Consider the following 54258-nt stretch of genomic DNA (forward strand, 5'->3'; position numbering starts at 1 on the left):
TCGACGACGTGCTGGCCGATCTGGCGTCGGGCCGGCCCATGGACCGGCTCGTGTGCGGCGACGTCGGCTTCGGCAAGACCGAGGTCGCGCTGCGCGCCGCCTTCGTCGCCGCCATGGCCGGCGCGCAGGTGGCGGTGATCGCGCCGACCACGCTGCTGGCGCGCCAGCATGCGCGCAGCTTCGCCGAGCGCTTCCGCGGCCTGCCGGTGAACGTGCGCCAGCTGTCGCGCTTCGTCGCCGCGCGCGAGGCGGCGCAGACGCGAAAGGGCCTCGCCGACGGCACGGTGGACATCGTGGTCGGCACCCACGCGCTGCTGGGCAAGGACATCCGCTTTCGCGACCTTGGGCTGCTCATCATCGACGAAGAGCAGCATTTCGGCGTGCGCCACAAGGAACGGCTCAAGCAGCTGCGCTCGGACGTGCATGTGCTGACCATGACGGCGACGCCCATCCCGCGCACGCTTCAGCAGGCCATGACCGGCGTGCGCGAGCTGTCGGTCATCGCCACGCCGCCGGTCGACCGGCTGGCCGTGCGCACCTATGTCGCGCCCTTCGATCCCGTCACCATCCGCGAGGCGCTGCTGCGCGAGCATTACCGCGGCGGGCAGTCCTTCGTGGTGTGCCCGCGCATCGCCGATCTGGACGAGATGGAGGCCTTCCTGCGCGAGCAGGTCCCCGAGGTCAGCTACGTCGTCGCCCATGGCCAGATGGCCGCGGGCGAGCTGGACGAGCGCATGAACGCCTTCTACGACGGGCGCTACGACGTGCTGCTGGCCACGACCATCGTCGAATCCGGGCTGGACATCCCCTCGGCCAACACGCTGGTGGTGCACAAGGCCGACATGTTCGGCCTGGCGCAGCTCTACCAGATCCGCGGGCGGGTGGGGCGCTCGAAGACGCGGGCCTACGCCTATCTGACAACCGAGCCGCGCAAGCGCCTGACCCCCGCCGCCGAGAAGCGGCTGAAGGTGCTGGCGGGGCTCGACAGCCTTGGCGCAGGCTTCAACCTGGCCAGCCATGACCTCGACATCCGCGGCGCGGGCAACCTTCTGGGCGAAGAGCAGTCGGGCCATGTGCGCGAGGTCGGCTTCGAGCTTTACCAGGACATGCTCGAAGAGGCGATCGCGCGCATGAAGGCCGGCGAGCTCGAGGGGCTGAGCGACGCCGACGACGAGGGCTGGTCGCCGCAGATCAATCTGGGCCTGCCGGTGCTGATCCCCGAAAGCTACGTGCCCGACCTGGACGTGCGGCTGGGGCTTTACCGGCGCCTGTCGGCCCTCGAGACGCGCGAAGAGCTCGAAGGCTTCGCGGCCGAGCTGCACGACCGCTTCGGCAAGCCCCCGCGCGAGGTCGAGACGCTGCTGCGCGTGGTTCGCGTCAAGGGCATGTGCAAGCGCGCCGGCATCGCGCGGCTGGACGGCGGGCCCAAGGGGGCGACCGTGCAGTTCCGCGGCGACCGCTTCGCCAACCCCGCCGGGCTGGCGGCCTGGCTGCAGGGGCAGAACGGGCTGGCCAAGATCCGCGACAACCGCATCGTCGTGCGCCGCGACTGGCGCGACGACGAGGACCGCCTGAAAGGCGCCTTCGCCATCGCCCGCGACCTGGCCGCCGCCGCCGGGGCGGGGGCCGCCAAGCCGGGCGCCGGGAAGGCGAAGGCGGAGGCCGGGAGCGCGGAGCGCAAGGGCGCAGAGCGCCAGGGCGCGGAGCGCCAGGGCGCGGGGCAGACGGGCGCGGGGCAGACGGGCGCAGGAAAAACGGGCGCGGAGAAAACGGGCGCGGTGGGGCAGGGCGCCAGGAAGCCGGCCGCCGCCCGGGCCTCGACCCTACGGGGCAAGCGCGGGGGCTGAGCGCCACGCGCCTTGGGCGCACGACCGCCGCCCGCCCGCGCCCTTGGCGCGCCTGACCGCCGAGCCCCGGCCCCCCGGCAGCCCCCTGCCGCGCGCGCCGGCCATTCGGCCAAGGGCGCCTTTCCCTTGCGGCGGAAGCCGCGGCGCAGCTCGTCAAACGCCCGGCCCGGATCGGAGCGCCTTCCCGCCCGCGGCGGGATCCGCGGGTTGAACATGTTCCCGTCAGGGCAGCGGCCCGCGCCTTTCCTTCGCGGCGCGCCGCCAAGGCCGCCGCCTTTTTCTCGGCGAGGTGGGCGACGGGAACGGCGCGCGCGGCGATCCGAGCGGGCCGCCTCGCCCGCCGCGTCGCTGGCGCAAGCCGGTTTCGGGCGCGACGACGCGGCAAGGGGGCGTGCGTCTTGGCCCGCCGACGGCATGGCGCGCCCGCCGCGCGTCGCCCCTCGCCCGCACCCTTGCCGATCTGCGAAGGCGCGCGCCGCCGCCGCGCCGCCTGCGGTCCGCGTGCGGCCTGCGCCCCGTGCGATCGGCGTGCGGTCTGCGTGTGCTCGACGTGTGGCCTGCGTGCAACCGGCGTGCGGCAGGGGCATGCCGATGCCGCCATGCGCGCGGGGCGGGCCGGGTGCGCCAGCCGCGCCCGGCTGGGCGAAGAAATGCCAAGGAGTCGCGACGATGCGGGGGCGTCAGGCCCGCCGTCCGCTCCCGCCTTCTTCCGTTCGCTTCGCCGGCGGGGGCGTCAGTGCGCGCCGCCCATCGCCAGGATCGCGACGCCCAGCAGCGCGGCGATGCCCACCTCGATGGCCACCAGCTTCACATGCGAATCGCGCAGGATCGCCGCCGCCACCTCGCGCCGTTCGGGCCCTTCGGCCGTCGCCGCCAGATAGGCGCTCTCGGCGTCCTGGATCTGGCGGCGGGCGGGTTCGGTGGTGAACAGGTAGACGCCCAGGATCAGCAGCAGCAGCGCGCCCGGCGCGTCGGCGCCGTTCTGCGCAAGGCGGAACAGCCCGCCCACCGCCAGCGCGATGCCCGTCAGCATCACCAGCAGAAAGCGCCAGGAATGGTCGAAGGCGCCCCGCCGCGCCGCGGCCGCCTCGGGCCCGAGGCGCGCCGCCTCGCCGCACAGCAGCGGGCAGCGGCGCCACATGACGACGCTCCACACCGCGCGCAGCGCAAAGGCCAGCGCGATCCAGCGCGCCAGCGGCTCGTCGCCGATCGCCTTGAGGATGTTCATCAACCCGTCCATGGCGCCCTCGTTTCGCGCGGCGCGGTCAGACCCGCGCGGCCAGAAGTTCGTCGATCACCTGCGACCAGAGCTCGGTTTCCTGCGCGCCCTGAAGCACATGGCGGCCGGCGACGATGAAGGTGGGTACGCCGCTCACGCCCATCTCGCGCGCGGCGGCGTCCTGCCTGCGGATCTCGTCCTTGTCGGCGTCGCTGGCCAGAAGCCGCGCGACGACTTCGGGCTCCATCCCCGCGGCGCGGGCGGCGTCGATCAGCACCTCGTGATCCGAGATGTCCTGCCCCAGCTGGAAATAGCGCCGGAACAGCTGCGAGACGACCGCCGACTGGTTGCCGGTGGCGCGCGACCACAGGATCAGCCGGTGCGCGTCAAGCGTGTTGGGCGTGCGTGCGATGCGCGAGAAGTCGATGTCCAGCCCCGCGTCGCGCGCCGCCTGCGCGATGGCGGCGTAGACCTGCGCGGCGCGCTCGGGGCCGCCGAACTTGGCTTCGAGATAGGCGCGCCGGTCCATGCCCTCGGGCGGCATGTCGGGGTTGAGCTGAAAGGGCCGCCAGGTGATGTCGAAGGGGTTCTCGCCTGCGGCTTCCAGCGCGCGGTCGAGCTTGACCTTCCCGATGTAGCACCACGGGCAGATGGGGTCGGAGATGATGTCGAGCGTGATCATGACGCGCACTCTAGCGCGGCTTTGCGCGCGGCGCCAATCACGACAGGGCGATGGCGCGCCGGGCCGCGCTCAGCCCGCGCCGTCGCGCCGATGCGCCGCCGCAAGGGCGGCGCGGCGCACCTTGCCGTTGGCCGTGCGCGGCAGCTCGGGCACGAAGATCACCTCGCGCGGGCGCTTGTAGGGGGCCAGGCGCTCGGCGGCGGCGGCAAGGATGGCGTCCGCGTCGGGCGCGGCGCCGGGGCGTGGCACGACGAAGGCGGCGATGATCTCGAGATCGGCGCGCACGGGCAGCGCGGCGGCGGCGCATTCGGCCACGTCGGGATGGGCGCTCAGCGCCTCTTCGACCTCGGCGGGGCTGACGCGGTAGCCGAGCGCGTTCATCACCTCGTCGGCGCGGCCCAGATGCGTGACGTAGCCGTCGGCGTCCATGCGCGCCGCATCGCCGGTCAGGAACCACTCGCCGCGCCAGGGGGGCGGCGCGTTCCAGTAGCCCAGCATCAGCCCCGGATCGCGGCGCGAGACGGCCAGCATTCCGTCGCTTCCCACGGGAACGGGGGCGCCCGCCTCGTCCAGCACCGCCACGCGCCGGCCCGGCTGCGGGCGCCCCGCCGCGCCCGGGCGCGGCGGCGTGTCGGGCGAGGAGGAGATGTAGGTCGAGATCTCGCTCATCCCCAGCGCCTCGTAAAGCTCGGTCCCCGTGGCCGCGCGCCAGGCCTCGCGCAGCGCGTCGGGCGCGCGCTCGCCCGCCGTCAGGCCGTGGCGCAGCGCCGGCATGGCGCGCAGATCGGCGCCGGACTTGAGCAGCTGGCGGTGCACGCCGGGGGCGGCGGCGAAGATGGTGGCGCGATGCGCGCGCATCAGCTCGGCCCAGACCGCGGGATTGCGGGGCGCGCCGGGCGCGGCGGCGCGCACCACCGTCGCCGCGCCCGCCGCCCAGGGGTCGGTCAGCCCGGCGCCCAGCGTGTAGGTCCAGTTGAAGGCGCCGGCATGCAGCATCACGTCGTCGGGGGTCAGGCCATACCAGCCCCGCCACATCATGCGCCGCGCCCAGGCGCTGCGATGGGCGTGCAGCACGCCCTTGGGCGCGCCCGTGGCGCCCGAGGTGAAGATCATGAAGGCGGGGTCGTCGGCGGCGGTGTCGGCGAAATCGCCGACGGGCGCGCGCAGAAGGGCGGCCATCTCGGCATCGCCAAGCGCCGGCGGCGCCGCCCCCGCCAGCCCGGCGCAGGCCGCGTCCAGCGCGCCGCGCAGCGCATCGGCGCAGAGGATCGCCGCCGGCTCGGCCGCCGCGATCAGCCGCGCCAGCTCGGCCGCGGTCAGCTGCTCGGATGTGGGCACGGGAACCAGCCCCGCGCCCGCGGCGCCGAAGAACATCAGCGCAAAGCGCGGCTCGTTGCCCAGCCGCAAGAGCACCCGCGCGCCCGGCGCAAGGCCGAGGCGGCGCAGCCCCTCGGCCGCGCGGCGCACGCTCTCGCGCAGGCGCCCGTAGCTCCAGCGCTCGGCGCCGTCGGGGCCGATGGCGGTCAGCGCGATCTTGGCGTCGGGGGCGGGGCCGGCGCCGGGCAGGCCCGGCCCCTCGAGCGTGTGGCGCGCCATGTTGAAGCGCCCGGGGCAGGGGGGCGGCGGCCCCAGATCGAACAGCGAGACGCGCAGCGGCGGGCGCCCGGCGCCGGGCGGATCGCCGGACGCGGCGCGAGGCCCGGCATCGGGGCCGCCGGCGCGGGCGGGCTCGCGCCCCGCATCTGGGGGCGGGTCGGCGTCGGCTGCGGGACCGTTTTCGGGGCCGCCATCCGGGCCGGCTTGCGGGTGGGGGGGGATGGTTCGCGCGCTCATGCCCCCTTGGTAGCGCGCCGGCGGCGCGCGCGAAAGACGGTCCGCGCAAGGGGCGCCTCATGCCCGGACTCGTCATCGCGCCCGGCATGGACTACAACGCGCGCCGAAGGAGCCGGACCATGACCGATCGTCAACCCTCGCTCATCCAGATCGCCACGCGCCGCGCCGAGGCGTCGCCCCTTGCCCCGCTGCGTCTTGGCGAGCGCGTGCGCCAGATCCGCAAGGCGCATGGCTGGACGCTGGAAGAGGCCGCGCGGCGCGCGGGGCTGGCGCGCTCGACCCTGTCCAAGATCGAGAACGAGCAGATGTCGCCCACCTTCGACGCCGTGCAGAAGCTGGCGCGCGGGCTGGGCATCGACGTGCCGCAGCTGTTCGCCCCCGCGCCCGGCGACAGGGCGCTGGCGCGCCGCGCCGTCACGCGCGCCGGCGCGGGCGAGCCGCACCCCACCCGCACCTACGAGCATTTCCTGCTGGCGCCCGAGATCAGCCGCAAGAAGATGCTGCCCTATCGCGCCGTGGTGCGCGCCCGCTCGATCGAGGAATTCGACGGCTGGGTGCGCCATTCGGGCGAGGAGTTCCTGTTCGTGCTGTCGGGCGCGGTGCGCCTGTTCACCGAGTTCTACGAGCCCGTCGATCTGGGCGAGGGCGACAGCGTCTATTACGACGCCGGGATGGGGCACAACGTGGTGTCGATCTCGGAGGAGGACGCGCAGATCCTCTGGGTCACGTCCCTGACGGGCTGACTGACGGGCCGGGCGCCGGCGCGTGCGCGCGCAGGAACATGCGCTCGAGCAGCGCCCGCAGCCAGGTCTTGAGCGCGGGGTCGTGGCGCGCGAAATCGGCGTCGAGCCGCGCCGGGTCCGAGACGCCGGGGCGGCCGAAATAGTCGGCCAGCTCGCGCTTCCACGCCTCGAGAATGGCGGGCGTCACCTCGGGGTGGAACTGCAGCGCCAGCGCCGAGCCGATCGCGTAGGCCTGGTTGGGCCAGACCTCGCCGCGCGCCAGCAGCGTCGCGCCGGGCGGAAGCGCGAAGCCCTGCGCGTTGCCCGACAGCGCCATGAAGCCCGGCGGGAACAGCCCCGCGCCCTCGGCCGTCGGGACGACCGGATGAAAGCCCAGCGCCACGCGCCCCTCGGGATGCGGCCCGACCCTGGCGCCCAGCGCGTCGGCCAGCAGCTGCGCGCCCAGGCAGATCGCCAGCAGCGGGCGCCCCAGCGCCAGCATCCCGCGCGCGAAGGCCTGCTCGTCGCGCATCCAGGGCAGCGAGTCGGCGTCGGTGACCATCTGCGGCCCGCCCATGATCATGGCGCCGTCGAAGTCGCGCGGATCGGGCGTCGGCTCTCCCCGCCAGGGCGAGACCACGCAGAGCCGCGCCCCGCGCGCGCGCAGATGGGCGCGCGCGGCGTCCTCCTCGGGATCGTCGTGATGGGCGATGACGCAGATGCGCGGCCCGCCCGACGCGGCCGCCGCGCTCATAGCGCCGTCCAGCCGCCGTCCACCGAGATGGTCGTGCCGGTGATCTGCTCGGCCGCGTCCGAGCACAGGAAGGCCGCGACGCCGCCGATCTGCTCGACCGTGGCGAAGCGCTTCGAGGGCTGACGCTCGAGCAGAACCTCGCGGATGACCGTCTCGCGGTCCATGCCGTATTTCTCCATCGTGTCGGGGATCTGCGCCTCGACCAGCGGGGTCAGCACATAGCCCGGGCAGATGGCGTTGGCGGTGATGGGCTCTTCGGCGGTCTCGAGCGCGGTCACCTTGGTCAGCCCCACCACGCCGTGCTTGGCCGCCACATAGGCCGACTTGAAGGGCGAGGCCGTCAGCCCATGCGCCGAGGCGATGTTGATCACCCGCCCCCAGCCCGCCTTGCGCATCAGCGGCAGCGCCGCGGCGGTGGTGTGGAAGGCCGAGCTCAGATTGATCGCCAGGATGGCGTTCCACTTCTCGACCGGAAATTCCTCGATGCGGGCGACGTGCTGGATGCCGGCGTTGTTGACCAGGATGTCGGCGCCGCCCAGCGCCTCGGCCGCGCGCGTCACCAGCGCGCGGCACTGCGCGGGGTCCGACATGTCGGCCTGGACGTAGATCACCCGCGCGCCCGTCTCCTCGGACAGCGCGCGCGCCAGGGCGTGGTCCTCTTCGCGGTCGGTGAACGAGTTGATCGCCACCTGCGCGCCCAGCTTCGCCAGCTCGCGCGCGACGCCAAGGCCGATGCCCGAATTCGATCCGGTCACGATCGCCGTCTTGCCCTTGAGATTCATCCTCGCCGCTCCGATCTTGCCTTCGGGGCGCCCGCCCCGTTCGCGCCCGGCGCGCGCCGGGCCCCTGCGCCCATCTGGTAGCGCGGCGCGGCGCGGTTGACGAGGGGCGGCGCATCAAAAAAACGCCCTCCGAAGAGGGCGTTGAGTATTTGAGGCAGGTTTCATACAGGCAAGAAACCTATCGAGCAGTGATGACAAGATACGTAAACAAGACCCTGCGGCGCAAGCCGAAAGTTTGCGCCCGCCCCCTGCGCGGGGTTAGGTTGCGCCCCGGCGCGGCGCGCGGCGCGGCGCAAGGAGGCAGGGCGAGGATGCAGGGAATGGGGTTCCTGGCGGCGGCGACGCTAGGTCTTGCGGCGCTGATCGGCGCGGCGGCGCAGGCGGCGCCCGCGCATGGCATCGCCATGCATGGCGCGCCGGCGCTCGAGCCGGGCTTTCGCGCCTTGCCCTACGCCAATCCCGAGGCGCCCAAGGGCGGGCGAATCGTGTTCGGCGAGGTGGGCGGATTCGATTCGCTCAACCCCTACATCGTCAAGGGCCGCGCGCCCTGGGCGGTGCGCACGCTGACGGTCGAATCGCTCATGGGCCGCAGCTGGGACGAACCCTTCTCGCTCTACGGCCTTCTGGCCGAAAGCGTCGAGACCCCGCCCGACCGCTCCTGGGTCGCCTTCACCCTGCGCCCCGAGGCGCGCTTCTCGGACGGCAGCCCGGTGACGCTCGACGACGTGATCTGGTCCATGCGCACGCTGGGCGAGAAGGGGCGGCCGGGGTTCCGGTCCTCGTGGCGCAAGGTCTCGGCGGTCGAGCGGCTGGGCCCGCGCACGGTGCGCTTCCGCTTCTCCGAGCCCGACCGCGAAATGCCCCTGATCCTGGGCCTGCGCCCGATCCTGAAGAAGGACCGCTTCGCCGGGCGCGACTTCGACGAGACCACGCTCGAGCCGCTGATCGGCTCGGGGCCCTATGTGGTCGACGCGTTCGAGCCGGGGCGCTTCATCTCGTTCCGCCGCAACCCGGACTATTGGGGCGCGCATCTGGGCCTGAACGCCGGCCGGCACAATTTCGACGAGGTGCGCTACGAGTATTTCAAGGACGACAACGCCCGCTTCGAGGCCTTCAAGGCCGGGCTGATCACCATCTTCCGCGAAAGCGACCCGGTGCGCTGGGCGCAGGGCTACGACTTTGCGGCCGTGCGCGAGGGGCTGGTGGTGAAGGAAGAGATCCCCAGCGGCCGCCCCAGCGGCATGACGGGCTTCGTCTTCAACACGCGCCGCCCGCCCTTCGACGATCGCCGGGTGCGCCAGGCGCTGGCGCTGGCCTTCGATTTCGAATGGATCAACCGCACCCTGCATGGCGGCGCCTATGAGCGCATCCACAGCTTCTTCGGCAATTCCGAGCTGGGCTTTCGCGGCCCCCTCGGCGCGGACGAGGCGCGGATACTGGGGCCGCACGCCGCCGCGCTGGCGCCCGAGGCGCGCAGCGGCGCCTTCGCCTGGCCGCGCAGCGACGGATCGGGGCGCAACCGGGCCAATCTGCGCCGCGCGCGCGACCTGCTGGCCGAAGCGGGCTGGCGCGTGCGCGATGGGGTTCTGCGCGACGCCGACGGGCGCCCGCTGCGTTTCGAGATCCTGCTCTCGGGGCCGCAATACGAGGCCGCCGCCGCCGTCTTCGCCGACGCGCTGCGGGTGCTGGGCGTCGAGGCGCGGCTGCGCATGGTCGATCCGGCGCAGTATCAGCAGCGGCTGACGCATTACGACTACGACATGATCGTGGCGGGTTGGGCCATGTCGCTCAGCCCCGGCAACGAGCAGCGCTTCTACTGGGGGCGCGAGGGCGTGCGCCAGCCGGGCACGCGCAACTACATGGGCGTGGACGATCCGGCGGTCGAGGCGGCGGTGGACGCGCTTCTGGCCGCCGAGGATCGCCCGACCTTCGTCGCGGCGGCCCGGGCGCTCGACAGGGCGCTGACCACGGGGGTGTATGTGATTCCGCTGTGGCGCTCGCCGGTCTCGCGGCTGGCGCACCGGGCCGACCTGCGCCACCCCGAGCGGCTGCCCCTCTACGGCGACTGGACCGGATTCCTGCCCGACGTCTGGTGGCAGGAGCCGCGCTGAGCGCCGGGCGCCGCTGCCGGGGGCCGTCGCCATCGCCATCGCCCTTGCCGCGCCCGAGGCGGGCGGCGCAAGATTGCAATGCGGAGATGAGGCGGTTCGGCGCCCGCCGCGCCCGCGCGGTCAGCTCGTCAGCAGCCCGAAGGCCAGCGTCCACATCAGCGCGCCCACGCCCAGATCCAGCCAGCGCCAGGCCTGCGGGCGCGCGAAAAGCGGCGCCAGCGCCCGCGCCCCGTAGCCCAGCGCGAAGAAGAAGGCGAAGGACGCCGTCACCGCCCCCGCCCCGAAGGCCAGCCGCTCGGCGCCCGCGTAGCGCGCGCCCACGGCGCCGATCAGCGCCAGCGTGTCCAGATACACATGCGGGTTGAGCCAGGTCAGCGCCAGCGTCGCCCCAAGCGCCGCGCGCAGCGGCATCGCCGCGCCCTGCGCCATCGCCAGCGCCGAGGGGTGCAGCGCCGCGCGCAGCCGCATGGCGCCGTAGGCCAGAAGGAAGGCCGCGCCGCCCAGCGTCATCGCCCGCTCGAGCCAGGGATGGGCCGCGGCCAGCGCCCCGAAGCCGCCGACCCCCGCCGCGATCAGGAGCGCGTCGGACAGCGCGCAGGTCAGGCAGATCCAGAACACATGCTCGCGCCGCAGGCCCTGGCGCAGGACGAAGGCGTTCTGCGCGCCGATCGCCAGGATCAGGCTGATGCCGACGCCAAAGCCCGTCGCCGCCGCCGCCAGGGCCGCCTCGGCCGCCGCGCCCACGCGCTCAGCCCTTGCCGCCGCGGCGCGCGGCGGTCCGCGGCGCGGCGCGGCGCGCGGCGGCCGCGCGCTCCTGCGCGGTGGGCGGGGTGACGAGCCCGGCCGAGATGACCAGCTTGGCCGCCTCTTCGACCGTCATGTCCAGGATCACCACCTGGCTGCGCGGCACGAACAGCAGAAAGCCCGAGGTGGGGTTGGGCGTGGTGGGCAGGAACACGCTCAGCATCGGCTCGCCGGCGGGGGCGGCCTCGGCGATCTCGCCGCGCGTCTCGGTCGAGATGAAGGCGATCGCCCACAGGCCCTTGCGCGGATACTCGATCAGGCAGGCCTGCTTGAACGAGGTCTGCGACTGGCTCAGCACCGTTTCCACGATCTGCTTGAGCGCGTTGTAGATCGAACGCACGATCGGCATGCGCTCGACCCAGTCCTCGGCCAGGTGCACCAGCTGGCGGCCGAACAGGTTCTTGGTCAGATAGCCGACCACGGCGGTGAACAGGATGAACACCAGCACGCCGAAGCCGGGAATGTCGACGCCGATATAGGTCGAGGGGTTGTAGGCCGCGGGCACCCACGGCACGATCTTGCCGTCGACGAAGGTGATGACCGTCCAGATCAGGTAGATGGTCAGCAGCGTGGGCGCCACCACCACCAGCCCGGTCAGGAAGTTGCCGCGCATGCGCTGCCAGAAGCCGCGCCGGGGCGCCTTGCGCCCTTTCGCGTTGCGTGCCGCCATTCGTCTCTCCGATGTCCGGCCGCGTTCGCGCACGCGGCCCATGCGCGCCCGCCCTGGGCGCGTCCGCTAACTAATAGCCCTGCGCGCGATCGACAACATGCAAGGGCGGCGCGCCGCGGGCGATGCGCCCGATCTGCGCGACCAGCGCCTCGGCGGCGGTGTCGGGCCGGGTGGCCGAGGCGATGTGCGGCGTCACCAGAACGCGCGGATGGGTCCAGTAGGGATGCTCGGGGGGCAGGGGCTCGTGGCGGAAGACGTCCAGCGTCGCATGCGCCACATGCCCCGAATCGAGCGCGGCCAGAAGCGCGTCGTCGTCGATCAGCGCCCCGCGGCCCGGATTGACGATGGCCGCGCCGCGCGGCAGCAGCGCCAGGCGCCGCGCGTCCATGATGCCGGCGGTCGCCGGGGTCGCCGGCAGCAGCAGAACCGCGATCTGCGCCGCGCGCAAGGTCTCTTCCAGCCCCTCGGAGCCGGCGCGGCAGATCACGCCCGGCACGTCGCGCAGGCGCCGCGACCAGCCATGCACCACGAAGCGCAGCCGCGCCAGCGCCTCGGCCGCCGCCGCGCCCAGCTCGCCCAGCCCCAGCACGGCCACATGGCGCTGACGCGCCAGGGGCGGCGGGGTCGGGTCCCAGCGCCCGGGCGGGGCGAACAGGTGCGCGTCCATGCCCAGGTGGATCCGCATCACGTGACCGACGACGTATTCCGTCATGCCCTCGGTCATGCCGCGCTCGACCATGCGCGCAAGCGGCGCCTTGAGCGTCGGATTGGCCAGCAGCGCCTCGACCCCGGCCCACATGCTCAGCGCCGCGCGCAGGTTGACGTAGGGGCCGAAGTCGCGCACCGGCCCCTTGGGATCGACGATCATCACGTCCACCGCCGCCGGATCGACGCGCGCGGGATCGGTCTCGAGCGCAAAGCGCTCGCCCGCGCGCTCGGCCGCCGCGCGCAGCGCCGCGCTCCAGACCTCGCGATCCTCGGGACGGCCGGCGAAAAGAACCCGAAGCGTCATCGCATTCCCCCTTGCTCAGAGCCCGCGGCGCGGGCGATGCACATGCGCCGACTGGATCAGCCCGAAGGCGATCATCAGCACAAGCATGGCCGAGCCGCCATAGCTGACCAGCGGCAAGGGCACGCCCACCACCGGCGCCAGCCCCATCACCATGGCCATGTTCACGGCGAAGAAGAAGAAGAAGGTCGCCGTCAGCCCGCCCGTCATCAGCGCCCCGAAACGGTCGCGGTTCGACAGCATCGAGGCGGTGCAGAACAGCACGATCAGCGCGTATAGCCCCAGCAGCGCCAGCGAGCCGACATGGCCGAACTCCTCGGCCAGGGTGGTGAAGATGAAGTCGGTGTGCTTCTCGGGCAGGAAGTTGAGCCGCGCCTGCGTGCCCTGCATGAAGCCGCGCCCCGTCAGCCCGCCCGAGCCGAAGGCGATCTTGGACTGGGTGATGTGATAGCCCGCCCCGAGCGGATCGGAGGAGGGGTCGAGGAAGACCTCGATGCGGCGATACTGGTAGTCCTTGAGCAGCTGCCACTCGGTCCCGCGCGAGGCCATCACCGCCGCCACCGCCCCCGCGCCCGCGGCCGCCGCGGCGATGAAATACCACCAGCTGACCCCGGCCAGGAACATCACCACCGCGCCCCCCGCGCCCAGCAGCAGCGCCGTGCCCAGATCGGGCTGCTTGAGCACCAGCGCCATGGGCAGCGCGATCATCGCCAGCGGCGGCAGCAGCCACAACGGGCGCGAGACCTTGTCGCGGTCGAGCCAGTCGTAATAGCGCGCCAGCGCCATCACCAGCGCGATCTTCATCGCCTCCGAGGGCTGAAGCTGCACGAACCCGAGGTCGATCCAGCGCTGCGCGCCCATGCCCACCGAGCCGAACAGCTCGACCGCGGCCAGCAGCGCCAGCCCCCCCAGATAGGCCAGCGGCGCCATGGCGCGCCAGAAGCGCACATGAATCATGGCGATGGCCATCATCAGCGCCACGCCCATGGCGAAACGCACCATCTGCCGCGCGCTCCAGGGCTCGAGCCGCCCGCCCGCGACCGAATACAGCATCAGAAAGCCCACGCAGGCCACCGCCGTCACCAGGAGCAGCAGCGCCCAGTTGAAGCGCAGAAGCTTGGCGCCCAGCGTGGCGGGCTCGTCGCGGTCGAGGTCGCGGAAGGTCATGCGCGGTCTCGCTGCGGCGGTTCGGGGCGGGGGGCGGGCGGGCGCAGGCGTTCTTCCTCGATGCGCCGTCGCTCGGCGGGCGGATAGGCGGTGATGGGCGGTTCGGGGCCGAACAGGGCGCGCATCATCAGGTCGCGCGCGATCGGCGCCGCCGCGGTCGAGCCGCCGCCGCCATGCTCGACCACCACCGACACCGCAAAGCGCGGCGCCCGGTAGGGTGCGAAGCAGACGAACAGCGCATGGTCGCGCCGCTCCCATGGCAGGTCGGCGTTGCGGATGACGCCGGCGGCGCGCTCGGCGGCGGTGATGCGGCGCACCTGGCTGGTGCCGGTCTTGCCCGCCATCTCCATGCCCTCCTGCGCGATGCGCGACTTGCGCGCCGTGCCGCGCGCGTCGTTGACGACGCCGAACATGCCGTCGCGCACCAGCGCCAGATGCGCGGCCGAGACGCCCAGCGGCGCGAATTCGGGCGCCGGCAGCGGCAGCCCGGCGCGCGCGCGCACAAGGCGCGGCGTCACCTGCCGGCCCGTGGCGATGCGCGCCGTCATCACCGCCAGCTGGATCGGGGTCGCCAGCACATAGCCCTGTCCGATGCCGGCGTTGAGCGTGTCGCCGATCTGCCAGGCGCGCTTGTGGGCGCGGCGCTTCCACGCCTTGTCGGGGATCAGCCCCGAGCGCACCGCCGGCAGCGGCAGGGGCGGCGCCTGCCCCAGGCCAAGGCGCCGCGCCATGTCGGCGATGGCCTCGACGCCCACGCGCCGCGCGATCTCGTAGTAGAACACGTCGCAGGACTGCGCCAGGCTCTGGTGCAGGTCCACATGCCCGTGCCCGCCGCGCCGCCAGCAATGGAACCAGGACGTGCCCAGCTTGTAGCGCCCATTGCAGAAGACGCGCTCGGCCGGGTCCAGCGCCCCGGCCTCGAGCGCCGCCAGCGCCACCACCATCTTGAAGGTCGAGCCGGGCGGATACTGCCCCGAGACGGTCTTGTTCGACAGCGGCCGGTGGGGGTCGTCGAGCAGCGCCTTCCACTCCTTCGACGAGATGCCGAAGACGAACTTGTTCGGATCGAAGCCCGGCGCCGAAGCCAGCGCCGCGACGTCGCCCGTCGTCAGGTCCAGCACGCAGGCGGCGGCGCTTTCGTCCTTCATGCGCTCCATGGCGTAGCGCTGAAGCTCGAGATCCACGGTCAGCTGCAGATCGTCGCCGGGCTTGCCCTCTTCGCGCTCGAACTCGCGGATGACGCGGCCCAGCGCGTTGACCTCGATGCGGCTGACGCCCGCCTCGCCGCGCAGGATCTCCTCGGCCTTGAGCTCGACGCCCGACTTGCCGATCTGGAAGTCGGGAATCTGGTAAAGCGGGGTGCGTCCGCCGTCTTCCTTGAGCTCGCGCTCGGAAACGCGGCCCACATAGCCCACCACATGCGCCGTCAGCTCGCCCTGCGGGTAGAAGCGCGTCAGCCCCGCCTCGACCTCGACGCCGGGCAGGGCGGGGGCGTTGGCGTTGACGCGGGCGAACTCCTCCCAGGTCAGGTGCTCGGCCACCGCCACGGGCACGAAGGCGGGCTTGGCGCGCAGCTCGCGCAGGGCCTTCTCGCGCGCGCGGGGCGGGATGTCGATCAGCCGGGCCAGGCGCGCCAGCGTCTCTTCGGGGTCGTCCGTTCCCTCGCGCACGATGGCGACGCGGTAGTTCTGCCGGTTGACCGCCAGGGGGCGGCCCTCGCGGTCGAAGATGCGCCCGCGCGCGGGCGGAATGAGGCGGATGTTGACGCGGTTCTCCTCGGCCATGAGGCGAAAGCGCTCGGCGTCGGCGATCTGGAGCTGGCGCATGCGCAGCGCCAGCACGCCCATCAGGGCGCCCTGCGCGCCCAGCAGCACCAGCCCCCGGCGCGTCAGCGCGCCCGCGTCGCGCCGGGCGCTCATGACGCGCTCCTGCGCGGGCGCAGCATCAGCCCGTAGCGCAGCGCCGCCGCCGCCAGCGGAAAGGCCGCCGTCGTCGCCGCCCAGCGCAGCGACAGATCCGACAGGGGCGGCGCGCCGGCGAACGAGACCAGCATCAGCAGCCACTGCCCCAGCAGCACCGCCGCCGAGCCGGCCGAGGCCGCCGCCCAGTCGCGCCAGGGCTCGTGCGGGCGCGCGGCGGCGTCGGCCACGGCCGCGCGCGCCGACAGCGCCTGCGCGGTCAGGAACATGCACAGCGCCCCCGCGCCCGCCGGGCCGCCCAGCGCCAGATCGGCGAACAGCGCCGCCGCCGCCAGGGCCGGCGCGGGCAGCGCGTCGCGGCGGTTGAGCGCGAACCACGCCAGCACGCACCACACCAGATCGGGCGAGGGCGCCGAGGCCGGCTGCAGCCCCAGCGGCGCCAGCTGCAGCAGCAGCGCGACGAACAACGCCGCCGCCAGGGCCGCGCCGCCATGCAGCAGCTCGAGCCCGCGCGCGTTCACCGCCCCGCCCCCGAGTCCGTCCCCGAATCCATCCCCGTCGCCGCGCCCGCGCCAGGGGCCGGGTTCGGCCCGGCGCCCCCGGCGCCGCCGTCCGGCGCATCCTCGCCCGCGGCCGGCGGCGCGCCGGACGGCGCCGGGCGCAGGATCAGCCCGCCAGGCGCGTCGATGCGCGTGTCCGGCTCGTAGCGCAGCACGCGCACGAATTCGAGCCGCTTCATGTCCGCCGACAGCAGCGCCCGCGGCTTGCCCCGCGGACCGATCACCGCCAGCCCCACCGGCAGATCGGGCGGAAACACGCCGCCCGCGCCCGAGGTCACGATGCGCTCGCCCGCCACGGGATGATCGGGGTTCTCCACATGCGCCAGCAGCGGGGCGGCGCTGGCGTCGCCGGCCATGATCGCCCGCCGCCCCGAGGGCAGCAGCGTGACCGGCACCCGGCTCGAGTGGTCCGTCACGAACAACACCCGCGCCACATGGCGGCCGACCCCGGTCACGCGACCGACCAGGCCCGAGCCGTCCATCACCGCCGCGCCGTCGCGCACGCCGTCGCGCGCGCCCACATTGACCAGCGCCGTCTGCAGGAAGGGGCCGCCGCCATCGGCGATGATCTCGCCCGTCGCGAAGCCCGCCGCCGGCGCCAGGCGCACGTTGTTGAGCGCGCGCAGACGCGCGTTCTCCTGCTCGAGCTGCCGGGCCGCCTCGCGCCAGGCGCGCAGGCGCTGGATCTCGCGCCGCAGCTCGGCGTTCTGGGCGTAGACGCGGGTGAAGCGCTGGTAGTCGGCGATCATGTCCGAGACGAAGCGCGCCGGCGTCGCCGTCCATTCGAGCGAGGGGCGCAGCCACTCGGCCGCGGCCATGCGCAGGCGCTCGAGCCGCGGATTGTCGGCGCGCCACAGCACGAACACCCCGAACAGCGCCACCGCCAGCGCGGCCGCGACCGCGCGCCGGGCGGCGCGGGCCATGTCCTCGTGTCGGATGCGGGCGTCGCTCATCGCGCGGGTCTCCGTGCGTCGTCGCCCGGCGCGGGCGCCGCCGCGCGCGGCCCGCCTGGCGCGGGCGCCGGCGCGCGGCGGGGGCCGCGGGCGGTCAGCTCTTGTAGCTCAGAATGTGCATGAGGTCCTTCTCATGCTCCAGCGCCTTGCCGGTTCCCAGCGCCACGCAGCTGAGCGGATCCTCGGCCACGGTGATGGCCAGCCCCGTCTGCTCGCGCAGCGCAAGGTCCAGATCGCCCAGCAGCGCGCCGCCGCCGGTCAGCATCACGCCGCGGTCCACGATGTCGGCCGCAAGGTCGGGCGGCGTGGCCTCGAGCGCGCTCATCACCGCCTCCTTGATCGCCTGCACCGGCTCGGCCAGCGCCTCGGCGATCTGCCCCTGCGTGACCTCGATCTCCTTCGGGATGCCGTTCATCAGGTCGCGTCCGCGGATGTCCATCGACTGCCCGCGCCCGTCGGCGGGCATGCGCGCGGTGCCGATGGCGGTCTTGATGCGTTCGGCCGTCGCCTCGCCGATCAGGATGTTCTGCGAGCGGCGCAGATACGAGATGATCGCCTCGTCCATCTTGTCGCCGCCCACGCGCACCGAGCGCGCATAGACGATGTCGCCCAGCGACAGCACCGCCACCTCGGTCGTGCCGCCGCCGATGTCCACCACCATCGAGCCGGTGGCCTCGCTGATGGGCATGCCCGCGCCGATGGCCGCGGCGATGGGCTCGGCGATCAGGGCAGCCTTGCGCGCGCCCGCGGCCATGACCGATTCGCGGATGGCGCGCTCCTCGACCGGGGTGGCGCCGTAGGGCACGCACACCACGATCTTCGGCGCCGCCCACGAGCCACGGCGGTTCACCTTGCGGATGAAGTGCTTGATCATCTCCTCGGCGACGTCGAAATCGGCGATCACGCCGTCGCGCATGGGCCGGATGGCCTGGATCGAGCCGGGCGTGCGGCCCAGCATCATCTTGGCCTCCTCGCCCACGGCCAGGACCTCTTTCTTGCCGTCCTTGACCGCGAAGGCGACCACCGAGGGTTCGTTGAGCACGATTCCCCGGCCCTTGACGTAAACAAGCGTGTTCGCCGTGCCGAGATCGATGGCCATGTCCGACGAGAACGCGCCGAGAATCCTGCTGAGCATGCGCTATGATCCGTTCCTGTTGCGCGGCGCCTTGCGCGCGCGCCCGCTCCGGGCCGTCCCCGCGGCGCCTTGGGCGACGCTCTGGCAGGGTGCGCGGCGGCCTCGCCGCCCGTATATAGAGAGCCGCGGCGGGGGTCGCAAAAGGATTCTCGGGCGCGTGGCGTCCGCGGCGAAGGAGGCGCGCATGTCGCGAACGGATCGGCCCTTGCGGCGCATCGCCGTCATCGGAGCGGGGGCGTGGGGCACGGCGCTGGCCATCGCGGCCGCGCGCGCGGGGTCCGAGGCGCTGCTCGTCCCGCGCTCGGCCGAGCATGCGCGGCGCATCGAGGCCGAGCGCCGCAACGAGGCGCGCCTGCCCGGCATCGTCCTGCCCGATGCGGTTCATGCCGAGGCCGACCCGGCCGCCGCGCTGGCCTGGGCCGACGCCGCCGCGCTGGCGACGCCCTCGCAGGCGATGCGCGCAAGCTGCGCGCGCCTTGCGCCGGTCTGCCCGCCCGACCTGCCGCTGGCGATCTGCGCCAAGGGCGTCGAGGCCGGTTCGGGCCTGCTCATGTCCGAGGTCGTCGCCGAGGCCCTGCCCGGGCGGCCGCTGGCGGCGCTGTCGGGGCCCAGCTTCGCCGACGAGGTGGCGCGCGATCTGCCCACCGCGGTCGTCGTCGCCGCGCGTTCGCGCGCCCTGGCCGAAAGCGTGGCGCGGGCCTTCGCCTCGGCCCGGTTCCGCCCCTATGTCTCGACCGATCTTCTCGGCGTCGAGATCGGCGGCGCGGCCAAGAACGTGGTCGCCATCGCCTGCGGCGCCGCCCAGGGCCTGGGCTACGGGCTGAACACCCGCGCGGCGTTGATCACCCGCGGCCTCGCCGAGATCCGCGCGCTGGGGGCGGCGATGGGCGCCGATCCCGAGACGCTGACCGGGTTGTCGGGGCTGGGCGATCTGACGCTGACCTGCTCGTCCGAACAGTCGCGCAACTTCGCCTTCGGCGTCGCGCTGGCGCGCGCGGCGGCCGAGGGGCGCGCGGCCGCGCCCGCGCCGGGCGGGCCGGTGGTCGAGGGCGTGGTCAACGCGCGTTCGGTCACCGCCCTGGCCCGCCGCCACGGCGTCGAGATGCCCATCTGCGAGGCCGTGCGCGCGGTGGTCGAGGGGCGCGAAAGCCTCGACTCGGCGATCCTTGCCCTGCTGGCGCGCCCGCTCAAGGCCGAGACGGCGCGCTGACGCGCCGGCCCCTGTCCGGCGCGTCCCGGGCGGAGCCCGTCAGATGGCGCCCTGCGGCAGGCCGGCATAGCGGTCGGCCGCCGCGTCAAGCGCCGCCGCCAGCGCATCGCGCGCCGCGCTCAGCCCGTCCGCCCCCGCGCCGCTCGCGGCAAGCGCGCGCGCGGCGGCCTCGAAATCGGGCCACAGCTCTTCGGCGCGGGCCAGCGCGGCGCGCGCGCCCTCGGGCGGGGGGGCGATGCCCAGCATGGGCGCGCCCTTGCGCAGCGCCGCATGGCTGGCCGCGAAAAGCTGCGCATCCTGGTCGATGCCGCGCGCCGCTTCCTGCGCCTGGCGCAGTTCAAGGGCCGCAAGGGCGGCCTCGCGGGCGATTCGCTCGACCAGCAGGGACTGGCGCGTGACGACGTCCATCCGCACCGCCGCGCCGACCGAGCGCGCCGCGGCGCCATGCGCGTCGCGGATCGCGGCGAAGGCGGCGGCGGCGTGGGCCTCGAACGATTCGGCGTTTCGAAGGACGGCGTCGAACGCTTCGCCGGTCAGCGCCCCCGTCTCGGCGGCAAGCTCGGCCGCTTCGCCGCCGACGCGCCCGACGGCTTCGGCGGTGGCCAGCGCCTGGCGCGCGCGGAAATCCTTCTCGGCGGCGAAGCCGAGCGATTCGTCTCCGTCGCGCAGGCGCCGCGCGGCGCCGAGGAAGGCGGCCCAGCAGTCGCGCATGTGCGCCAAGGCCGGCGCATCCGCGCCCGACAGCCGCGCCATGCAGGCGGCGGCGGGCAGACGCGGCGCCAGCGCGCGCAGCTTCCCGGCCAGACGGATGCGCGCCAGCGCCGGATCCGCGACGGCGGCGCCCCCCCGCGCGGGGGCGAGCAGGGCCGCGCCGGCAAGGGCCAGCAGCGCGCGGCGCGAAAGCGCCGCCGGGGCCTCGGAGGGGATGGCGCCGCGGATGATGGTGCGGGGTCGGGAAAGCTGGTTCATGGCACGCGAACTCCGGTGTTCATCACGATGCTTGGCCGCAGGAGGCGGCGGAGGCGGACCCTAGGAGGGCTTCTTGTGCGGCGCAAGATGGGCGCGAGCGCGATGCTCGGCCCGCCTCCGCGCGCGGGCGCAGCGGCCGCGTCGCGCGCCGCAGCGCCCGGGCCGCGCGCGGCGGCGCAAGGCCGAGCGGCCCGTCTGCGATCAGCATGGCCGCGTCCTTGAGCGCGCCCAGCGTCGAGCTGCGCGCCGGCGTCGCCAGATAGCGCGGCCGCCAGTCCGTCGCGAACTTCGCCTTGAAGTTGCGCAGGCCGGCGAAGTTGTAGAACGCGCCGCCATGGCGGTAGATGATCGCGCCGAGGCGGTTCCACAGATGCCCGCCGCGCCGGCCGTCGAGCCCGGCGAGCGGCGCCATGCCGAGGCTGAGCTCGCGCATGCCGCGGGCCTTGCAGGCCTCGATGAGCTCGACGAACAGCAGATCCATCACCCGCCGTCCGCAGGCGCGGTGGCGCATCAGGTCGATCGCCGCGCGCGCGCCGCCCGCCGGCGCGAGAAGGCTGGCGAAGGCGACGAGGCGGCCGTTCTCGCTCAGGGTCAGAACGGGTTGGCGCGACAGGCGACGGCGGTCGAAGGCGCCGACCGAGAAGCGTTTCTCGCGCCCGCCCTTGCTCGCCAGCCATTCGCGCGAAACGTCCTCGAGCGCGTCGAGAAGCGCGGGCGCATGGGGCGGCAGGTGCAGCTCGGCCGCAAGGCCCTCGCGCCGCAGCTTGCTGCAGGCGTTGCGCAGGGTTCTGTGGCGGCGGCCCGACAGGCTCCAGTCGGGGAGGCTGACCAGCGCCTCTTCTCCGATCTTGCGAACGCGCATGCCCCGGTCGATCCAGTGCGCCAGAAGCCGGTCGGAGGTTTCGTAGAAGACGGGCCGGGCGCCGGCGGCGCGCGCCGCGTCGCAGAAGGCGTCGATGAGGGCGGGCAGGGACGTCTCGGGGCCGACCGGGTCGGCATAGGCGATCCACGAACGCCCCTGCGGCGCGAACATGATGAAGGCGTCCTCGTCCGGCGAGAAGAACAACGCCTTGTCGGCGGACATCGCCATCTCGGCCTCGGGCGGGCCGTGGCGGTCGATGATGGCCGCGGCGGCGGCAGGGGCATCCGCGTCGGGCGCGCGCATCGCGGCGGGAGCGGGGCCCAGCGCGCGCCAGACCGCGGCCAGCGCCAGCGCCGCGCTGGCGGCAAGGGCGAGGCCGGGCGGGGCGTCGGCCGAGCCGCTGCGCGCGGCCAGCGCGGCGAAAAGCGCCGCCGCGCCGGCGGTGGCGGCGAGACGGGCGATTCGCCGCGGCGAGGCGGCGGCCGCGGCCAGCCTGGCCGGCCGGTCGAATGCCGGGCGCAGCGGCGCGAGGATGGCGGCCGCGGACGCCACCACCGCCGCCGTCACGCCGTCGCCCGCGGCCGCCGCCGCCGCCGCGCCGCAGATCGCGGCCCCGGCGGCCAGAGGCGGCGCGCCGGCCACGCGCCGCGACAGCCCGCCGATCAGCATGAGCAGCGCCGCGCCGCACACCGCCGAGATGCGCGCCGCCGTCGCCTTGGGCTCGTCCGCCCAGGGCAGCAGCGCCAGCGCGGCGCCGCAGATCAGGGCGGCGCCCGCGCTCAGCGGACCGGCGGCGGGCATGGCGGCGGCTCTGGCGCTGGCGATCAGCGCGGGAATGCGCCGATGCGCGTCAAGGCCGAGCGCACCGAGCCCCGCCGCGCTCAGGGAGAAGGGGATCAGGAAATAGATCAGCCGGTGGAGCGCCAGGGCGGCGGCCAGCGCCTCGATCGGGGCGTCGGCGGCGAGCGACGCGGCGATCACCGCCTCGAACACCCCAAGTCCGCCGGGTACGTTGCTGATCACCCCCGCCATGGTCGCGACGCAGAACACCGCCAGAAAGCGCCCGAAGCCGGGCGCCGCTTCGGGCGGCAGCAGGGCGTGAAGGGCCAACGCGGCAAAGGCCAGATCCGCCAGCGTCACCGCCAGCTGTCCCGCGATCATGCGGGGGCCGGGCGCGGGCGGGCGAAGCTTGCCAAGGCGCAGCGGCGCCCGCCGCCGCGCGGTCAGGAGCAGCGCCGCGGCCGCCGTCAGCGCCGCCGCGGCCGCCCCGGCGCGCACCGTTTCGGGCGGCCATGGCGCCGCGGGGCCAAGCGCGTCTGGCGCCAGCAACAGCGCGCCGAGGCCGATCGCCGCCATGCCCAGGAAGAATGACAGCGCCGCAAAGCCCGCCACCGCGGCCGCATCCGCCGCGCCAAGCCCCCATCGCCGGTAGAGCCGCCAGCGCACGGCCGCGCCCCGAAGCCCAGCGTGTTGCCGATCGCGAAGGCGGCCAGCGCGCCGGCGGCCGCGCGCCGCGCCGCAAGCGGCCGGCCCAGCCATCTGAGCGCCGCCAGATCGTAGCCGATCAGCACGGCGTATCCGGCCATGGTCGCGGCGGCCGCCAGCGCCAGGCTTTGGGGCGGGGTCGCGCGCAGCGCCGCCGAAAGCTTGTGCGGATCGACCTCGCGCAGCGCCGCGGCAAGCGCCGCCGCGGCCGCCGCCGTCAGCGCCACGCCCAGCGCCGCCGCCGCGGCCCCGCGCCGCGCGTCGCGCCCGATCCCGGCGCCGCGCCGCTCCTCGGCGGCGATCGCCCCTTGTCCGGCCATCCCTTCCCCCCTCGGCAATCATCCCCACGGCCGGGGCGCGAATCGCCGCGCCGGCGGCCCCTGCCGGGGCACACTGACGGGCCGAGGTTGCGAAACGCTTGCCGAACGCGAAAACGCCCGGCGGCCGGGGCCGTCGGGCGTGTTTTCGGCGCAAGGGAAAGGCGGCTTACTTGATCTTGCCTTCCTTGTATTCGACGTGCTTGCGCGCGACGGGGTCGTATTTGCGCACGACCATCTTCTCGGTCATGGTGCGCGAGTTCTTCTTCGTCACATAGAAGTGGCCCGTGCCCGCGCTGGAGTTCAGGCGGATCTTGACGGTGGTGGGCTTCGCCATGGCTCAGGTCTCCTTGCGGGCGGTCCCGCGTCGTGTGAGGGGCGCTTGCGCAAGACGGCCCCGTTGAATCCGGAACCCGCTTCATACACCTCGGCGCATCCAAGTCAAGGCGCGCCCCTCGCCCGCGCGCGCCACGCGGCGAAAAGGGCGTATCCGCCCGCCGCGCCGCCCAGCGTCCAGAGCAGACCGTCCGGGCCCGCGGCATCCATCGCCCGGCCCATCAGCGGCGGGGCGATCAGCGCGCCGAAGCCGTAGGCCATCATCACCGCGCCGGTGGCGCCGGCCAGCGCGTCGCCCTGATAGCGCGCTCCCAGCTCGGCCAGCGACACGGTGTAGAGCGCCACCGCCACGCCTCCCAGCAGCGCCGCCCACATCATCACCGCCCAGACCCGGCCCACGCTCAGCCCCATCAGCGCCGCCGCCGCGGCCGAGATCGCCGCCGCGCCGACCAGCAGCGCGCGCCGGTCGAAGCGGTCGGCCGCCCAGCCCAGAGGCAGCTGCAGCGCCACGTTGCCCAGCGCCAGCATCGCCGAGACGCGCAGCGCCGCGTCCTGGTCCATGCCCGACCCGAGCGCCCATACGGGCATGAGCGCAAAGCCGCCGAACTCGATCATCCCGAACAGCGCCACCGCCAGCATCAGCGACGGGTCCGTGCGCATGCGCAAGAGCACGGGCGGCGGCTTGGCCGGGCCCGCGCTGAGCGAGGCCGGCGCCGCGCGCCAGGCCCAGAGCACCGGCGCCCCCGCCGCAAGCGAGGCGCCCGCCGCCGCCAGGAAAGGCGCCCAGCCCTCGACGCCGACCAGGCTCAGCGTCAGCGGGCCGGCCAGGAATCCCAGCGACAGGCACAGCGCGTAAACGCCGATCAGCCAGCCGCGCCGCTCGGGCGGGGCGACGGCCACGATCCACAGCTCGGAGGCGAAGAAGACCGCCGTCGCCGCCAGGCCGTGCAGCCCCCGCAGCGCCGTCCACCAGCCGAAGCCCGACAGCGGCTTGAACAGCAGCAGCGTCGCCGCCAGCGTCACGCACGCGCCCAGCAGCAGCGGCGCCGCGCCGACCGCCCGCAGCGCGCGCGGCATGACCAGCCCGCCCGCGAGCATCGCCGCGGCGGGGGCGGCGGCGTTGAGCCCGATCTCGAGCCCGCTCGCCCCCGCGCGTTCGAGCAGCAACGCGATCAGCGGATGGGTCATCGACAGGCCGAAGCCCGCGATCGAAACGGTGGCGATCGCCGCGGTCAGACCCGCGCCCTGTCCGGTCATCGCGCGCCGCTCCTCGTCGCCGCCCGCGGCCCGGCGCGTCAGAGCGCGTCGAACCAGGAGCGGTCCTCGTCATGATGGAAGAACGGCGCGGGGCGGTCCTTGTCGGGATCCTCGGCAAGGATCTCCTCGACCTCGGCCAGCACCACCTCGGTGATGAGCGGCAGCTCCAGCCGCCGCGCCTCGGCCAGCGTCAGCCAGCGCAGATGGCTCAGCTCGCCGCAGCCCTCGAGCGCGTCGGGGTCCGAATGCAGCGCCGCCGCGTCGGCGAGGAAGAAGCGCGCGTCGAAACGCTTGGGCCGCGAGGGCGGCGTGACGGCGCGGAAGATGAAGCGCAGCGAATCGACCGCCGGAACCAGGCCCAGCTCGTAGAACGCCCGCCAGCTTGCCGGCGCGCCCCGGGCAAGCTGCGCCGCGCGCGGGTCGGGCCGCCCCAGCGCCAGGCCGGTTTCCTCGAAGGTCTCGCGAATCGCGGCCATGGCCAGAGGCAGCGCCAGCCCCTCGGGCGCGGCCTTGGACAGGCGCGCGGCGCAGGCCGGACGCAGCGCGGGCAGCAGCTCGGCGGCGGCGTGCGCGTCCTCGGGGTCGAGCGCGCCGCCGGGAAAGACGAATTTCGACGGCATGAAGCTGGCGCCGGCGCCGCGCTGACCCATCAGCACGCGCGGCGCATCCGCGTCGCGGCGCGCCAGGATCAGCGTCGCCGCGTCGCGCGGAACCGGCGCGGGTTTGCGGGGACGATCCTCGCGGCCGCGGCCGGGGGTGTCGTTGCTCGTGCTTGCGCGCGCCTCGTCGGGGCGGGGGGCCTGGTCGGACATGATTGCTCTCCTGCCCGGCGACTATGGCGTCGGCGCGCGGGGCTGTCCAGCGGCCGCGGCCTCAGCGCGCGGCGGTCTCGAACCCGCCCATGCGGTGCGCCCACTGATAGGCGACCACCATGCCCTTCACCCGCGGCAGCAGCGCCAGCGTCAGCGCCAGCGCCAGCAGCGGCCACAGCGTCCAGTGCACCCACAGCGGCGGGTCCCACAGGTCGTAGACGGTCAGCATGGCCGGGGCGATGACGTGGCCCACGATCAGGATCGTGCCCCAGGCGGGCATGTCGTCGGCGCGATGGTGGAACAGCTCGGCCCCGCAGACGACGCAGCGGTCGCGCACGGTCAGGTAGCCGTCCATCATCCCGCCGCCCCCGCAGTTGGGGCATTGGCGCCGCCAGCCGCGCTTGAGGGCGAGGCCGAGCGGGCGCGGCGCGGGGGGCGCGGGATCGTCGGATGTGCGTTCGGTGCTCATGCGCGCCAATGTGGACCTTTCCGCGCGGCGGCGCCAAGCGGCCCGACGCCTCGCGGCGCCGTGTCGCAGCCGCGCCGCGGGCGCGCGGGCGATCGGACCGCGCCGCCGCTTGCGCGCGCCGCGCCGGACTCGCGGCCGCCGGATCGCCGCCCGATCGCCGCCGCCTCGGCCGCCGCCGCGCTTGCGTGGCCGCGCCCGCCCGGTTCGGCCCCGTTCGGCCCGGTTCGGCCCGATTCGGCCTGCGGCTTCCCGGCGCTCGCGCGGTGGGCGCCGCGGAGCGGGGCGCGAAAAAAATCGACGCCGCGCGACGGAACCCGCCCTGGCGGCCGTTGAAGCTGCGTCCCCTGGTCGGCAAGGCGCGCCGCGCGCCGCCCCTGGGACGGCAACGACATGACAAGGAGACGCGCGTGATGAACGCATCGAAACTCTCGGGACTGAGAACCGCCGCCTTCGCCGCCGCCGCCCTGGCCGCGCTGGGCGCCGCCGGCATGGCGGCCGCGCAGGCCATGGGGCCGGGCGACGGGCCCCGCCATGGCCCCGAGCGCATCTTCGAGCGCCACGACGCCAACGGCGACGGCAAGATCGACCGCGCCGAGATGGCCGCCGGCCCCCTCGGCGCCTTCGCCGCCATCGACGCCGACGGCGACGGCAAGGTCACGGCCAAGGAGCTTGTCGCGCGCATGGAGGCGATGCGCGCCGAGCGCATGGCGCGCAAGGCCGCGGGCATGGTCTCGCGCATGGACAAGGACGGCGACGGCGCCCTTTCCGAGCAGGAGCTGGCCGCCGTCGACGCCGACAAGGCCGCGCGCCGGGCGATGATGTTCGACATGCTCGACGCGAATGACGACGGCGTCGTCACCAGGGAAGAGGCCGCCGAGCGCATGAAGCTGATGCGCGAGCACCACGCGCGCATGCATGGCGGCGAGGGTCCGCGCCACGGCCACGGTCCGCGCGGCGGCGAAGGTCCGCGCGACGGTCATGGACCCGAGCATGGTCCCAGGCGCATGATGGAATGCGAGTGATCTGACCGGGCCTCGCCCGCGGCCGTTGCGGCGGCCGCGGGCTCGAACGGAAAGGACGGCGCGGGACGCATGGCCATGCCGCTTGACGCCCAAAGCGCGCGCGAAGCCCCGGCCGAGGCGGGCGCGCCCGAAGAGGACGACGCGCTGATGGCGCGCTTCGCCGCCGGCGACCGGCGCGCCGCGCAGCTGCTGACCGAGCGGCTCGCCCCGCGCGCGCTGGCGGTGGCCATGCGCATGCTCGCCGACCGGCACGAGGCCGAGGACGTGACGCAGGAGGCCTTCCTGCGGCTCTGGCGTCAGGCGCCGAGCTGGCGCGCGGGGCAGGCGGCGCCGGGCACATGGCTGCACCGGGTGGTCGCCAATCTGTGCATCGACCGCCTGCGCCGCCGCGCGCGCATGAGCGACGCGCCCCCGCCCGATCGCGAGGATGAGGGGCCTTCGGCGCTCGAGCGCATCTCGGCCCGGCAAGAGGCCGCGCGCCTGCGCGCCGAGATCGACGCCTTGCCCGACCGCCAGCGCGCCGCCTTGACCATGCGCCATTTCGCCGAGATGTCGAACCCCGAGATCGCCGAGCGCCTTGGCGTCAGCGTCGAGGCGGTCGAAAGCCTTCTGGCCCGCGCCCGGCGCCGCCTTGCGCAGCGCCTGGCAGCGCCCGCCGGCGGCGCGCGTGCGCCGGCAGATGAAAGGAGACGGCCATGAGCCCCAACGATCCGGTCCGCGCGCCCATGACCCTTGCGCAGTTCGAGGATCTGGCGCTGCGCCACGGCCCCGACCTCGACGACTGGCCCGCCGCGGCGCGGCCGGGCGCGCTGGCGCTGCTCGAGGCATCGGCCGAGGCGCGGGCGGTGCAGGCCGGAGCGGCCGCGCTGTGGCGTGCGCTCGACGCTCTGGCCGCCGAAGCCGAGGCGCCATCGCCCGGGCTGAGCGCGCGCATCCTGGCCGCGGCCGAGGCGCAGGCCGGCGCCGCGCCGCCCGAGGCCGCGCGCCCTCCGCGCCCCCCGGCGGCCGAGGCGCGGCGGGGCAGGGCGGGGGCGCGCCGCCTCCTCGGGGCGGCGCGCCGGGCGCTGACGGGCGCCGCCGGCGCGGGCGCGGCGATGGCCGCCAGCCTGATGCTGGGCGCATGGCTGGGCTATGCGGCGCTGCCCGCGGGCGCGAACATGGCCGCGCTTTCGACCGCGTTCCCGGCCGCGGCGGGCCTCGAGACCGACGCCGGCGCCGACCTTCTGTCCCAGCCGCTTTTCGCCGAGATCGACGCCGAACTTGAACAGGACGCACGCTGACATGGCCCAAGACAAGCACGACCTCGACCCGACCGAAGCGCCGCGCGGCGAGGCGCCCGCGCCCTCCGCGCGCCGCTGGGGGCCGGCGCGCTGGGCGCTGGCGGCGTCGCTGTGCCTGAACCTTCTGTTCATCGGCGCGGCGGCGGGGCTGGCGCTGCGCCTGCATGGCCATCCCCATGACCAGGCCGCGCCCGCCGGCTTCGACCGCTTCACCCTGCGCCGGGTGATGCGCATGATGCCCGAGGACGAGCGCGCGCGCGCCCATGAGCTGATGCGCGCCCATCGCGACGAGCTGCGCGCGGCGCGCGATCGGCGCGACGCGGCGCGCGCGCAGCTGGCGCGGGCCCTGGCGGCCGAGCCCTTCTCGGCCGACGCGCTGCGCGCGGCCCTGCGTGCGGCGCGCGAGGCCGAGCGCAGCATGCGCGACGTCGCCGACGACGCCTTCGTCGCCTTCGCCGCCACCCTTTCGCCCGAGGCCCGCCGGCGCATCGCCGAAGAGCTGCGCCGCCCGCCGCCCCATTCGGGGCCGCGCCCCCGCGCCGACCGTGAATGATGTCTTGAACATCAATAAATGGGCTTTAAACATCCATTCGGATGTTCAGGATATGCATCGCCTCTGCAAGAGCGAGTCGCCATGATCACCGCCGCACAGATGCGCGCCGCCCGGGCGCTGCTTGGAATGGACCAGAAGACTCTGGCCGAGCTGTCGGGCCTGTCGGTTCCGACCATCCAGCGCATGGAGGCCAGCGAGGGCGTCGTGCGCGGTTCGGCCAACAGTCTGACGCGGGTGATCGAGGCGTTCGAGCTTGCGGGGGTCGAGCTGATCGGCGAGGGGGCGGCAAGCCCTGCGGGCGGGCGCGGCGTGCGCCTCAGATCCTCTTGCGCCCAGGCTCGGAACGAAACCGACGCGACGGCGACCGCCCAGCGCTGACGGACGATCCTGCCGCGACCTCACCCAAGGCGCCGCCGGACATGAACCGCATTCCAGCTTCTGCGCCCGAAACGCCAGGCTTCGCCGATCTTTACACGCCCAAGCTCGTGACCGTCCTGCGCGAAGGCTATGGCCTTGGCCATCTGCGCGCCGACGCCGTGGCGGGCCTGACCGTGGCCATCGTGGCGCTGCCGCTGTCCATGGCCATCGCCATCGCCTCGGGCGCGACTCCGGCGCAGGGGCTGTGGACGGCCATCGTCGGCGGGTTCCTGGCGTCGCTGCTGGGCGGCTCGCGCTTTCAGATCGGCGGGCCGGCGGGCGCCTTCATCGTGCTGGTCTCGGCGACGGCGGTCCGGCACGGGATGGACGGCCTGATCCTGGCGACCTTCCTTTCGGGGATCATCCTGGCCGCGGTGGGGCTTCTGCGGCTGGGCGCGTTCGTCAAGTTCATTCCCTTCCCGGTGACGGTGGGCTTCACCTCGGGCATCGCGGTCATCATCTTCGCCAGCCAGCTGCGCGAGCTTCTGGGGATGAACCTGACGCACGAGCCGGGGCCGCTGCTCGAGAAGATCCCCGCGCTGTGGGCCGCGCGCGACACGGTCACGCCGCAGGCCGCGGCGCTGTCGGCGGCGACGGCGGGCGCGATCCTTGCGCTGCGGCGCTGACGGCCCCATTGGCCGGGCATGCTGATCGCGACGGCGGCCGCGGCGGCGGCGGTCGCGGCGCTGGATCTGCCGGTGCAGACCATCGGATCGCGCTTCGGCGGCATTCCCTCGACCCTGCCGGCGCCGCGGCTGCCGGATCTTTCGCCGGCCAGGGTGCTCGAGGTGCTGCCCGCCGCGGCCTCCTTCGCCATGCTCGGCGCCATCGAATCGCTGCTCTCGGCGGTGGTGGCCGACGGCATGACCGGGCGGCGGCGCCGGTCGAACTGCGAACTGGTCGCGCAGGGCGTGGCGAACATGGGCCGGTGTCGGGCATGCTGCACGCGCTGTTCCTGCTGCTGTTCGTGCTGGTCGCTGCGCCGCTGGCCTCTTACGTGCCGCTGGCGGCGCTGGCGGGCATCCTGGCGGTCGTGGCCTGGAACATGATCGAGCGCCCGGCCATCGCCGCGCTGGCGCGCTCGGGCGCGGGCGAGACGATGGTGCTGGCGCTGACCTTCCTGCTGACCGTCTTCCGCGACCTGACCGAGGCGATCGTGGCGGGGGTGGCGCTGGGCTCGGTGCTGTTCATCCACCGCATGAGCCGCATGACCGCCATCGCCGCCGAAACCCCGCTGGTTCCGCAGGACATGCCCGACGACGCCGAGCCCCGCCGCCCCTATGACGAGGCCGCCGCCGCGGACCCCGACGTGGTGGTCTACCGCATCCGCGGCGTACTGTTCTTCGGCGCGGCGGCCTCGATCGCCTCGGTGCTGGACCGCATCCAGGACACGCACCGCGCGCTCATCATCGATTTCTCCGAGGCGCCGATGCTCGATTCCACCGGCGCCAGCATGATCGAGGAGCTGGCGCGCAAGATGCGCCGGCGCGGCGTGACGCTCTGGCTGACCGGCGCGCGGCGCGACATCCGCCGGGTGCTGCTGGCCCATGGCCTGCGGCGGCCCGCGGCGCGCTACGCCCCCGCGGTCGAGGACGCGCTGCGCGCCATCCGCGCCGAACGCGCGCGCGAGCGCGCCGGCGCGCCCGAAGCGGCGCAGGCCTGAGCGCGCGGGCGGCGCGGCGGGATTTGTGCGAAAAATTCGTGTGGTTTCTTCCCTGATCGCTTGCCTTGCGCTAGGTTGTCGCGTGCAACGAGCAGGAGAGCCGAAGTGAAGGAAACCGTCGCTCCCGCCGCGCCGCGCCCCGGCGCCCTGGGCGCCCATGCGGGCTGGACGGGGCGCTTCGCCGGACTGGCGCGGCTGAGCCCGGCGCTGCGCCGCAAGCTCGAGGACGCCGCGCGCCTGCGCCGCTTCGCCGCCGGCGAGCGCGTCTTCGGCCCCGGCGAGAAGGCGCGCGGCATGCTGTTCCTGCTGTCGGGCGCGGTGCGCGTGCACCAGACCTCGCGCGGCGGGCGCGAGATCGTGCTCTACCGCGTCGCGGCGGGGGAAAGCTGCGTGATGACCGCCGCCTGCCTGTTCGCCGAGCAAAGCTATCATGCCGAGGGCGTGGCCGAGACCGACGTGGTCGCCGCCGAGGCGCCGCGCGCCACCTTCGAGGCGCTTCTGGCCGATTCGCCCGAGTTCCGCGACTTCGTCTTCGCCGCCTACTCGCACCGCATGATCGAGCTGTTCCGCGTGGTCGAGGACGTGGTCTTCGGGCGCATGGACCTGCGCATCGCCGAGCGCCTGTGCCAGCTGGCCGACGAGGAGGGCGTCGCGCGCGTCACCCATCAGGACCTTGCGGCCGAGCTGGGCACCGCGCGCGAGGTGGTCTCGCGCCAGCTGGCCGAGTTCCAGCGCCGCGGCTGGATCGAGCAGGGGCGCGGGCGCGTGCGCCTTTCCGACCGCGAGGCGCTGGCGCGCTTCGCCGCCTCGGCCTGAGGGCGGGGGCGAGAAAATCGCGCGTTGTGTGACCTAGTCACTGAAGGCGGCGCGCGGCGTCTCCATATGTTTCTCACGCAAACCGTCCAGGAGGATGAAGACATGACCAGGAACGTTGGAACCATCGACCGCGCGATCCGCGCCCTGATCGGGCTGGCGGCGCTCTGGCTCGCCTTCGCCTCGGACTGGGCGCCGGCGCGCGAGGGCGCGGGCTTCTGGCTGGCGGCGATCGTCGGCGTGGTGATGCTGGCCACCGCCGCCGTCAGCATGTGCCCCCTCTACCGCATTCTCGGCATCCGCACCTGCAAGGAGTGCTGACGCCGCCCCGCGACGGATCAGGAGACAGGCCATGAACGAGATGAACCAGCAGCAGCGCATGGACGCGCACAACGCCCGCATGAGCGAAGAGATCGCCCGCCCGATCGCGGGCTATCCGGTGAACATGCAGGTCCGCCCCGAGGTCGAGGGCTTCTATGACGAGGCCACGGCCACCATCAGCTACATCGTCAAGGACCCGACCTCGAACGCCTGCGCGGTCATCGACAGCGTGATGGACATCGACTACGCCGCCGGGCGCATCACCTTCGATCACGCCGACATGCTCATCGCCCGCATCCGCGAGCGCGGGCTGGAGCTGCAGTGGATCATCGAGACCCACGCCCATGCCGACCACCTGTCGGCCGCGCCCTACATCCAGCAGAAGCTGGGCGGCAAGATCGGCATCGGCGAGAACATCAGGATCGTGCAGGAGGTCTTCGGCAAGATCTTCAACGAGGGCACCGAGTTCCAGCGCGACGGCAGCCAGTTCGACGCCCTGTTCAAGGACGGCGACACCTACATGATCGGCAACATGCAGGCCTTCGCCATGCACACGCCGGGCCACACGCCCGCCTGCATGACGCATGTGATCGGCGACGCGGCCTTCGTGGGCGACACGCTGTTCATGCCCGACGGCGGCTCGGCGCGCGCCGACTTCCCCGGCGGCGACGCGGGCATGCTCTACGACTCGATCATGAAGGTGCTCAGCCTGCCCGACGAGATGCGCCTGTTCATGTGCCACGACTACAAGCCCGGCGGCCGCGAGGTGAAGTGGGAGACCACCGTCGCCGAGGAAAAGGCCCACAACATCCATGTCGGCGGCGGGCGCACGCGCGAAGAGTTCATCAAGCTGCGGACCGAGCGCGACAAGACGCTGTCCATGCCGACGCTGATCATCCCCTCGATCCAGGTGAACATCCGCGCCGGCCGCATCCCGCGCGACAAGGACGGCAACGAGATGCTCAAGGTGCCGATCAACAAGCTCTGAGCGCGGCTTGCCGAACGCGTTGCGCGGCAGCTTTGGCGCGCCCCCGAACGGGGCGCGCCGCGTGGGAGGAAGGGATTTCGTCATGGACGCCAGGAAACTTGACGCGCGCCTGTCGGTCGCGCCGCAGATCGCGCCCGAGGAGGTCGCGGATCTGGCCGCGCGGGGCTATCGCGCCATCATCTGCAACCGCCCCGACGGCGAGGGGCCCGACCAGCCCGCCTTCGCCGAGATCGAAGCCGCCGCGCGCGCGGCCGGCGTCGAGGCGCGCCATCTGCCCGTGGTCTCGGGCGCGGTGCGCGACGAGGACGCCGAGGCCTTCGCCCAGGCGCTGAACGAGCTGCCCGGGCCGATCCTGGCCTATTGCCGCACGGGCACGCGCTCGGCCACGCTCTGGGCGCTGGCCCAGGCCCGCGAGGGCGCGCGCCCGCTGCCCGACATCCTCGCCGCCGCCAAGGCCGCCGGCTACGACCTGTCCGGCGTCGCCCGGCGCCTGGCCAATGGCGGGCGCCTGCCGCGCCCCGAAGCCGGCGACGAGCGCCACGACGTGCTCATCGTCGGCGCGGGGGCGGGCGGCGTCGCGGTCGCGGCCAGCCTCAAGCGCCGCCGGCCCGATCTGGACGTGGCGATCATCGACCCGGCCGACGTGCACTACTACCAGCCGGGCTGGACGCTGGTGGGCGGCGGCGTGTTCGCGCCGCGCCAGACGGTCATGCCCATGGCGCAGGTCATTCCCGACGGGGTGCGCTGGATCAAGGCCGCCGTCGCCGCCTTCGAGCCCGAGAACGACGCCGTGGTTCTGGACGGGTGCAAGGTGGTGCGCTACGGGCGGCTGATCGTGGCGCCGGGGCTGCGTCTGGCGTGGGAGAAGATCGCCGGCCTGCCCGAGACGCTGGGCCGCAACGGCGTGACCTCGAACTACCGCTTCGACCTTGCGCCCTACACCTGGGAGCTGGTGCGCGGCCTGCGCTCGGGGCGCGCGATCTTCACCCAGCCGCCCATGCCCATCAAATGCGCCGGCGCGCCGCAGAAGGCGATGTATCTGTCCGCCGATCACTGGCTGCGGCAGGGCGTGCTCAAGGACATCGAGGTGCATTTCAACAATGCGGGCGGCGTGCTGTTCGGCGTCAAGGACTACGTCCCCGCGCTGATGGAGTACGTGAAGCGCTACGACGCCCGGCTGAACTTCTTCCACAACCTGATCGCCGTGGACGGCCCCGCGCGCAAGGCGGTGTTCGAGGTGCGCGAGCCCGACAAGGAGCCGCGCCAGGTCGAGATGGAGTTCGACATGATGCACGTCACGCCGCCGCAGGTCGCGCCGGATTTCGTGCGCGTCTCGCCCCTTGCGGACGAGGCGGGGTGGGTGGACGTGGACCCGGCCACGCTGCGCCACAAGCGATACGAGAACATCTGGTCGCTTGGCGACGTGATGAACGCGCCCAACGCCAAGACCGCCGCCGCCGCGCGCAAGCAGGCGCCCGTGGTGGCCGAGAACGTGATCGCCGACATCGACGGCAAGGCGCCGGTCGCCACCTATGACGGCTACGGCTCGTGCCCGCTGACGGTCGAGCGGGGCAAGATCGTGCTGGCCGAGTTCGGCTATGGCGGCGCGCTCAAGCCCAGCTTCCCGAAATTCGTCATCGACGGCACGCGCCCCTCGCGGCTGGCCTGGCTGCTGAAGGAAAAGCTCCTGCCGCCGATCTACTGGAAGGCGATGCTGCGCGGGCGCGAGTGGCTTGCCGCGCCCGAGCCGGCGCCGGCCGCGGGCGCGTGAGGGGCGGCGCCCAACCGGATGACCGCGCCGGCCGCGGCGGGCGGCCGGCGCGGCGCAACGGCCTCGCCGCTGCGGGCGCGGGCGCGACGGGACGAAAGACATGACCAAGCTGGCAAGGTTCCTGCCGATCCTGGACTGGGGGCGGCGCTACGATCGCACGACCTTCTCCAACGACGCGGTCGCGGCGGTGATCGTGACCATCATGCTGGTGCCGCAATCGCTGGCCTATGCGCTGCTGGCGGGGCTGCCGCCCGAGGCGGGCATCTACGCCTCGATCGCGCCGATCGTGCTTTACGCCATCTTCGGCACCAGCCAGGCGCTGGCCGTGGGGCCGGTGGCGGTGGTCTCGCTGATGACGGCGACGGCGGTCGGCCAGGTCGCCGAGCAGGGCACGGCCGGCTACGCGGCGGCGGCGCTGACGCTGGCCTTCCTGTCCGGCGCCTTCCTTCTGGCGCTGGGCGCGCTTCGGCTGGGCTGGCTGGCGAATTTCCTGAGCCATCCGGTCATCGCCGGGTTCATCACCGCCTCGGGCGTGCTGATCGCGACCAGCCAGCTCAAGCACATCCTGGGCGTGCAGGCCGGCGGGCACAACCTGATCGAGATGGTCGGCTCGCTGATCGCGCATCTTGGCCAGGTCAACGCGCCCACCCTCGTCATCGGCGCCGGGGCGACGGCGTTCCTGTTCTGGGTGCGCAAGGGGCTCAAGCCGCTGCTGCTGCGGGCGGGATTGCCGCCGCTGGCCGCCGACATCCTGTCCAAGGCCGGGCCGGTGGCGGCGGTGGCGGTCACCACCGCGATCACGGCGCTGCTCGACCTTGGCGCGGCGGGGGTGGCGATCGTGGGGCAGGTGCCGCAGGGGCTGCCGCCGCTGACCATGCCCGATTTCGCGCCCGATCTGGTGGCGCAGCTGGCGCTTCCGGCCGTGCTGATCTCGATCATCGGCTTCGTCGAGTCGATCTCGGTCGCCCAGACCCTGGCGGCCAAGCGGCGCCAGCGCATCGACCCCGATCAGGAGCTGATCGGCCTGGGCGCGGCCAATCTGGGCGCGGCCTTCACGGGCGGCTATCCGGTGACGGGCGGCTTCGCGCGCTCGGTGGTGAATTTCGATGCGGGCGCGCAGACGCCGGCGGCGGGCGCGTTCACGGCCGGCGGGCTGCTGATGGCCTCGCTGTTCCTGACGCCGCTGATCCACGACCTGCCCAAGGCGACGCTGGCGGCGACGATCATCGTCGCGGTGCTGGGGCTGGTTGACCTGTCGATCCTGCGGCGCACCTGGCGCTACAGCCGCGCCGATTTCGCCGCCGTGGCCGCGACCATCGCGTTGACGCTGCTGGCGGGGGTCGAGACGGGCGTGGCCTCGGGGGTGGCGCTGTCGGTGGCGCTGCACCTTTACAAGACCGCCCGGCCCCATGTGGCCGAGGTGGGGCTGGTGCCCGGCACGCAGCATTTCCGCAACGTTCGCCGCCACAAGGTCGAGACGGCGCCGAACCTGCTGACGCTGCGCGTGGACGAGAGCCTGTATTTCGTCAACGCCCGCTTTCTCGAGGACATGGTCCTTTCGCGCGTCGGCGAGGGCGGGGCGGTCAGCGACGTCGTGCTGATGATGTCGGCGGTGAACGAGATCGACTTCTCGGCGCTCGAGACGCTCGAAGAGCTCAACCGCCGGCTGCGCGACATGGGCGTGCGGCTGCACCTGTCCGAGGTCAAGGGGCCGGTGATGGACCGCCTGCGCCGAAGCCATTTCCTTGACGAGCTGACGGGAAAGGTTTTCCTGTCGCAATGGGATGCGTGGCGCGAGCTGGCCCGCCCCGCCCAAGGGGGCGCGCGCGCCGCGCGCTGAAGGGGCGCGCGGCGGGTCCGGCCCGCGCGGGGCGCCCAGGGGCGCGGGCGACGGCGAAAGCGGGGGCGATTTGGGCGAACCGATCGGGCGAGACGGCGGCGTGGGCGCGCCTGCGCCCCCTGGGCGCGGGCGGCTGCGCGCGGCGCTGGCGCTGGCGCGCGGCGTGGCCGAGGACGTCGCGCGCAAGCAGCTGAGCCTGGTCGCCGCCGGCGTGGCGTTCTACGGCATGCTTGCGCTTTTTCCCGCGCTGACCGCCTTCGCGGCGATCTGGGGGCTGTTCGCCGATCCGGCGGCGGTGCGCGATCAGCTTGACGCGCTGGGGCCCGTTCTGCCCGACGACGTGCGGCGGATGCTGTCGGCGCAGCTGGTCGCGGCCGCCCGCGCCAAGGACGAGACCGCGGGCTGGGCCGGCGCGCTGTCGCTGGCGCTGTCGCTGTGGTCGGCGCGGGCGGGGACGGGCGCGGTCATCAAGGCGCTCAACGCCGTGCACGAGGCGCCCTCGCGCGGGGGGGTGGGCCATTACCTGGCCGCGCTGGGGCTGACCGCGGCGCTGATCGTGCTGGGCGTGCTGGCGTTGACGGCGATCGTGATCGCGCCGCTGGCGCTGGCGCTTCTGCCGCTGGGACCGGCGGCGGCGCTGGCGGCCGAGGCGGCGCGCTGGGCGCTGGCGGCGGCGGTGATGACGGCGGGCGTCGGGCTGACCTATCGCTTCGGGCCGAACCGGCGCGGGCGGCGGCTGCCCTGGATCACCTGGGGCGCGGCGGCGGCGATCGTGCTGTGGATCGCGGCGTCGGCGGGCTTTTCGCTCTATCTGTCGCAATTCGGCGCCTATGGGCGCATCTACGGCGCGCTGGGCGCGGTCGTGGCCATGCTGATGTGGCTTTACCTGTCGGCCTTCGCGCTTCTTCTGGGGGCGGCGATCGACGCCCGGCTCGAGCGCATCCGCGCGCCCAGGCCTTGACCGCGCCCGGGGTTCGCCCGGGGTTTGACGGCGCCGCCGCGCCGGGCCATGCTCGGCGCCGAGCCCTCTTCGTCGCCGGAGCCGGTCATGACCGAGATGTTCGACGCCGCGGCGCGCAGCGCCGTCTTCTTCGACGAGACGCACCGGATCATTCGCGATCAGCTGCGCCGCTTCGTCGAGCAAGAGATCAAGCCGCATGCCGAGGCCTGGGAGCGCGAGGGCGCGACCCCGCGCGAGGTTCTGCGCCGCATGGGCGAGCTGGGCTTTCTCGGCCTGCGCTATCCCGAGCGCTTCGGCGGCGCGGGGCTGGGCGCGACGGCCTCGGTCGTCCTGGCCGAAGAGCTGGGCCGGAGCGGCTTCGGCGGCGTCGCCATCACGGTTCTGGTGCACACCGACATGGCGGGCGTGCACATCCTCAACGCCGGGGACGAGGCGCAGCAGGCGCGCTGGCTGCCCGACATCGTGAGCGGGCGCCGGATCGCCGCCATCGCCGTCACCGAGCCCGGCGCCGGCTCGGACGTCAAGGCGCTGGCCACGCGGGCGCGGCGCGACGGCGAGGACTGGGTGATCGACGGCGAGAAGATCTTCATCACCAACGGCGTGCGCGGCGACCTCGTCATCGTGGCCGCGCGCACAGAAGGGGCGCCGCCGTCCAGCGCCGGCGTCTCGATGCTGGTGGTCGAGCGGGGCGCGCCGGGGCTGACGGTGGCGCGCGCGCTCGACAAGCATGGCTGGCGTTCCTCGGACACGGCCGAGCTGCGCTTCGAGGGCTGCCGCGTGCCCGCGCGCAACCTGCTGGGGCAAGAGGGGCGCGGATTCTACGAGATCATGCGCAACTTCCAGAACGAGCGCCTCGTCCTTGCGGCCATGGCGATGGGCGAGGCGCAGGCGGCGCTGGCGTTGACGCTTGCGCATGTGCGCACGCGCCGGGCCTTCGGCGGCGCGCTGTGGGACAAGCAGGCCATCCGCCAGCGCCTGGCCATGCTGGCCGCGCGGGTCGAGGCGGCGCGGCACATGATCTATGCGCTGGCGCGCCGCATCGAGGCGGGCGAAGAGACGGTGCGCGAGGTGTCGATGCTCAAGGCCCTGTGCGGCGAGCTGGTCAACGACGTCATGCGCGACTGCGTGCAGTTCCACGGCGCCATGGGCTTCATGCGCGAAAGCGCGATCGAGCGCATGGCCCGCGACGCGCGCGTGCAGGCGATCGGCGGCGGCGCGACCGAGGTCATGCTCGAGGAGGTGGCCAAGCGCATGTGAGCGCCCCGACCGGATCCCGGGCGCCGGGCGGGCGCGCGGCGCATGGCGGCCCCGGGGCGCGCGGCCGGCGGGGGCTCTTGACTCGGGCCGCGCGCGAAGGGATAAGCGCGCTCTCGGCGGGCGCCTTCGGGCGCTCCGTCGGGCGTGTTTCACTCTCGCCCCTCGCGGGGCGCGCAGTCCGAAGGCCAGGGCCCGGCCCTGACGAAGTCCGCAAGGCGCCGCAGGACGCGGAAGACGAAAGGAAGACCGGCCATGTTCGCGGTCATCAAGACGGGCGGCAAGCAATACAAGGTCGCCAAGGACGACGTGTTCAACGTCGAGAAGATCGTCGCCGAGGAAGGCGCCGAGATCGAGTTCGACCAGGTGCTGATGCTGGGCGGCGAGGGCGAGCCCGTGGTCGGCGCGCCGCTGGTCGAGGGCGCGCGCGTGAAGGCCGAGGTGGTCGCCCAGACCCGCGGCCCGAAGGTCATCACCTTCAAGAAGCGCCGCCGCAAGCACTCTTCGGCCCGCAAGAAGGGCCACCGCCAGCATCTGACGCGCGTGCGGATCAAAGAGATCATCGCCAACTGAAGCCCGGACCGTAGGAGAAGAAGATGGCACACAAGAAGGCAGGCGGCTCGTCCCGCAACGGCCGCGACTCCGCCGGTCGTCGTCTCGGCGTCAAGAAGTTCGGCGGCCAGGCCGTCGTTCCCGGCAACATCATCGTGCGCCAGCGCGGCACCAAGATGTGGCCCGGCGCCAATGTCGGCATGGGCAAGGATCACACCCTGTTCGCCCTGGCCGAGGGCTCGGTGCGCTTCCACAAGGGCCTGAAGGGGCGCATGTTCGTCTCGGTGGCCCCGCGCGAGGAAGCCGCGGAGTAATCCGTCGCGAATCGCCGCGCGAGGATCGGGCCGGCGGCGCGACCGCCGGCCCTTTGCGTTCGCGGCCCGATGCGGGCGCAAGGGCAGGAGGCTGACATGACCGATCGATCGGCCCCCGACCAGATCCCCGGGCAGGTCCCCGGGCAGGTCTTCGCCGTCGGCGAGCGCCTGTCGCTGCGCGCGCCGCGCCGATCGGATGCGGGGCCCGTCTCGCTCTATCTGGGCGATGCGCGCGTGGCGCGGATGCTGCGCGCGACGCCCCATCCCTATCCGCCCGGCGCGGCCGAGGCGCTGATCGAGCGCGCCCTGTCGGGCCGCCGGGCGGGGCGGCTTCTGGCCATCGACGCCTCGGCCTCGGGCGGGCCCGAGCTGGCGGGGCTGGTCTATCTGGACCCGGCCGGGACCGACGCGCGCGGCCGGCCGGTCCACGAGGTCAGCTTCATGATCGGCCCGCCCTTCTGGAAGACCGGCTACGCGACCGAGGCGCTCGACCTTCTGGCCGAGCGGATCTTCGCCGAGGGGGCGGGCGCGCTCACGGCCACGGTCTTCGCCGACGATCCGGCCTCGGCGCGGCTTCTGACGGGGCTGGGCTTTCGCTGGCTGGGCGAGACCGAGGCCCCCTCGGCCGCGCGCGGCGGCCCCGCGCCCGCCTGGCGCTACCGGCTTTCGGCCGAGGACCGCGCCGCGCGGCTCGAACAGGACGCCAGGGCGCGCGCGGGCGGTTGACCGCGGCGCGCGCGCACCCCAAATCTGCCGCCGAAAGGGGCGATCCATGAAGTTTCTCGATCTGGCCAAGGTCTATATCCGCTCGGGCTCGGGCGGCCCGGGCTGCGTGTCGTTCCGGCGCGAGAAGTTCGTCGAATACGGCGGCCCCGACGGCGGCGACGGCGGCAAGGGCGGCGACGTCTGGGCCGAGGCGGTCGAGGGGCTGAACACCCTCATCGACTACCGCTACCAGCAGCACTTCCGCGCGAAGAACGGCGAGCACGGCATGGGCCGCCAGCGCACCGGCCGGGGCGGCGAGGACGTGGTGCTGAAGGTGCCGGTGGGCACCGAGATCCTCGACGAGGACCAGGAGACGGTCATCGCCGACCTGACCGCGCCGGGCCAGCGCGTGCTGCTGGCGCGGGGCGGCAACGGGGGCTTCGGCAACCTGCACTTCAAGTCCTCGACCAACCAGGCGCCGCGCCGCGCCAATCCGGGCCAGCCGGGGGTCGAGCGCACCATCTGGCTGCGGCTCAAGCTGATCGCCGATGCGGGGCTGGTGGGGCTGCCCAACGCCGGCAAGTCCACCTTCCTTGCGGCGACCTCGAACGCGCGGCCCAAGATCGCCGACTATCCCTTCACCACGCTGCACCCCAATCTGGGCGTGGTGGGCGTGGACGGGGCCGAGTTCGTGATGGCCGACATCCCCGGCCTGATCGAGGGCGCGCATGAGGGCAAGGGCATCGGCGACCGTTTCCTTGGCCATGTCGAGCGCTGCGCCGTGCTGCTGCATCTGGTGGACGGCACGGCGCAGGACCCGGCCGAGGACTACCGCATCGTGCGCGCCGAGCTGGAAAGCTACGGCCACGGCCTGGCCGAGAAGCCCTCGGTGGTGGCGCTCAACAAGATCGACGCGCTGGACGAGGAGCTGTGCCGCATGCAGGCCGACGAGCTGCGCGCGGCGGGGGCCGCGCATGTGATGTTCTGCTCGGGGGCCACGGGGCGCGGCGTGACCGAGGTGCTGCGCGCGGTGCGCGCGGTGATCCTTCGCGCGCGCGAAGATGCCGCCCGCGCCGAGGCCGGAGACGAGCCGTGGCAGCCGTGAGCGACGCGGCCTCGAAGGCGGGGGCGACGGGCGCGACGGGGGCGGCGCGGCTGCTGGCGGCGCGCCGCCTGACGGTCAAGATCGGCTCGGCGCTGCTGGTGGACGGCGCGCGCGGCGAGCTACGGCGCGACTGGCTGGCCGGCGTCGCGCAGGACCTGGCCGAGGCGCGCGCGCGCGGAACCGAGGTGCTGGTGGTCTCGTCCGGCTCGATCGCTCTGGGCCGCCGCGTGCTGGCGCTTGCGCCCGGCCCGCTGCCGCTCGAGCGCGCCCAGGCGGCCGCGGCGGTGGGGCAGATCCGCCTGGCCCAGGCCTGGCACGAGGCGCTGGCCGCGCAGGGGATGACGGCGGCGCAGGTGCTGCTGACGCTCGAGGACACGCGCGACCGGCGCCGCTACCTGAACGGGCGCGAGACGCTGGCCGCGCTCCTGTCGCTGGGCGCGACGCCCGTGGTGAACGAGAACGACACCGTCGCCACCGACGAGATCCGCTTCGGCGACAACGACCGCCTCGCCGCGCGCGTGGCGCTGATGGCCGGCGCCGACGCGCTGGTGCTTCTGTCGGACGTGGACGGGCTCTATACCGCCAACCCGCGCCAGGATCCGACCGCCCGCCGCATCGACCTGGTCGAGCGCATCACCCCGCAGATCGAGGCCATGGCCGCCGGCGCGGGCACCGAGGCGGGAACGGGCGGCATGCGCACCAAGCTGCTGGCGGCCAAGACGGCCACGCGCGGCGGCTGCGCCATGGCGATCGCGCGCGGCGACGTGGCGCGCCCGCTCAAGGCGCTGATCGACGGCGCGCCCTGCACCTGGTTCGCGCCCGAGAGCACCCCCCTGGCCGCGCGCAAGCAGTGGATCGCGGGCATGAAGCCGCTTGGCCGGGTGCATGTGGATGCGGGCGCGGCGGCGGCCCTGGCGGCCGGGCGCTCGCTGTTGCCCGCCGGGGTGACCCTGGTCGAAGGCGCGTTCGAGCGCGGCGATCCGGTCTCGATCCACGGCCCCGACGGGGCGGCGCTGGGGGCGGCGCTGTGCGCCTATTCGGCCGACGAGGCGCGCATCATCGCCGGCCGTCGCAGCGCCGAGATCGCGCGGCTTCTGGGCTATCCGGGGCGCTCTGTGCTGGCGCATCGCGACGATCTGGTGATGTGGCGATGAGAGGGCGGCGCCCCCCGGCCCGCCCCTCGGCCCGTCCCGCCCGCATCGCGTCGGCCGCGGCGGCGCTGGCCGCGCTGGCCGCCTGCGCCGCGCCCGGACCCGAGGCCGGGCCCGCGGCGGGCGGCGCCGACGCCTCGGCGCAGGCGCCGGCCGGTCCGGCCGTCATCGCCGCGGCGCCCGCCCTGCGCGAGGCCGCGGCCGACGCCGCGCCCGGCGCCCGGCTTGCGCCCGCGGCCGAGGACGGGGCGCTGATCGCGGCGCTTTGCGGCGCGGCGCCTCGGCCCGATCTGGCGCTGACCTTGCGCCATCCCACGGTCGAAGAGCTGGCCGCCTGCGCCGCGCGCGGCGCGGCGCTGACCTCGGTGCGGCTGGCCGGGCGCGTGGGGGCGGGCGACGCCGGCGCGGGCGCCTTCCTGGTCTATGACGCGGCCCATCTGCGCCCCGAGGCGCGCGAGGCGGCGCGGCGGCTCGAGGCGTCGCGGCATCTGGCCTTGGCCGCGCGCAAGGCGTATTCAGGGGGCTGACCCGCGCCCTCCGGGCGCGCCGACCGAACCGCAGCCGAGGAGCCCGCCCATGCCCGAGGATCACGACCGCATCGACGTCGCCGCCCAGATGCGCGCCATCGGCGCCGCCGCGCGCGAGGCGGCGGGCGCGCTGTCGTCGGCCCCGGCGGCGCAGCGCGCCGCGGCGCTGAACGCCGGCGCCGACGCGATCGAGGCGCGCGCCGCCGACATCCTGGCCGCCAATGCGCGCGACATGGAAGCCGCCCGCGCCAAGGGCCTGTCGAGCGCGATGCTCGACCGCCTGATGCTGGACGAGGGGCGCGTGCGCGCCATGGCCCAGGGCCTGCGCGCCGTCGCCGCCCAGGACGACCCGGTGGGCGCGGTGATGGCCGAGTGGACGCGCCCCTCTGGGCTGCGCATCCGGCGCGTGCGCACGCCCATCGGCGTGGTCGGCGTGATCTATGAAAGCCGGCCCAACGTGACCGCCGACGCCGGCGCGCTGTGCCTGAAATCGGGCAATGCCGCGATCCTGCGCGGCGGCTCGGAAAGCCTGCATTCCTCGCGCGCCATCCACGCCTGCCTGCAGCAGGGTCTGCGCGCCGCCGACCTGCCCGAGGCGGCGATCCAGCTGGTTCCCACCGCCGACCGCGCGGCGGTGGGCGAGATGCTGCGCATGACCGAGTTCATCGACGTCATCGTGCCGCGCGGCGGCAAGGGGCTGGTCGGCCGCGTGCAGCAAGAGGCGCGCGTGCCCGTCTTCGCCCATCTCGAGGGCATCTGCCATGTCTACGCCGACCGCGCCGCCGATCCCGAAAAGGCGCTGGCGGTGATCCTCAACGCCAAGACGCGCCGGCCGGGCATCTGCGGCGCGGCCGAGTGCCTGCTGCTCGACCGCCCCTTCGCCCAGGCCCACGGCGCGCGCGTGCTGGACGCGCTGATCCGCGCCGGGGTCGAGCTGCGCGGCGACGAGGCCAGCCGCGCCCTCGACGCGCGCGTGCGCCCCGCCGCGCCCGACGATTACGGGCGCGAGTTCCTCGACATGATCATGGCCGTGCGCGTGGTCGAGGGCGTGGACGAGGCCATCGCGCATATCGCCCGCTACGGCTCGCAGCACACCGACTGCATCCTGACCGAGGACGACGAGGCCGCCGCGCGCTTCTTCTCGCGGCTCGACAGCGCGATCCTGATGCGCAACGCCTCGACGCAGTTCGCCGATGGGGGCGAGTTCGGCATGGGCGCCGAGATCGGCATCGCCACGGGCAAGCTGCACGCGCGCGGCCCCGTCGGCGCCGAGCAGCTGACCACCTTCAAGTATCTGGTCGAGGGCGACGGGACCGTGCGCCCCTGATCCCGCCCGCGCCGCCGTCATCGCCCGCCGCCCCGGCGCGCCGCAGCGCCGAGGGCGGCGCGCCCGCCCGCCGCGCGAAGAAGCGCGAGAAATGCGCAGGGTCGCCGAAGCCCAGCGACCAGCCGACCTGAGCCACGCTCATCGAGGTGAAGATCAGCCGCCGCCGCGCCTCGGCGACCAGGCGGCGGTGGATCAGCTCCTGCGCCGAGGCGCCCAGACGGCGGCGGCAGGCGCGGCTCAGATGCGCCGCGCTCACGCCCAGCGCCGCCGCCGCCTCGGCCACGCGCGGCGCGGCGCGCCGGCCGGGCTCTGCGGGGTGGGCGATGCGCGCCTCGACCAGCGACAGGAAGCGGCGGACAAGGGCCTCGTCCGCGGCGGGCGCGGCGCGCGCGGGGGCGCGGGCGGACGCCTGCCGCGCGAACCAGAGCGCGACCAGCCGGCCATGAGCGCGCAGCGCCTCGTCGCGGCCCGGGCGGCGGGCGGCGAATTCGGCCGCCAGCAGCGCCAGCAGCGCCTCGAGCTCGGCCGCGTCCTCGGGCGCGGGCCGCAGCGCCAGCGGCCCGTCCAGCCCCGGCGCCTCGGCGTCGGCGCGCTGCATGGTCAGCACATGCCCCTCGGCGCCGGGGTCGAAGGCGAAGCCATGCACCACGGGGGCGGGCACGAAGGCCGCCATGCCCGCGCGCAGCCGGCGCTCGGTTCCGTCAAGCAGCAGCCGCGCGCCTCCGCGCGACAGCCAGAAGAACTGGCTCAGCCCGGCATGGCGGTGCGGGGCGATGCGCCCGCCATGCAGGCGGCTGCGCGCCGAGATGGACTCCCAGTGCAGCGGCTCGGGCAACGCGTCGCCGGGGTCTGGCTCGCCATAGAGGGCGAAGATGGGGATTTGCGGCTCCATGTTCGATTCATGCAAGTTTCGGCGCGAAACTTCCATTCCTGATCGCGCCCGCCTGCGCAATATCGGCATGAGGAACGTCAAGGGAGGACGCCATGCGCACGCGGGTCGCGGTGATCGGCGGCGGGCCGGCGGGGCTTTTGCTCGGCCAGCTGCTGCATCTGGATGGAATCGAGACGGTGGTGATCGAGCGGCGCAGCCGCGAGCATGTGATGGGCCGCATCCGCGCCGGCGTGATCGAGACCGGAACGGCCGAGCTGCTGCGCCGCGCGGGCGTGGGCGCGCGCATGGATGCCGAGGGGCTGGCGCATGACGGGGCGCTGTTCGTCGGCCCCTCGGCCGAGCTGCGGGTCGATTTCCGCGACCTGGTCGGGCGCGGCGTGCTGGTCTACGGCCAGACCGAGCTGACGCGCGACCTTTACGCCGCGCGCGATGCGGCGGGCGGCGTCGTGATCGACCGCGCCGAGGTGACGGCGATCGAGGGGCTGGACGGTCCGCGGCCCGAAATCGTCTATCGCCGCGACGGGCGCGAGGGGCGCATCGCCTGCGACTACGTCGCCGGCTGCGACGGTCATCATGGCGTCTCGCGGCGGGCGATCCCGGCTCATGCGCTGCGCGAACATGCGCGCGCCTTGCCCTTCGGCTGGCTGGGCGTGCTGTCGCGTACCCGCCCCACGCATCCCGAGCTGATCTATGCGCGCCATCCGCGGGGCTTCGCGCTGTGCTCGATGCGCTCGGCCGAGGTCTCGCGGCATTACGTGCAGGTTCCGCTGAGCGAACGGGTCGAGGACTGGTCCGACGCGCGCTTCTGGGACGAGCTGCGCGCCCGTCTGCCCTCCTGGGCGGCCGAGGCGACGACGCCCGGCCCGACGATCGAGAAGTCGATCGCGCCCGTGCGCGCCTTCGTGGCCGAGCCCATGCGCTGGGGGCGGCTGTTCCTGGCGGGCGACGCGGCGCATATCGTGCCGCCGACCGGCGCCAAGGGGCTGAACCTTGCGGCGCAGGATGTGGGCGATCTGCACGCCGCCCTGCGCGCCGCGATCCTCGAGGGCGACGAGGCCGCGCTCGACGCCTATGGGCCGCGCGCGCTGGCGCGGGTGTGGCGGGCGGTGCGCTTCAGCTGGCGGCTGACGCGGATGCTGCATGTCTGGCCCGGGGCCGATCCGTTCGAAGAGCGGCTGCAGGACGCCGAGCTGGCCCATCTCGCCGCCTCGCGCCGCGCCCGGGCCGAGCTTGCCGAGGCCTATGTCGGGCTGGCCTTCGCCCCGCCCGAAGGCGGCGCGCCGGCGCCGGAGGGCGCGTAGAGCGCCCCATGCGGGCCCGGCCCCGCGGCCGCGGCGCGCTCAGCCGAACACCGGGTCCTCGGCGCGGTGGGCGCAGTCGGCGCGCGGGCAGATGCGGCAGTTCGGGCCCACCGGCTCGGGCTGTTCGCCGGGGCGGGCGGCGTAGATGGTGTCGGCCGCGGCCTGTTCGGGCAGCGCCAGCAGCGTGGCGCGGATCTGCTCGGGTCGGCCGAAGGCGCCGTCGCCGGCATCGGCGGCGCGCGCCACGAAGACCACTCTTGCGCCGTCGGGAAACGCGGCCAGCTGGCGCAAGGTGCGCCCCGGCGCGCTCAGCGCCCGGTAGACGGCCCAGAGCGGGCAGGCCGCGCCGTAGCGCGGCAGGACGATCTCGGGCAGCAGCCGGCGCGACAGCGCCAGGCCGGCGGCGTTGACGCGCATATGCGCCGCGCGCGGCCCCGCGGCGCCCGGGCGGGTCATGGCGGCGATGCGGCGCGCGGCGTGGTCGAAGCCCGCCCCGAAGCGCGCGGCCAGCGCGTCGGCGTCCCATGCCGCGGCGCGTCCGGCCTCGAGGAACGGGCCGTAGGGGGCGATGAGCGCGTCGGCGGCGTAATCGGCCAGCGCCTCGCGCGCGCGGCGGCGGGCGGCCTCGGCGCGCAGGGGCGGGCGCGCGTCGAGCTCGGCCTCGAGCGCCTCGGCGCAGGTCGAAAGGACCGCGGCGCGGGCGGCGGCGCGCAGCGTCTCTTCGCGCGAAAGGGCGCGCGGGGCGGGCTGGCCGGCCAGGACGGGCGCCAGCGCCGCCGGGTCCAGCGCCGCCTCGAGGCCGAGCCCGAGGCGCGCGCGCAGGGCCTCGGCCGCCGCCTCGAGCCGGTCGAAGCGGTTGTCGGCGGCCAGGAAGGCCTCGTCGATCTCTTCGGCCGGGGCGGCGGCGCGGGCGCCCGCGCGGTCGGCGTCGAAGAACTGCGCCAGGCTCTGGGCCACTTCGGACAGGCGCGCGCTCTCTTCGGTCAGGATGTGGTGGAAGCGCGCGCGCTGGGGCGGTTCGATGTCCTCGACCGCGGCCAGGATCTCGGAGGTCGAGCGGATGGCGGCGATGTTGGTCAGCATCCGGTGCACGGCGTCGGACAGGAAGGGATCGTGCGCCAGCCGGTCGGAAAGCGCGTCGAGCATGCGCGATTTCTCGCGCGAGGCCGACCAGGCGCGGGCCAGCGCGCGGGCCCAGCCGGGGGCGCGGGCGACCAGCTCGGCGGTCTGGGCGGGGTCGAGCGCCAGATCGGCGAAGTCGGGGTCGGCGGCCATCTCGGCCAGAAGCCCGGCGAGGCGCCGCTCTGCCGCGCCGTCGAGCGCCTCGGGCGGCAGGCCCAGCGCCTTGGCGGCGGCGCGCACGAGGCGGGGCGAGACGCCGCGCTTGGCGCTTTCGATCAGGTTCAGATACGAGGCCGAGATGCCCATGCGCCGGGCCAGCTCGGCCTGGGTGACGCCAAGGGCGCGGCGGCGCTCGCGGATGCGGGCGCCGACGATGGGGGCGCTCATGGCTCGCCGCGGCGCCGCGCCGCGGGGCGGGCGGCGGGCAGGGGCGGCGGCGCGGGGCGCGGTTCGGGGCGGCGGGGCGCCGGGCGCGGTTCGGGGCGAGCTTCGATCATTGCGCGCAAGTCCTTGTTCCGCTACGGAATGTTGCGCCGCAATGTCAACCGATTGACTATGCTGCGCGTGCGATAAGCAAAGCATTTACATAAAAACCCTTTTTCGTCAACGCCTTGTTGATTCATTTACAGGCTGTGGCATAGTCATGGCCGGGTTGGTCAATTTCCGGGCGCCGCGCCCGGTCCCGAGCCGCCGCAAGGGCGCGCCAGGCCGGCCCGAAAGATGAAAGGGAGGAATCCATGTCAGACAAACTGATCGTCAGCCGCCGCGGGCTGCTCAAGACCGGCGCCGCCGCGGGCGTGGGCCTCGCCGCCCCGATGGTGTTCTCGCGCCCGGCCTGGGCCTATACCAACGAGCCCAAGGGCAAGAGCGTGATCTTCGGCTTCAACGTGCCCCAGACCGGCGCCTATGCCGACGAGGGCGCGGACGAGCTGCGCGCCTATCAGCTGGCGGTCGAGCACCTGAACGGCGAGGGCGACGGCGGCATGCTGAACACCTTCTCGTCCAAGGCGCTCAAGGGCAACGGCGTGCTGGGCAAGAAGGTCGAATACGTCACCGGCGACACGCAGACCAAGTCGGACGCCGCGCGCGCCTCGGCCAAGCGCATGATCGAGAAGGACGGCGCGATCATGATCACCGGCGGCTCGTCCTCGGGCGTGGCCATCGCCGTGCAGGGCCTGTGCCAGGAGGCCGGCGTGATCTTCATGGCCGGGCTGACGCATTCGAACGACACCACGGGCAAGGACAAGAAGGCCAACGGCTTCCGCCACTTCTTCAACGCCTACATGTCGGGCGCGGCGCTGGCGCCGGTGCTCAAGGCCAATTACGGCTCGGACCGCAAGGCCTATCACCTGACCGCCGACTACACCTGGGGCTGGACGCAGGAGGAATCGATCGCCGCCGCCACCGAGGCGCTGGGCTGGGAGACCGTCGCGAAGGTGCGCACGCCGCTCGGGGCGGGCGATTTCTCGCAGTATCTGACGCCGGTGCTCAACTCGGGCGCGGACGTGCTGATCCTGAACCACTACGGCCGCGACATGGTCAACTCGCTGACCCAGGCGGTGCAGTTCGGCCTGCGCGACAAGATCGTGAACGGCAAGAAGTTCGAGATCGTGGTGCCGCTCTACTCGCGCCTGATGGCGCAGGGCGCGGGCGACGCGGTCAAGGGCATCTTCGGTTCGACCAACTGGCACTGGTCGCTGCAGGACGAGGGGTCGAAGGCCTTCGTCAAGTCGTTCGGCCAGAAATACGGCTTCCCGCCCAGCCAGGCGGCGCACACCTGCTACGTCCAGGCGCTGCTCTACGCCGATGCGTGCGAGCGCGCGGGCACCTTCAACCCGTGCGGCGTGGTCGAGGCGCTCGAGGGCTTCGAGTTCGACGGCATGGGCAACGGGCCGACGCTGTATCGGGCCGACGATCACCAGTGCTTCAAGTCGGTTCTGGTGGTGAAGGGCAAGGAGAACCCGACCTCGGAGTTCGACCGCCTCGAGGTGGTGGACCAGGTGCCGGCCGAGCAGGTCACCTACCCGCCGGATCACCCGATGTTCGCGGGCGGCGACCTGGGCAAGTGCAACCCGGGCGCCTGATCGCGCCGCGGCGCGCGGCGGGGCCGGCCGGCTCCGCCGACCCGCGGCCGGGCGGCTGACCGGCCGACGCGCCGGGCTTCTTCTTCTCATCCGCGCGCGGCGCCCCTTGCGGCGCGCCGCGCCGCCTTGCGCGCACGCGCCGCGCGGGCGTCACGCATCGTCCATTCGGGAGCCTGAGACTCATGGACGCCTTTCTTCTCCAAGTGCTCAACGGCCTGGACAAGGGCAGCGCCTACGCGCTGATCGCGCTTGGCCTGACGCTGATCTTCGGCACGCTGGGCGTGGTCAACTTCGCCCATGGCGCGCTGTTCATGCTGGGCGCCTTCTGCGCCGTCGCCTTCGACAAGGTGGTGACCGCCGAGCGCGTGCTGCTCGACCCCATCAAGAAGACCCCCTGGGGCACGCCGCTGGAGGTGCGCGTGCCTTACGCGAAGGTCTGGTTCGGCGATGCGGGCGAGTGGCTGATCGACTATTCGGTGCCGATCTCGCTGGCGCTGGCCGTGCCGGTGATGATGCTGATCGGCGTCGCCATGGAGCGCGGCCTGATCCGCCATTTCTACAAGCGCCCGCATGCGGACCAGATCCTGGTGACCTTCGGCCTGGCGATCGTGCTGCAGGAGCTGGTCAAGGCCGGCTTCGGCGCCAACCCCATTCCCATGCCGGCGCCGTCCTCGTATCAGGGCATGACCGATTTCGGCGCGCTGATCGGCATGGAGCCCAACACGGTCGTCTATCCCGCCTGGCGGCTGGTCTATTTCCTGTTCGCGGCCGCGATCATCGGCGCGGTGTTCGCCTTTCTGCAGTTCACCACCTTCGGCATGGTGGTGCGCGCGGGCATGGCCGACCGCGAGACGGTGGGCCTTCTGGGCATCGACATCGACCGGCGCTTCACCTTCATGTTCGGCCTGGCGGCCGTGGTGGCGGGCGCGGCGGGGGCGATGTATTCGCCCATTCTCAGCCCCGACTACCACATGGGCATGGACTTCCTGGTGCTCAGCTTCGTGGTCGTCGTGGTCGGCGGCATGGGCAGCCTGGGCGGCGCGGTGGCCGCGGGCTTCCTGCTGGGCATCCTGCAAAGCTTCGCCTCGATGAACGAGGTCAAGCAGATCCTGCCCGGCATCGACCAGATCATCATCTACCTGGTGGCGGTGGCCATCCTGCTGACCCGTCCGCGGGGCCTGATGGGCCGCAAGGGCGTGATGGAGAGCTGACATGACCAATCTCAACGCCGCCGACCGGCTTCTTCTGCTGCTGTTCGCCGTTGCGGTGCTGGCCGGGCCGGTGATCCTGGCGCCCTTCGGCGCGGGCTATCCGGACCTGTTGCAGAAATTCGCCATCTACGGGCTGTTCGCCATCGGCTTCAACATCCTGTTCGGGCTGACCGGCTATCTGAGCTTCGGCCACGCGGCCTTCCTGGGCGTCGGCTCCTACGCCGCGGTCTGGGCGTTCAAGCTGCTGAGCATGAACGTGCTGCCGGCGATCGTCTTCGCGGTGCTGCTGGGCGGGCTGTTCGCGCTGCTGATCGGCTATGTCTCGCTGCGGCGGTCGGGGATCTACTTCTCGATCCTGACGCTGGCCTTCGCGCAGATGAGCTACAACATGGCCTATTCGGTGCTGACGCCGCTGACGAACGGCGAGACGGGGCTTCAGATCGCGCTCGACGATCCGCGCATCCTGGACGGCGCCGGGCAGAGCGGGGGGCTGCCGCTGACCAACCTGTTCGGCCTGCCCATGAATAAGACCTGGGAGAGCGAGCTGCTGGGCATGACCGTGCAGTTCAACGTCGGCTTCTACCTTTGCGCGGCGGTGCTGATCCTGGGCTTCTACGCGGCGCTGCGCATCTTCCGCTCGCCCTTCGGGCTGATGCTGCGCGCGCTCAAGTCGAACCAGAACCGCCTCAACTACACGGGCGTCAACACGCGCCCCTACGCGCTGGCGGCCTTCGTGATCTCGGGCATGTATGCGGGGCTTGCGGGCGGGCTGCTGGCGGCGACCGACCCGCTGGCCGGCGCCGAGCGCATGCAGTGGACCGCCTCGGGCGAGGTGGTGCTCATGACCATCCTCGGCGGCGCGGGCACGCTGCTGGGGCCGGTTCTGGGCGCGGGCATGATCAAGTATTTCGAGGCCATCCTGTCGGCGATCAACAAGGCCGAGCTGTCGGACCTGCTGTCCTTCCTGCCCGACGCGCTGCGCGAGCCGCTGGTTTCGGTCCTGGCGCTGTTCGTGGGCGAGGGCTGGCACCTGACGCTTGGCGTGATCTTCATGGCCATCGTCATCTTCCTGCCCGGCGGTCTGGTCGAGGGCGCCCGGCGCGCGATGCGGCTGTTCTCGCGCGGCGCATCCGACGCGCCGTCCGAAGAACGGCCCGCAAAGTGAGGAGCGCGCAGATGGATCCCATTCTCAAGGTGCAGAACGTCAACAAGCGCTTCGGCGGGCTCAAGGCGCTCGACGACGTGAACCTGACGGTCGAGCGCGGCACGGTTCACGCCATCATCGGCCCCAACGGCGCGGGCAAGTCGACGCTGCTCAACTGCTTCGTCGGCCGCCTGACGCCCGACACGGGCACGGTGATGTTCGACGGGGTCTCGCTGCTGGGGCGCAAGCCGCACGAGATCAACCAGCTGGGCGTGAGCCGCGTGTTCCAGACGCCCGAGATCTTCGAGGCGCTGAGCGTGCTCGAGAACGTGATGGTGGCCGCGCTGGCCCATCGCGACGGCGCCTTCCGCATGAACGCCTGGGGCGCGCTCGACGCCGAGGTCGAGATCCGCGACCGGGTGCTGGCCACGCTCGAGGATGTGGGCCTGGCCCAGCGCCGCGCGATGGAGGCGGCCGCGCTCAGCCGCGGCGACAAGCGCCGGCTCGAGCTGGCCATGTGCCTGGTGCAGGACCCCAAGCTGCTGCTGCTGGACGAGCCGACGGCGGGCATGGCGCGCGCCGACACCAACAACACGATCGACCTGCTCAAGCGCCTGAGCGAAGAGCGCGGCATCACCAAGGTGGTGATCGAGCACGACATGCACGTCGTGTTCTCGCTGGCCCACCGGATCTCGGTCATGGCGCAGGGGCATGTGATCGTCGAGGACCGGCCCGAGAACATCAAGGGCAATCCCAAGGTCCAGGAAGCCTATCTGGGAGGGGCGCACGCATGACCATCATCGACGAGGACGCCTACCGCGCGGTGCAAAAACCCGAGAACCCGCGCAATCTGGGCTCGGCGCCGGCCTTCTTCTCGGTCTGGGACCTGCACGCCTATTACGGCGAGAGCTACATCGTGCAGGGCGTCAGCTTCAACATCCACGAGGGCGAGATCGTCGCGCTTCTGGGGCGCAACGGGGCGGGCAAGACCTCGACGCTGCGCGCGATCGCGCGCCTCGACAGTCCCGAGCGGCGCCATGGCGAGATCTGGCTGGACCATCAGCCGCTGCACCAGATGAAGTCGCACGAGGCGGCCCGCGCGGGCCTGCAGCTGGTGCCCGAGGATCGGCGCATCATTCCCGGCCTGACGGTCGAGGAAAACCTGAAGCTGGCCCAGATCGCGCCGCCCCAGGGCTGGTCCATCGAGCGCATCTACGAGCTGTTCCCGCGCCTTGGCGAGCGCCGCGCGCAAGAGGGCGTCACCCTGTCGGGCGGCGAGCAGCAGATGCTGGCCATCGGCCGCGCGCTGGCGCGGGACGTGAAGCTGCTGCTGCTCGACGAGCCCTATGAGGGGCTGGCGCCGGTGATCGTGCAGGAGATCGAGCGCACGCTGCTCGAGATCAAGAAGCTGGGCATCACCACCGTGCTGGTCGAGCAGAACGCCATCGCCGCGCTCAAGCTGGCCGATCGGGCCATCATCCTCGACATGGGGCAGGTGGCTTTCGACGGAACCGCGCAGCAGGTGCTGGACGACGCCGAGCTGCGGCGCGAGTATCTGGCCATCTGACGCGCCGCCCCCGCCGGCTTCCCGCCTTGCGGGGGCACGAAGGAAGCATTGCGCCGGCGCGCGCGTCGGCCGATCTTCGCGCGAAACGCTATGAGGGAGGCGCAGCCATGACCGACAGGATCTACCCGATTCCGCCCGAGATATCGTCGCGCGCGCATGTCGACGCGGCGGGCTACGAGCGGATGTATGCGCGCTCGATCTCGGATCCCGAGGGTTTCTGGGGCGAGCATGGCCGTCGGCTGGACTGGATCCGGCCGTATGCGAAGGTGAAGAACACGTCCTTCGCGTATCCCGACGTGTCGATCCGCTGGTTCGAGGACGGGACGCTGAACGTGTGCGCGAACTGCGTGGACCGTCACCTGAAGGAGCGGGCGGACCAGACGGCGATCATCTGGGAATCGGACGATCCGGGGGTGAGCGAACACATCACCTACGCCGAGCTTCACCGCCAGGTGTGCCGCTTTGCGAACGTTCTGCGGGCGATGGGGG

General features: G+C 73.4%; 51 protein-coding genes and 2 pseudogenes (1 of these 53 cut by a window edge). 31 read left to right on the forward strand and 22 right to left on the reverse strand.

Annotation, left to right across the window (positions count from 1 at the left end; genetic code table 11):
• Window positions 1–1847 carry the 3' portion of a transcription-repair coupling factor gene (gene mfd, locus BMW67_RS07535; RefSeq protein WP_091764192.1) on the forward strand. Its footprint begins 1891 nt before the window's first position, so 1847 of the gene's 3738 nt are visible here — the last part of the coding sequence; its start codon lies beyond the left edge, outside the window; the stop codon is at window positions 1845–1847.
• A gap of 733 nt (window positions 1848–2580) precedes the next feature.
• Here the strand turns inward: mfd and BMW67_RS07540 are convergent.
• The 3 genes from BMW67_RS07540 to BMW67_RS07550 form a co-directional block, all read right to left on the reverse strand.
• Entirely contained in the window at window positions 2581–3087 is a 507-nt protein-coding gene (locus BMW67_RS07540) for a hypothetical protein (protein WP_072746159.1), read from the reverse strand.
• Between the two features lie 25 nt (window positions 3088–3112).
• Complete coding sequence (locus BMW67_RS07545) at window positions 3113–3748, reverse strand: DsbA family oxidoreductase (protein ID WP_072746158.1); 636 nt, start codon at window positions 3746–3748, stop codon at window positions 3113–3115.
• Window positions 3749–3817: 69 nt separating this feature from the next.
• The gene (locus BMW67_RS07550; RefSeq protein ID WP_245728480.1) at window positions 3818–5581 is read right to left on the reverse strand and encodes an acetate--CoA ligase; all 1764 of its coding nucleotides are present in this window, start codon (window positions 5579–5581) and stop codon (window positions 3818–3820) included.
• A gap of 119 nt (window positions 5582–5700) precedes the next feature.
• Between BMW67_RS07550 and BMW67_RS07555 the strand changes: the two genes are divergently transcribed.
• Window positions 5701–6324 carry a helix-turn-helix domain-containing protein gene (locus BMW67_RS07555; RefSeq protein ID WP_072746157.1) on the forward strand — a complete coding sequence of 208 codons (624 nt, stop codon included), beginning with the start codon at window positions 5701–5703 and terminating at the stop codon, window positions 6322–6324.
• Here the strand turns inward: BMW67_RS07555 and BMW67_RS07560 are convergent.
• Together BMW67_RS07560 and BMW67_RS07565 are read right to left on the reverse strand one after the other, a co-directional pair.
• The gene (locus BMW67_RS07560) at window positions 6305–7057 is read right to left on the reverse strand and encodes a type 1 glutamine amidotransferase (RefSeq protein WP_072746156.1); all 753 of its coding nucleotides are present in this window, start codon (window positions 7055–7057) and stop codon (window positions 6305–6307) included. The two genes, BMW67_RS07555 and BMW67_RS07560, sit on opposite strands and share 20 nt — an antisense overlap.
• On the reverse strand, window positions 7054–7839 hold the full coding sequence (locus tag BMW67_RS07565) for a 3-hydroxybutyrate dehydrogenase (RefSeq protein ID WP_072746155.1): 786 nt from the start codon (window positions 7837–7839) through the stop codon (window positions 7054–7056). Before BMW67_RS07565 ends, BMW67_RS07560 begins: the two co-directional genes overlap by 4 nt.
• A gap of 311 nt (window positions 7840–8150) precedes the next feature.
• On the opposite strand from BMW67_RS07565, the gene BMW67_RS07570 reads away from it, so the two are divergent.
• Window positions 8151–9950: an extracellular solute-binding protein gene (locus BMW67_RS07570; protein ID WP_083581124.1), complete on the forward strand. Its 1800-nt coding sequence runs from the start codon at window positions 8151–8153 to the stop codon at window positions 9948–9950.
• Between the two features lie 120 nt (window positions 9951–10070).
• Here the strand turns inward: BMW67_RS07570 and BMW67_RS07575 are convergent, their stop codons facing one another.
• From BMW67_RS07575 to BMW67_RS07610, 8 genes are all read right to left on the reverse strand, one after another.
• On the reverse strand, window positions 10071–10670 hold the full coding sequence (locus BMW67_RS07575; RefSeq protein WP_072746551.1) for a LysE/ArgO family amino acid transporter: 600 nt from the start codon (window positions 10668–10670) through the stop codon (window positions 10071–10073).
• A gap of 28 nt (window positions 10671–10698) precedes the next feature.
• Window positions 10699–11424 (reverse strand): DUF502 domain-containing protein, encoded by a 726-nt coding sequence (locus BMW67_RS07580; protein ID WP_072746154.1) that lies wholly within the window; start codon window positions 11422–11424, stop codon window positions 10699–10701.
• A 70-nt stretch (window positions 11425–11494) separates the two neighbouring features.
• On the reverse strand, window positions 11495–12436 hold the full coding sequence (locus BMW67_RS07585; RefSeq protein WP_072746153.1) for an NAD(P)-dependent oxidoreductase: 942 nt from the start codon (window positions 12434–12436) through the stop codon (window positions 11495–11497).
• 15 nt (window positions 12437–12451) lie between these two features.
• On the reverse strand, window positions 12452–13600 hold the full coding sequence (rodA, locus tag BMW67_RS07590) for a rod shape-determining protein RodA (RefSeq protein WP_072746152.1): 1149 nt from the start codon (window positions 13598–13600) through the stop codon (window positions 12452–12454).
• Window positions 13597–15519, reverse strand: a complete 1923-nt coding sequence (gene mrdA / locus BMW67_RS07595; protein ID WP_072746151.1) for a penicillin-binding protein 2 — start codon at window positions 15517–15519, stop codon at window positions 13597–13599. The genes rodA and mrdA overlap by 4 nt, the downstream gene beginning before the upstream one ends.
• Window positions 15516–16040 carry a hypothetical protein gene (locus BMW67_RS15690; RefSeq protein WP_072746150.1) on the reverse strand — a complete coding sequence of 175 codons (525 nt, stop codon included), beginning with the start codon at window positions 16038–16040 and terminating at the stop codon, window positions 15516–15518. Before BMW67_RS15690 ends, mrdA begins: the two co-directional genes overlap by 4 nt.
• A complete protein-coding gene (gene mreC, locus BMW67_RS07605; RefSeq protein WP_072746149.1) occupies window positions 16037–17032 on the reverse strand; it encodes a rod shape-determining protein MreC in 996 nt (331 codons plus the stop codon). The genes BMW67_RS15690 and mreC overlap by 4 nt, the downstream gene beginning before the upstream one ends.
• Window positions 17033–17126: 94 nt before the next feature.
• Window positions 17127–18167, reverse strand: coding sequence for a rod shape-determining protein (locus tag BMW67_RS07610; RefSeq protein ID WP_072746148.1), 1041 nt, complete (start codon window positions 18165–18167; stop codon window positions 17127–17129).
• 184 nt (window positions 18168–18351) lie between these two features.
• On the opposite strand from BMW67_RS07610, the gene BMW67_RS07615 reads away from it, so the two are divergent.
• Window positions 18352–19377, forward strand: coding sequence for an NAD(P)H-dependent glycerol-3-phosphate dehydrogenase (locus BMW67_RS07615; protein WP_072746147.1), 1026 nt, complete (start codon window positions 18352–18354; stop codon window positions 19375–19377).
• 39 nt (window positions 19378–19416) lie between these two features.
• Here BMW67_RS07615 and BMW67_RS07620 read toward each other — a convergent pair whose 3' ends face one another.
• The 7 genes from BMW67_RS07620 to BMW67_RS07645 all read right to left on the reverse strand — a co-directional run bounded on the left by BMW67_RS07620 (window position 19417) and on the right by BMW67_RS07645 (window position 25884).
• Complete coding sequence (locus BMW67_RS07620; protein ID WP_072746146.1) at window positions 19417–20346, reverse strand: type IV pili methyl-accepting chemotaxis transducer N-terminal domain-containing protein; 930 nt, start codon at window positions 20344–20346, stop codon at window positions 19417–19419.
• Between the two features lie 22 nt (window positions 20347–20368).
• On the reverse strand, window positions 20369–22564 hold the full coding sequence (locus tag BMW67_RS16230; RefSeq protein ID WP_083581123.1) for a phosphatidylglycerol lysyltransferase domain-containing protein: 2196 nt from the start codon (window positions 22562–22564) through the stop codon (window positions 20369–20371).
• A complete protein-coding gene (locus tag BMW67_RS15975) occupies window positions 22456–23013 on the reverse strand; it encodes a hypothetical protein (protein ID WP_083581122.1) in 558 nt (185 codons plus the stop codon). Before BMW67_RS15975 ends, BMW67_RS16230 begins: the two co-directional genes overlap by 109 nt.
• 166 nt (window positions 23014–23179) lie before the next feature.
• Window positions 23180–23347 (reverse strand): 50S ribosomal protein L33, encoded by a 168-nt coding sequence (rpmG, locus tag BMW67_RS07630; RefSeq protein ID WP_072746144.1) that lies wholly within the window; start codon window positions 23345–23347, stop codon window positions 23180–23182.
• A gap of 104 nt (window positions 23348–23451) precedes the next feature.
• On the reverse strand, window positions 23452–24603 hold the full coding sequence (locus tag BMW67_RS07635) for an MFS transporter (RefSeq protein WP_072746143.1): 1152 nt from the start codon (window positions 24601–24603) through the stop codon (window positions 23452–23454).
• A 38-nt stretch (window positions 24604–24641) separates the two neighbouring features.
• Entirely contained in the window at window positions 24642–25415 is a 774-nt protein-coding gene (locus BMW67_RS07640; protein ID WP_083581121.1) for an NUDIX hydrolase, read from the reverse strand.
• A gap of 61 nt (window positions 25416–25476) precedes the next feature.
• The gene (locus BMW67_RS07645; RefSeq protein ID WP_072746549.1) at window positions 25477–25884 is read right to left on the reverse strand and encodes a DUF983 domain-containing protein; all 408 of its coding nucleotides are present in this window, start codon (window positions 25882–25884) and stop codon (window positions 25477–25479) included.
• A gap of 410 nt (window positions 25885–26294) precedes the next feature.
• Here BMW67_RS07645 and BMW67_RS15695 point away from each other — a divergent pair, with 410 nt between their 5' ends.
• The 20 genes and pseudogenes from BMW67_RS15695 (at window position 26295) to BMW67_RS07740 (ending at window position 44448) form a co-directional block, all read left to right on the forward strand.
• A complete protein-coding gene (locus tag BMW67_RS15695; protein WP_177174490.1) occupies window positions 26295–26906 on the forward strand; it encodes an EF-hand domain-containing protein in 612 nt (203 codons plus the stop codon).
• A gap of 69 nt (window positions 26907–26975) precedes the next feature.
• On the forward strand, window positions 26976–27605 hold the full coding sequence (locus BMW67_RS07655; protein WP_218139762.1) for a sigma-70 family RNA polymerase sigma factor: 630 nt from the start codon (window positions 26976–26978) through the stop codon (window positions 27603–27605).
• A complete protein-coding gene (locus tag BMW67_RS15700; RefSeq protein ID WP_072746142.1) occupies window positions 27602–28186 on the forward strand; it encodes a hypothetical protein in 585 nt (194 codons plus the stop codon). Before BMW67_RS07655 ends, BMW67_RS15700 begins: the two co-directional genes overlap by 4 nt.
• Window position 28187: 1 nt before the next feature.
• Window positions 28188–28739, forward strand: coding sequence for a periplasmic heavy metal sensor (locus BMW67_RS07660; protein ID WP_072746141.1), 552 nt, complete (start codon window positions 28188–28190; stop codon window positions 28737–28739).
• Window positions 28740–28820: 81 nt separating this feature from the next.
• Window positions 28821–29117, forward strand: a complete 297-nt coding sequence (locus BMW67_RS07665; RefSeq protein WP_072746140.1) for a helix-turn-helix domain-containing protein — start codon at window positions 28821–28823, stop codon at window positions 29115–29117.
• A 41-nt stretch (window positions 29118–29158) separates the two neighbouring features.
• Window positions 29159–30819: pseudogene (locus BMW67_RS07670) on the forward strand (SulP family inorganic anion transporter).
• A gap of 105 nt (window positions 30820–30924) precedes the next feature.
• The gene (locus BMW67_RS07675) at window positions 30925–31635 is read left to right on the forward strand and encodes a Crp/Fnr family transcriptional regulator (RefSeq protein ID WP_245728482.1); all 711 of its coding nucleotides are present in this window, start codon (window positions 30925–30927) and stop codon (window positions 31633–31635) included.
• A gap of 102 nt (window positions 31636–31737) precedes the next feature.
• Complete coding sequence (locus BMW67_RS07680; RefSeq protein ID WP_072746545.1) at window positions 31738–31953, forward strand: YgaP family membrane protein; 216 nt, start codon at window positions 31738–31740, stop codon at window positions 31951–31953.
• A 103-nt stretch (window positions 31954–32056) separates the two neighbouring features.
• A complete protein-coding gene (locus tag BMW67_RS07685) occupies window positions 32057–32941 on the forward strand; it encodes an MBL fold metallo-hydrolase (protein WP_091764193.1) in 885 nt (294 codons plus the stop codon).
• Window positions 32942–33023: 82 nt separating this feature from the next.
• Window positions 33024–34712: a bifunctional protein tyrosine phosphatase family protein/NAD(P)/FAD-dependent oxidoreductase gene (locus tag BMW67_RS07690; RefSeq protein ID WP_072746139.1), complete on the forward strand. Its 1689-nt coding sequence runs from the start codon at window positions 33024–33026 to the stop codon at window positions 34710–34712.
• A gap of 100 nt (window positions 34713–34812) precedes the next feature.
• On the forward strand, window positions 34813–36552 hold the full coding sequence (locus tag BMW67_RS07695) for a SulP family inorganic anion transporter (RefSeq protein ID WP_072746138.1): 1740 nt from the start codon (window positions 34813–34815) through the stop codon (window positions 36550–36552).
• Between the two features lie 100 nt (window positions 36553–36652).
• Window positions 36653–37513: a YihY/virulence factor BrkB family protein gene (locus tag BMW67_RS07700; protein WP_072746543.1), complete on the forward strand. Its 861-nt coding sequence runs from the start codon at window positions 36653–36655 to the stop codon at window positions 37511–37513.
• Between the two features lie 87 nt (window positions 37514–37600).
• The gene (locus BMW67_RS07705) at window positions 37601–38770 is read left to right on the forward strand and encodes an acyl-CoA dehydrogenase family protein (protein WP_072746137.1); all 1170 of its coding nucleotides are present in this window, start codon (window positions 37601–37603) and stop codon (window positions 38768–38770) included.
• A gap of 252 nt (window positions 38771–39022) precedes the next feature.
• Window positions 39023–39337: pseudogene (gene rplU / locus BMW67_RS07710) on the forward strand (50S ribosomal protein L21); the annotation flags it as partial.
• A 26-nt stretch (window positions 39338–39363) separates the two neighbouring features.
• Entirely contained in the window at window positions 39364–39633 is a 270-nt protein-coding gene (gene rpmA, locus BMW67_RS07715) for a 50S ribosomal protein L27 (RefSeq protein ID WP_072746135.1), read from the forward strand.
• A gap of 96 nt (window positions 39634–39729) precedes the next feature.
• Window positions 39730–40359: a GNAT family N-acetyltransferase gene (locus tag BMW67_RS07720; RefSeq protein WP_083581117.1), complete on the forward strand. Its 630-nt coding sequence runs from the start codon at window positions 39730–39732 to the stop codon at window positions 40357–40359.
• 46 nt (window positions 40360–40405) lie between these two features.
• Window positions 40406–41443 (forward strand): GTPase ObgE, encoded by a 1038-nt coding sequence (gene obgE / locus BMW67_RS07725; RefSeq protein ID WP_072746134.1) that lies wholly within the window; start codon window positions 40406–40408, stop codon window positions 41441–41443.
• Between the two features lie 50 nt (window positions 41444–41493).
• On the forward strand, window positions 41494–42597 hold the full coding sequence (proB, locus tag BMW67_RS07730; protein ID WP_072746541.1) for a glutamate 5-kinase: 1104 nt from the start codon (window positions 41494–41496) through the stop codon (window positions 42595–42597).
• Window positions 42594–43121, forward strand: coding sequence for a hypothetical protein (locus BMW67_RS07735; RefSeq protein WP_072746133.1), 528 nt, complete (start codon window positions 42594–42596; stop codon window positions 43119–43121). The genes proB and BMW67_RS07735 overlap by 4 nt, the downstream gene beginning before the upstream one ends.
• A 49-nt stretch (window positions 43122–43170) precedes the next feature.
• Window positions 43171–44448: a glutamate-5-semialdehyde dehydrogenase gene (locus BMW67_RS07740; RefSeq protein ID WP_072746132.1), complete on the forward strand. Its 1278-nt coding sequence runs from the start codon at window positions 43171–43173 to the stop codon at window positions 44446–44448.
• On the opposite strand, the gene BMW67_RS07745 is transcribed toward BMW67_RS07740, so the two are convergent.
• Window positions 44408–45340 (reverse strand): helix-turn-helix domain-containing protein, encoded by a 933-nt coding sequence (locus BMW67_RS07745; RefSeq protein ID WP_072746131.1) that lies wholly within the window; start codon window positions 45338–45340, stop codon window positions 44408–44410. The genes BMW67_RS07740 and BMW67_RS07745 overlap by 41 nt on opposite strands.
• A 92-nt stretch (window positions 45341–45432) precedes the next feature.
• On the opposite strand from BMW67_RS07745, the gene pobA reads away from it, so the two are divergent.
• Window positions 45433–46641, forward strand: a complete 1209-nt coding sequence (pobA, locus tag BMW67_RS07750) for a 4-hydroxybenzoate 3-monooxygenase (RefSeq protein ID WP_072746130.1) — start codon at window positions 45433–45435, stop codon at window positions 46639–46641.
• A gap of 39 nt (window positions 46642–46680) precedes the next feature.
• Here the strand turns inward: pobA and BMW67_RS07755 are convergent, their stop codons facing one another.
• Window positions 46681–48150, reverse strand: coding sequence for a short-chain fatty acyl-CoA regulator family protein (locus BMW67_RS07755; protein ID WP_072746129.1), 1470 nt, complete (start codon window positions 48148–48150; stop codon window positions 46681–46683).
• Window positions 48151–48500: 350 nt separating this feature from the next.
• On the opposite strand from BMW67_RS07755, the gene BMW67_RS07760 reads away from it, so the two are divergent.
• From BMW67_RS07760 to BMW67_RS07785, 6 genes are all read left to right on the forward strand, one after another.
• On the forward strand, window positions 48501–49847 hold the full coding sequence (locus BMW67_RS07760) for a substrate-binding protein (protein ID WP_072746128.1): 1347 nt from the start codon (window positions 48501–48503) through the stop codon (window positions 49845–49847).
• A 182-nt stretch (window positions 49848–50029) separates the two neighbouring features.
• Window positions 50030–51058, forward strand: coding sequence for a branched-chain amino acid ABC transporter permease (locus tag BMW67_RS07765; protein ID WP_072746127.1), 1029 nt, complete (start codon window positions 50030–50032; stop codon window positions 51056–51058).
• Window position 51059: 1 nt separating this feature from the next.
• A complete protein-coding gene (locus tag BMW67_RS07770) occupies window positions 51060–52223 on the forward strand; it encodes a branched-chain amino acid ABC transporter permease (protein WP_072746126.1) in 1164 nt (387 codons plus the stop codon).
• 11 nt (window positions 52224–52234) lie between these two features.
• A complete protein-coding gene (locus BMW67_RS07775) occupies window positions 52235–52996 on the forward strand; it encodes an ABC transporter ATP-binding protein (protein WP_072746125.1) in 762 nt (253 codons plus the stop codon).
• Window positions 52993–53769 (forward strand): ABC transporter ATP-binding protein, encoded by a 777-nt coding sequence (locus BMW67_RS07780; RefSeq protein WP_072746124.1) that lies wholly within the window; start codon window positions 52993–52995, stop codon window positions 53767–53769. The genes BMW67_RS07775 and BMW67_RS07780 overlap by 4 nt, the downstream gene beginning before the upstream one ends.
• Window positions 53770–53876: 107 nt before the next feature.
• The coding region (locus BMW67_RS07785; protein WP_143053717.1) for an acetyl-coenzyme A synthetase N-terminal domain-containing protein at window positions 53877–54258 on the forward strand (382 nt) is incomplete at its 3' end.

The sequence above is a fragment of the Oceanicella actignis genome, from assembly GCF_900111545.1.
In the GTDB taxonomy this organism is placed as follows: Bacteria; Pseudomonadota; Alphaproteobacteria; order Rhodobacterales; family Rhodobacteraceae; genus Oceanicella; species Oceanicella actignis.

What these genes read in the sequence shown, in the direction of transcription:
- BMW67_RS07570 (WP_083581124.1), top strand. Translation starts at nt 8,151, where the DNA reads ATGCAGGGAATGGGGTTCCTGGCGGCGGCGACGCTAGGTCTTGCGGCG.
- BMW67_RS15700 (WP_072746142.1), top strand. Translation starts at nt 27,602, where the DNA reads ATGAGCCCCAACGATCCGGTCCGCGCGCCCATGACCCTTGCGCAGTTC.
- BMW67_RS07720 (WP_083581117.1), top strand. Translation starts at nt 39,730, where the DNA reads ATGACCGATCGATCGGCCCCCGACCAGATCCCCGGGCAGGTCCCCGGG.
- pobA (WP_072746130.1), top strand. Translation starts at nt 45,433, where the DNA reads ATGCGCACGCGGGTCGCGGTGATCGGCGGCGGGCCGGCGGGGCTTTTG.
- rpmG (WP_072746144.1), bottom strand. Translation starts at nt 23,347, where the DNA reads ATGGCGAAGCCCACCACCGTCAAGATCCGCCTGAACTCCAGCGCGGGC.
- BMW67_RS07555 (WP_072746157.1), top strand. Translation starts at nt 5,701, where the DNA reads ATGACCGATCGTCAACCCTCGCTCATCCAGATCGCCACGCGCCGCGCC.
- BMW67_RS07640 (WP_083581121.1), bottom strand. Translation starts at nt 25,415, where the DNA reads ATGTCCGACCAGGCCCCCCGCCCCGACGAGGCGCGCGCAAGCACGAGC.
- BMW67_RS07550 (WP_245728480.1), bottom strand. Translation starts at nt 5,581, where the DNA reads ATGAGCGCGCGAACCATCCCCCCCCACCCGCAAGCCGGCCCGGATGGC.
- BMW67_RS15975 (WP_083581122.1), bottom strand. Translation starts at nt 23,013, where the DNA reads ATGGCCGGACAAGGGGCGATCGCCGCCGAGGAGCGGCGCGGCGCCGGG.
- BMW67_RS07690 (WP_072746139.1), top strand. Translation starts at nt 33,024, where the DNA reads ATGGACGCCAGGAAACTTGACGCGCGCCTGTCGGTCGCGCCGCAGATC.
- BMW67_RS07780 (WP_072746124.1), top strand. Translation starts at nt 52,993, where the DNA reads ATGACCATCATCGACGAGGACGCCTACCGCGCGGTGCAAAAACCCGAG.
- BMW67_RS07705 (WP_072746137.1), top strand. Translation starts at nt 37,601, where the DNA reads ATGACCGAGATGTTCGACGCCGCGGCGCGCAGCGCCGTCTTCTTCGAC.
- BMW67_RS07660 (WP_072746141.1), top strand. Translation starts at nt 28,188, where the DNA reads ATGGCCCAAGACAAGCACGACCTCGACCCGACCGAAGCGCCGCGCGGC.
- BMW67_RS16230 (WP_083581123.1), bottom strand. Translation starts at nt 22,564, where the DNA reads ATGGCGGCGATCGGCCTCGGCGCGCTGTTGCTGGCGCCAGACGCGCTT.
- BMW67_RS07560 (WP_072746156.1), bottom strand. Translation starts at nt 7,057, where the DNA reads ATGAGCGCGGCGGCCGCGTCGGGCGGGCCGCGCATCTGCGTCATCGCC.
- BMW67_RS07740 (WP_072746132.1), top strand. Translation starts at nt 43,171, where the DNA reads ATGCCCGAGGATCACGACCGCATCGACGTCGCCGCCCAGATGCGCGCC.
- rodA (WP_072746152.1), bottom strand. Translation starts at nt 13,600, where the DNA reads ATGACCTTCCGCGACCTCGACCGCGACGAGCCCGCCACGCTGGGCGCC.
- BMW67_RS07695 (WP_072746138.1), top strand. Translation starts at nt 34,813, where the DNA reads ATGACCAAGCTGGCAAGGTTCCTGCCGATCCTGGACTGGGGGCGGCGC.
- obgE (WP_072746134.1), top strand. Translation starts at nt 40,406, where the DNA reads ATGAAGTTTCTCGATCTGGCCAAGGTCTATATCCGCTCGGGCTCGGGC.
- mreC (WP_072746149.1), bottom strand. Translation starts at nt 17,032, where the DNA reads ATGAGCGACGCCCGCATCCGACACGAGGACATGGCCCGCGCCGCCCGG.
- BMW67_RS07775 (WP_072746125.1), top strand. Translation starts at nt 52,235, where the DNA reads ATGGATCCCATTCTCAAGGTGCAGAACGTCAACAAGCGCTTCGGCGGG.
- BMW67_RS07580 (WP_072746154.1), bottom strand. Translation starts at nt 11,424, where the DNA reads ATGGCGGCACGCAACGCGAAAGGGCGCAAGGCGCCCCGGCGCGGCTTC.
- BMW67_RS07585 (WP_072746153.1), bottom strand. Translation starts at nt 12,436, where the DNA reads ATGACGCTTCGGGTTCTTTTCGCCGGCCGTCCCGAGGATCGCGAGGTC.
- BMW67_RS07645 (WP_072746549.1), bottom strand. Translation starts at nt 25,884, where the DNA reads ATGAGCACCGAACGCACATCCGACGATCCCGCGCCCCCCGCGCCGCGC.
- BMW67_RS07565 (WP_072746155.1), bottom strand. Translation starts at nt 7,839, where the DNA reads ATGAATCTCAAGGGCAAGACGGCGATCGTGACCGGATCGAATTCGGGC.
- BMW67_RS07540 (WP_072746159.1), bottom strand. Translation starts at nt 3,087, where the DNA reads ATGGACGGGTTGATGAACATCCTCAAGGCGATCGGCGACGAGCCGCTG.
- BMW67_RS07620 (WP_072746146.1), bottom strand. Translation starts at nt 20,346, where the DNA reads ATGAACCAGCTTTCCCGACCCCGCACCATCATCCGCGGCGCCATCCCC.
- BMW67_RS07735 (WP_072746133.1), top strand. Translation starts at nt 42,594, where the DNA reads ATGAGAGGGCGGCGCCCCCCGGCCCGCCCCTCGGCCCGTCCCGCCCGC.
- BMW67_RS07680 (WP_072746545.1), top strand. Translation starts at nt 31,738, where the DNA reads ATGACCAGGAACGTTGGAACCATCGACCGCGCGATCCGCGCCCTGATC.
- BMW67_RS07765 (WP_072746127.1), top strand. Translation starts at nt 50,030, where the DNA reads ATGGACGCCTTTCTTCTCCAAGTGCTCAACGGCCTGGACAAGGGCAGC.
- BMW67_RS07745 (WP_072746131.1), bottom strand. Translation starts at nt 45,340, where the DNA reads ATGGAGCCGCAAATCCCCATCTTCGCCCTCTATGGCGAGCCAGACCCC.
- BMW67_RS07755 (WP_072746129.1), bottom strand. Translation starts at nt 48,150, where the DNA reads ATGAGCGCCCCCATCGTCGGCGCCCGCATCCGCGAGCGCCGCCGCGCC.
- BMW67_RS07635 (WP_072746143.1), bottom strand. Translation starts at nt 24,603, where the DNA reads ATGACCGGACAGGGCGCGGGTCTGACCGCGGCGATCGCCACCGTTTCG.
- BMW67_RS07665 (WP_072746140.1), top strand. Translation starts at nt 28,821, where the DNA reads ATGATCACCGCCGCACAGATGCGCGCCGCCCGGGCGCTGCTTGGAATG.
- BMW67_RS15695 (WP_177174490.1), top strand. Translation starts at nt 26,295, where the DNA reads ATGAACGCATCGAAACTCTCGGGACTGAGAACCGCCGCCTTCGCCGCC.
- BMW67_RS07770 (WP_072746126.1), top strand. Translation starts at nt 51,060, where the DNA reads ATGACCAATCTCAACGCCGCCGACCGGCTTCTTCTGCTGCTGTTCGCC.
- rpmA (WP_072746135.1), top strand. Translation starts at nt 39,364, where the DNA reads ATGGCACACAAGAAGGCAGGCGGCTCGTCCCGCAACGGCCGCGACTCC.
- BMW67_RS07610 (WP_072746148.1), bottom strand. Translation starts at nt 18,167, where the DNA reads ATGCTCAGCAGGATTCTCGGCGCGTTCTCGTCGGACATGGCCATCGAT.
- mrdA (WP_072746151.1), bottom strand. Translation starts at nt 15,519, where the DNA reads ATGAGCGCCCGGCGCGACGCGGGCGCGCTGACGCGCCGGGGGCTGGTG.
- BMW67_RS07655 (WP_218139762.1), top strand. Translation starts at nt 26,976, where the DNA reads ATGGCCATGCCGCTTGACGCCCAAAGCGCGCGCGAAGCCCCGGCCGAG.
- BMW67_RS07615 (WP_072746147.1), top strand. Translation starts at nt 18,352, where the DNA reads ATGTCGCGAACGGATCGGCCCTTGCGGCGCATCGCCGTCATCGGAGCG.
- BMW67_RS07760 (WP_072746128.1), top strand. Translation starts at nt 48,501, where the DNA reads ATGTCAGACAAACTGATCGTCAGCCGCCGCGGGCTGCTCAAGACCGGC.
- BMW67_RS07545 (WP_072746158.1), bottom strand. Translation starts at nt 3,748, where the DNA reads ATGATCACGCTCGACATCATCTCCGACCCCATCTGCCCGTGGTGCTAC.